The organism is Pseudomonas sp. GL93, from assembly GCF_003408955.1.
GTDB lineage: Bacteria > Pseudomonadota > Gammaproteobacteria > Pseudomonadales > Pseudomonadaceae > Aquipseudomonas > Aquipseudomonas paracarnis.
Genome location: NZ_NKRF01000097.1, coordinates 1 through 55096, shown reverse-complemented (window position 1 = coordinate 55096; position 55096 = coordinate 1). Strand labels below are relative to the sequence as shown.

At 59.7% G+C, this 55096-nt stretch carries 62 protein-coding genes, 2 tRNA genes and 1 pseudogene (1 of these 65 cut by a window edge); 24 read left to right on the top strand and 41 right to left on the bottom strand.

The window, feature by feature from the left end; genetic code table 11:
- Positions 1 to 725 carry the 5' portion of an OprD family porin gene (locus tag CER19_RS22740; protein WP_116668072.1) on the bottom strand. The gene continues 595 nt to the left of window position 1, outside the view, so 725 of the gene's 1320 nt are visible here — the first part of the coding sequence; it begins with the start codon at positions 723 to 725; the stop codon falls past the left edge of the window.
- Positions 726 to 951: 226 nt separating this feature from the next.
- Between CER19_RS22740 and CER19_RS22735 the strand changes: the two genes are divergently transcribed.
- The 3 genes and pseudogenes from CER19_RS22735 (at position 952) to CER19_RS29480 (ending at position 2697) form a co-directional block, all read left to right on the top strand.
- Complete coding sequence (locus CER19_RS22735; protein ID WP_003188305.1) at positions 952 to 1284, top strand: DUF2790 domain-containing protein; 333 nt, start codon at positions 952 to 954, stop codon at positions 1282 to 1284.
- Positions 1285 to 1380: 96 nt separating this feature from the next.
- Positions 1381 to 2157, top strand: a pseudogene (locus CER19_RS29485) (PAS domain-containing protein); the annotation flags it as partial.
- Between the two features lie 108 nt (positions 2158 to 2265).
- Positions 2266 to 2697 carry a methyl-accepting chemotaxis protein gene (locus CER19_RS29480; RefSeq protein WP_370712620.1) on the top strand — a complete coding sequence of 144 codons (432 nt, stop codon included), beginning with the start codon at positions 2266 to 2268 and terminating at the stop codon, positions 2695 to 2697.
- 153 nt (positions 2698 to 2850) lie between these two features.
- Here CER19_RS29480 and CER19_RS22720 read toward each other — a convergent pair whose 3' ends face one another.
- From CER19_RS22720 to CER19_RS22710, 3 genes are all read right to left on the bottom strand, one after another.
- On the bottom strand, positions 2851 to 3087 hold the full coding sequence (locus tag CER19_RS22720; protein WP_003188310.1) for a hypothetical protein: 237 nt from the start codon (positions 3085 to 3087) through the stop codon (positions 2851 to 2853).
- A 348-nt stretch (positions 3088 to 3435) separates the two neighbouring features.
- Positions 3436 to 4398: an IS110 family transposase gene (locus CER19_RS22715; protein ID WP_116668070.1), complete on the bottom strand. Its 963-nt coding sequence runs from the start codon at positions 4396 to 4398 to the stop codon at positions 3436 to 3438.
- Positions 4399 to 4702: 304 nt separating this feature from the next.
- The gene (locus tag CER19_RS22710; protein WP_116668069.1) at positions 4703 to 5512 is read right to left on the bottom strand and encodes an AraC family transcriptional regulator; all 810 of its coding nucleotides are present in this window, start codon (positions 5510 to 5512) and stop codon (positions 4703 to 4705) included.
- Between the two features lie 136 nt (positions 5513 to 5648).
- On the opposite strand from CER19_RS22710, the gene CER19_RS22705 reads away from it, so the two are divergent.
- A complete protein-coding gene (locus CER19_RS22705; RefSeq protein WP_116668068.1) occupies positions 5649 to 6287 on the top strand; it encodes a LysE family translocator in 639 nt (212 codons plus the stop codon).
- A gap of 44 nt (positions 6288 to 6331) precedes the next feature.
- On the top strand, positions 6332 to 7426 hold the full coding sequence (gene ddlA / locus CER19_RS22700) for a D-alanine--D-alanine ligase (protein ID WP_116668067.1): 1095 nt from the start codon (positions 6332 to 6334) through the stop codon (positions 7424 to 7426).
- 158 nt (positions 7427 to 7584) lie between these two features.
- Here the strand turns inward: ddlA and CER19_RS22695 are convergent, their stop codons facing one another.
- From CER19_RS22695 to CER19_RS22675, 5 genes are all read right to left on the bottom strand, one after another.
- Complete coding sequence (locus CER19_RS22695) at positions 7585 to 8301, bottom strand: polyphenol oxidase family protein (protein ID WP_116668066.1); 717 nt, start codon at positions 8299 to 8301, stop codon at positions 7585 to 7587.
- Positions 8302 to 8328: 27 nt separating this feature from the next.
- Entirely contained in the window at positions 8329 to 10158 is a 1830-nt protein-coding gene (gene ggt / locus CER19_RS22690) for a gamma-glutamyltransferase (protein ID WP_116668065.1), read from the bottom strand.
- Between the two features lie 36 nt (positions 10159 to 10194).
- The gene (locus CER19_RS22685) at positions 10195 to 10974 is read right to left on the bottom strand and encodes a PhzF family phenazine biosynthesis protein (RefSeq protein WP_116668064.1); all 780 of its coding nucleotides are present in this window, start codon (positions 10972 to 10974) and stop codon (positions 10195 to 10197) included.
- A gap of 128 nt (positions 10975 to 11102) precedes the next feature.
- Positions 11103 to 11179, bottom strand: a tRNA-Met gene (locus CER19_RS22680).
- A 235-nt stretch (positions 11180 to 11414) separates the two neighbouring features.
- Complete coding sequence (locus CER19_RS22675; RefSeq protein ID WP_116668063.1) at positions 11415 to 11966, bottom strand: RNA polymerase sigma factor; 552 nt, start codon at positions 11964 to 11966, stop codon at positions 11415 to 11417.
- A 265-nt stretch (positions 11967 to 12231) separates the two neighbouring features.
- Between CER19_RS22675 and CER19_RS22670 the strand changes: the two genes are divergently transcribed.
- From CER19_RS22670 to sctU, 11 genes are read left to right on the top strand one after another with little or no spacing between them, the layout of a single operon-like run.
- On the top strand, positions 12232 to 13293 hold the full coding sequence (locus CER19_RS22670; RefSeq protein WP_116668062.1) for a TyeA family type III secretion system gatekeeper subunit: 1062 nt from the start codon (positions 12232 to 12234) through the stop codon (positions 13291 to 13293).
- Positions 13290 to 15383 carry a type III secretion system export apparatus subunit SctV gene (gene sctV / locus CER19_RS22665; protein ID WP_116668061.1) on the top strand — a complete coding sequence of 698 codons (2094 nt, stop codon included), beginning with the start codon at positions 13290 to 13292 and terminating at the stop codon, positions 15381 to 15383. The genes CER19_RS22670 and sctV overlap by 4 nt, the downstream gene beginning before the upstream one ends.
- Before the next feature lie 37 nt (positions 15384 to 15420).
- Positions 15421 to 16320, top strand: coding sequence for an FHA domain-containing protein (locus tag CER19_RS22660; protein ID WP_116668095.1), 900 nt, complete (start codon positions 15421 to 15423; stop codon positions 16318 to 16320).
- Complete coding sequence (locus CER19_RS22655; protein ID WP_116668060.1) at positions 16317 to 17675, top strand: FliI/YscN family ATPase; 1359 nt, start codon at positions 16317 to 16319, stop codon at positions 17673 to 17675. Before CER19_RS22660 ends, CER19_RS22655 begins: the two co-directional genes overlap by 4 nt.
- Positions 17662 to 18090: a YscO family type III secretion system apparatus protein gene (locus CER19_RS22650; protein WP_116668059.1), complete on the top strand. Its 429-nt coding sequence runs from the start codon at positions 17662 to 17664 to the stop codon at positions 18088 to 18090. Before CER19_RS22655 ends, CER19_RS22650 begins: the two co-directional genes overlap by 14 nt.
- Positions 18087 to 18545, top strand: coding sequence for a type III secretion system HrpP C-terminal domain-containing protein (locus CER19_RS22645; protein WP_116668058.1), 459 nt, complete (start codon positions 18087 to 18089; stop codon positions 18543 to 18545). The genes CER19_RS22650 and CER19_RS22645 overlap by 4 nt, the downstream gene beginning before the upstream one ends.
- Positions 18542 to 19558: a FliM/FliN family flagellar motor switch protein gene (locus tag CER19_RS22640; RefSeq protein ID WP_116668057.1), complete on the top strand. Its 1017-nt coding sequence runs from the start codon at positions 18542 to 18544 to the stop codon at positions 19556 to 19558. The genes CER19_RS22645 and CER19_RS22640 overlap by 4 nt, the downstream gene beginning before the upstream one ends.
- The gene (gene sctR, locus CER19_RS22635; RefSeq protein WP_116668056.1) at positions 19555 to 20208 is read left to right on the top strand and encodes a type III secretion system export apparatus subunit SctR; all 654 of its coding nucleotides are present in this window, start codon (positions 19555 to 19557) and stop codon (positions 20206 to 20208) included. The genes CER19_RS22640 and sctR overlap by 4 nt, the downstream gene beginning before the upstream one ends.
- A gap of 7 nt (positions 20209 to 20215) precedes the next feature.
- Positions 20216 to 20479 (top strand): type III secretion system export apparatus subunit SctS, encoded by a 264-nt coding sequence (sctS, locus tag CER19_RS22630; protein ID WP_116668055.1) that lies wholly within the window; start codon positions 20216 to 20218, stop codon positions 20477 to 20479.
- A 10-nt stretch (positions 20480 to 20489) separates the two neighbouring features.
- Positions 20490 to 21278 (top strand): type III secretion system export apparatus subunit SctT, encoded by a 789-nt coding sequence (sctT, locus tag CER19_RS22625; RefSeq protein ID WP_116668054.1) that lies wholly within the window; start codon positions 20490 to 20492, stop codon positions 21276 to 21278.
- A complete protein-coding gene (gene sctU / locus CER19_RS22620; RefSeq protein WP_116668053.1) occupies positions 21275 to 22372 on the top strand; it encodes a type III secretion system export apparatus subunit SctU in 1098 nt (365 codons plus the stop codon). Before sctT ends, sctU begins: the two co-directional genes overlap by 4 nt.
- On the opposite strand, the gene CER19_RS22615 is transcribed toward sctU, so the two are convergent.
- The 19 genes from CER19_RS22615 to CER19_RS22530 form a co-directional block, all read right to left on the bottom strand.
- The gene (locus CER19_RS22615; protein ID WP_256660519.1) at positions 22373 to 22738 is read right to left on the bottom strand and encodes a transcriptional regulator; all 366 of its coding nucleotides are present in this window, start codon (positions 22736 to 22738) and stop codon (positions 22373 to 22375) included.
- Positions 22735 to 22938 carry an HrpT family type III secretion system protein gene (gene hrpT / locus CER19_RS22610; RefSeq protein WP_116668052.1) on the bottom strand — a complete coding sequence of 68 codons (204 nt, stop codon included), beginning with the start codon at positions 22936 to 22938 and terminating at the stop codon, positions 22735 to 22737. The genes CER19_RS22615 and hrpT overlap by 4 nt, the downstream gene beginning before the upstream one ends.
- On the bottom strand, positions 22935 to 25076 hold the full coding sequence (gene sctC / locus CER19_RS22605; RefSeq protein ID WP_116668051.1) for a type III secretion system outer membrane ring subunit SctC: 2142 nt from the start codon (positions 25074 to 25076) through the stop codon (positions 22935 to 22937). The genes hrpT and sctC overlap by 4 nt, the downstream gene beginning before the upstream one ends.
- Before the next feature lie 14 nt (positions 25077 to 25090).
- Positions 25091 to 25483 (bottom strand): type III secretion protein, encoded by a 393-nt coding sequence (locus tag CER19_RS22600; RefSeq protein WP_116668050.1) that lies wholly within the window; start codon positions 25481 to 25483, stop codon positions 25091 to 25093.
- Positions 25484 to 25699 carry a hypothetical protein gene (locus tag CER19_RS22595; RefSeq protein ID WP_116668049.1) on the bottom strand — a complete coding sequence of 72 codons (216 nt, stop codon included), beginning with the start codon at positions 25697 to 25699 and terminating at the stop codon, positions 25484 to 25486.
- Positions 25700 to 25761: 62 nt separating this feature from the next.
- Entirely contained in the window at positions 25762 to 26355 is a 594-nt protein-coding gene (sctL, locus tag CER19_RS22590; RefSeq protein WP_116668048.1) for a type III secretion system stator protein SctL, read from the bottom strand.
- Positions 26356 to 26366: 11 nt separating this feature from the next.
- Complete coding sequence (locus tag CER19_RS22585; RefSeq protein WP_116668093.1) at positions 26367 to 26915, bottom strand: type III secretion protein; 549 nt, start codon at positions 26913 to 26915, stop codon at positions 26367 to 26369.
- Between the two features lie 13 nt (positions 26916 to 26928).
- Positions 26929 to 27729 (bottom strand): type III secretion system inner membrane ring lipoprotein SctJ, encoded by an 801-nt coding sequence (sctJ, locus tag CER19_RS22580; RefSeq protein ID WP_116668047.1) that lies wholly within the window; start codon positions 27727 to 27729, stop codon positions 26929 to 26931.
- Between the two features lie 5 nt (positions 27730 to 27734).
- Entirely contained in the window at positions 27735 to 28100 is a 366-nt protein-coding gene (locus tag CER19_RS22575; protein WP_116668046.1) for an EscI/YscI/HrpB family type III secretion system inner rod protein, read from the bottom strand.
- Between the two features lie 113 nt (positions 28101 to 28213).
- On the bottom strand, positions 28214 to 28411 hold the full coding sequence (locus CER19_RS28660; RefSeq protein ID WP_133298359.1) for a hypothetical protein: 198 nt from the start codon (positions 28409 to 28411) through the stop codon (positions 28214 to 28216).
- 184 nt (positions 28412 to 28595) lie between these two features.
- Complete coding sequence (locus CER19_RS22570; protein WP_116668045.1) at positions 28596 to 29540, bottom strand: sigma 54-interacting transcriptional regulator; 945 nt, start codon at positions 29538 to 29540, stop codon at positions 28596 to 28598.
- Between the two features lie 320 nt (positions 29541 to 29860).
- Positions 29861 to 30961, bottom strand: a complete 1101-nt coding sequence (gene ychF, locus CER19_RS22565) for a redox-regulated ATPase YchF (protein WP_014716830.1) — start codon at positions 30959 to 30961, stop codon at positions 29861 to 29863.
- Positions 30962 to 30983: 22 nt separating this feature from the next.
- Positions 30984 to 31568, bottom strand: a complete 585-nt coding sequence (gene pth, locus CER19_RS22560) for an aminoacyl-tRNA hydrolase (RefSeq protein WP_010213318.1) — start codon at positions 31566 to 31568, stop codon at positions 30984 to 30986.
- A gap of 167 nt (positions 31569 to 31735) precedes the next feature.
- Positions 31736 to 32332, bottom strand: coding sequence for a 50S ribosomal protein L25/general stress protein Ctc (locus tag CER19_RS22555; RefSeq protein WP_116668044.1), 597 nt, complete (start codon positions 32330 to 32332; stop codon positions 31736 to 31738).
- Positions 32333 to 32469: 137 nt separating this feature from the next.
- The gene (locus tag CER19_RS22550) at positions 32470 to 33411 is read right to left on the bottom strand and encodes a ribose-phosphate pyrophosphokinase (RefSeq protein ID WP_003171603.1); all 942 of its coding nucleotides are present in this window, start codon (positions 33409 to 33411) and stop codon (positions 32470 to 32472) included.
- 46 nt (positions 33412 to 33457) lie between these two features.
- Positions 33458 to 33532: transfer RNA gene (locus tag CER19_RS22545), tRNA-Gln, on the bottom strand.
- Positions 33533 to 33569: 37 nt separating this feature from the next.
- On the bottom strand, positions 33570 to 34373 hold the full coding sequence (gene ispE / locus CER19_RS22540; RefSeq protein WP_256660521.1) for a 4-(cytidine 5'-diphospho)-2-C-methyl-D-erythritol kinase: 804 nt from the start codon (positions 34371 to 34373) through the stop codon (positions 33570 to 33572).
- 49 nt (positions 34374 to 34422) lie between these two features.
- Entirely contained in the window at positions 34423 to 35040 is a 618-nt protein-coding gene (lolB, locus tag CER19_RS22535; RefSeq protein WP_032893661.1) for a lipoprotein insertase outer membrane protein LolB, read from the bottom strand.
- Between the two features lie 4 nt (positions 35041 to 35044).
- Positions 35045 to 36769 carry a tetratricopeptide repeat protein gene (locus CER19_RS22530; RefSeq protein ID WP_116668042.1) on the bottom strand — a complete coding sequence of 575 codons (1725 nt, stop codon included), beginning with the start codon at positions 36767 to 36769 and terminating at the stop codon, positions 35045 to 35047.
- A 316-nt stretch (positions 36770 to 37085) separates the two neighbouring features.
- Here CER19_RS22530 and hemA point away from each other — a divergent pair, with 316 nt between their 5' ends.
- From hemA to CER19_RS22495, 6 genes are all read left to right on the top strand, one after another.
- Positions 37086 to 38375, top strand: a complete 1290-nt coding sequence (hemA, locus tag CER19_RS22520; protein ID WP_003188356.1) for a glutamyl-tRNA reductase — start codon at positions 37086 to 37088, stop codon at positions 38373 to 38375.
- Positions 38372 to 39454, top strand: coding sequence for a peptide chain release factor 1 (gene prfA / locus CER19_RS22515; protein WP_116668041.1), 1083 nt, complete (start codon positions 38372 to 38374; stop codon positions 39452 to 39454). Before hemA ends, prfA begins: the two co-directional genes overlap by 4 nt.
- Positions 39455 to 40285, top strand: a complete 831-nt coding sequence (gene prmC / locus CER19_RS22510; RefSeq protein ID WP_116668040.1) for a peptide chain release factor N(5)-glutamine methyltransferase — start codon at positions 39455 to 39457, stop codon at positions 40283 to 40285.
- The gene (locus tag CER19_RS22505) at positions 40279 to 41034 is read left to right on the top strand and encodes a molybdopterin-synthase adenylyltransferase MoeB (RefSeq protein WP_116668039.1); all 756 of its coding nucleotides are present in this window, start codon (positions 40279 to 40281) and stop codon (positions 41032 to 41034) included. Before prmC ends, CER19_RS22505 begins: the two co-directional genes overlap by 7 nt.
- A complete protein-coding gene (gene murI / locus CER19_RS22500; RefSeq protein ID WP_116668038.1) occupies positions 41027 to 41821 on the top strand; it encodes a glutamate racemase in 795 nt (264 codons plus the stop codon). The genes CER19_RS22505 and murI overlap by 8 nt, the downstream gene beginning before the upstream one ends.
- 111 nt (positions 41822 to 41932) lie before the next feature.
- Positions 41933 to 42451: an acyloxyacyl hydrolase gene (locus CER19_RS22495; RefSeq protein ID WP_116668037.1), complete on the top strand. Its 519-nt coding sequence runs from the start codon at positions 41933 to 41935 to the stop codon at positions 42449 to 42451.
- A 141-nt stretch (positions 42452 to 42592) separates the two neighbouring features.
- Here CER19_RS22495 and CER19_RS22490 read toward each other — a convergent pair whose 3' ends face one another.
- The 12 genes from CER19_RS22490 to CER19_RS22435 all read right to left on the bottom strand — a co-directional run bounded on the left by CER19_RS22490 (position 42593) and on the right by CER19_RS22435 (position 52582).
- Positions 42593 to 42895 (bottom strand): YkgJ family cysteine cluster protein, encoded by a 303-nt coding sequence (locus CER19_RS22490; RefSeq protein ID WP_003188364.1) that lies wholly within the window; start codon positions 42893 to 42895, stop codon positions 42593 to 42595.
- A 54-nt stretch (positions 42896 to 42949) separates the two neighbouring features.
- Positions 42950 to 43441: a DUF2878 domain-containing protein gene (locus CER19_RS22485; protein WP_116668036.1), complete on the bottom strand. Its 492-nt coding sequence runs from the start codon at positions 43439 to 43441 to the stop codon at positions 42950 to 42952.
- A complete protein-coding gene (locus CER19_RS22480; RefSeq protein ID WP_116668035.1) occupies positions 43434 to 44705 on the bottom strand; it encodes a cyclopropane-fatty-acyl-phospholipid synthase family protein in 1272 nt (423 codons plus the stop codon). Before CER19_RS22480 ends, CER19_RS22485 begins: the two co-directional genes overlap by 8 nt.
- Positions 44692 to 45501, bottom strand: a complete 810-nt coding sequence (locus tag CER19_RS22475) for a DUF1365 domain-containing protein (RefSeq protein WP_116668034.1) — start codon at positions 45499 to 45501, stop codon at positions 44692 to 44694. The genes CER19_RS22480 and CER19_RS22475 overlap by 14 nt, the downstream gene beginning before the upstream one ends.
- The gene (locus tag CER19_RS22470; protein WP_116668033.1) at positions 45498 to 46745 is read right to left on the bottom strand and encodes an NAD(P)/FAD-dependent oxidoreductase; all 1248 of its coding nucleotides are present in this window, start codon (positions 46743 to 46745) and stop codon (positions 45498 to 45500) included. The genes CER19_RS22475 and CER19_RS22470 overlap by 4 nt, the downstream gene beginning before the upstream one ends.
- Positions 46742 to 47524 (bottom strand): SDR family oxidoreductase, encoded by a 783-nt coding sequence (locus tag CER19_RS22465; protein ID WP_116668032.1) that lies wholly within the window; start codon positions 47522 to 47524, stop codon positions 46742 to 46744. The genes CER19_RS22470 and CER19_RS22465 overlap by 4 nt, the downstream gene beginning before the upstream one ends.
- The gene (locus tag CER19_RS22460; RefSeq protein ID WP_116668031.1) at positions 47521 to 47943 is read right to left on the bottom strand and encodes a nuclear transport factor 2 family protein; all 423 of its coding nucleotides are present in this window, start codon (positions 47941 to 47943) and stop codon (positions 47521 to 47523) included. The genes CER19_RS22465 and CER19_RS22460 overlap by 4 nt, the downstream gene beginning before the upstream one ends.
- Positions 47936 to 49378, bottom strand: a complete 1443-nt coding sequence (gene phrB / locus CER19_RS22455) for a deoxyribodipyrimidine photo-lyase (protein ID WP_116668030.1) — start codon at positions 49376 to 49378, stop codon at positions 47936 to 47938. Before phrB ends, CER19_RS22460 begins: the two co-directional genes overlap by 8 nt.
- Positions 49379 to 50308, bottom strand: a complete 930-nt coding sequence (locus CER19_RS22450; RefSeq protein ID WP_116668029.1) for a MerR family transcriptional regulator — start codon at positions 50306 to 50308, stop codon at positions 49379 to 49381.
- A gap of 3 nt (positions 50309 to 50311) precedes the next feature.
- Positions 50312 to 51271: a DUF523 and DUF1722 domain-containing protein gene (locus tag CER19_RS22445; RefSeq protein WP_116668028.1), complete on the bottom strand. Its 960-nt coding sequence runs from the start codon at positions 51269 to 51271 to the stop codon at positions 50312 to 50314.
- A 112-nt stretch (positions 51272 to 51383) separates the two neighbouring features.
- Positions 51384 to 51599 (bottom strand): TIGR02450 family Trp-rich protein, encoded by a 216-nt coding sequence (locus CER19_RS22440; RefSeq protein ID WP_116668027.1) that lies wholly within the window; start codon positions 51597 to 51599, stop codon positions 51384 to 51386.
- Positions 51596 to 52582: an NAD(P)/FAD-dependent oxidoreductase gene (locus CER19_RS22435; RefSeq protein ID WP_116668026.1), complete on the bottom strand. Its 987-nt coding sequence runs from the start codon at positions 52580 to 52582 to the stop codon at positions 51596 to 51598. Before CER19_RS22435 ends, CER19_RS22440 begins: the two co-directional genes overlap by 4 nt.
- Before the next feature lie 212 nt (positions 52583 to 52794).
- Here CER19_RS22435 and CER19_RS22430 point away from each other — a divergent pair, with 212 nt between their 5' ends.
- Together CER19_RS22430 and hemH are read left to right on the top strand one after the other, a co-directional pair.
- Positions 52795 to 53694, top strand: a complete 900-nt coding sequence (locus tag CER19_RS22430) for a TIGR01777 family oxidoreductase (protein ID WP_014716850.1) — start codon at positions 52795 to 52797, stop codon at positions 53692 to 53694.
- Between the two features lie 14 nt (positions 53695 to 53708).
- The gene (gene hemH, locus CER19_RS22425) at positions 53709 to 54734 is read left to right on the top strand and encodes a ferrochelatase (protein ID WP_116668025.1); all 1026 of its coding nucleotides are present in this window, start codon (positions 53709 to 53711) and stop codon (positions 54732 to 54734) included.
- Between the two features lie 230 nt (positions 54735 to 54964).
- On the opposite strand, the gene CER19_RS22420 is transcribed toward hemH, so the two are convergent.
- The coding region (locus CER19_RS22420) for an IS3 family transposase (RefSeq protein ID WP_133298300.1) at positions 54965 to 55096 on the bottom strand (132 nt) is incomplete at its 5' end.

Below are 55096 nucleotides of genomic sequence, written 5' to 3'. Positions count from 1 at the left end.
TAGTACTGGTCCCAGGCGTCCTTCAAGCGGCTGCTGTACAGGCTAAAACCCAGATGGCTGTTGAGCTGGTAGTCACCGCCGAAGTAGGCGATCCAGGGCGAGTCGACCTTGCCTGCATAGAAGGTGGCAAAGCCTTTGTTCATGCCGCTTTCACTGGGCTGGCTCATGCCGCTCAGGCGCCCGCCTTGCAGGCTCAAGCCTTCCAGGCTGGTGTTTTGCAGGGTGACGCCGCGAAAGCTCTCGGGCAACAGGCGAGAGTCGCCGTAGGCCACCACCGGGGTGAGTGGGAACACGTCGCCGGCCTTGATCACCGTGTCCAGCACGCGCAGTTTTGCCGCGCCGCCGATTTTGCTGTAGCTGTTTTCCGGCTGGTTGTCGCTGTTCACCGGCAGCACGCCGAACGAGCCTTTGCCGCCGCTGCGGCCGCTGCCCGAGTCAAGCGTAAGGCCGTACATGGCGAACGCGTCCAGACCAAAACCCACGGTGCCCTGGGTAAAACCGGATTCGAATTTGCCAATAAAGCTCTGGGCCCAGGCTTCGGAGTAACCATTGCCAGTGGGGCTGGACTGGCCTTTGCGGTCATCGCGGTTGAAGTAGAAATTGCGTGCCAGCACGTTGATGCGACTGCCCTCGATAAAACCCTCGGGTGTGTCTTGCACCGCCACAGCGGTCAGGGGCAACGCGGCCATCAATGAAAAGGGAAGGGTGTAATGACGAATGCTCATGATGCGCTCCTCGGTGATGGCAGTTATCAGCTTCTTATAGAGGCGGGCGTTCTTTTTGATCTGGCCCTGGGTGATAGTTGCAAACGACGGATAACAGCTGCATGGCGCGAAGATTACAATTCTGGAAACTAACGGCCATCTAACAAATAAGTAATGTTCTGGTGAACCTGGCGTCAGGGTGGGTTGGTTAATCTCGACACTGAACTTTTCAGTCGAGGAAACCGCAATGAACTTTTATAAAGTAGGTGTGGCTGTATTAACGGCTGTGTTGTCATTTGGCGCGCTGGCCGAAGGGGGCGGGGATCGCACCTTTGCCCTGATGATGGAGCGCAATGAGAAAGCCATGGCCGCCTACGCGATCAAAAAAGGCAAGCCGGTGCCCGAGGTCCAGGCTTACCGCTATGGCATGGACCTGGACATTGCTAAGGTCGTCAACGTGACGCCGCCGATCCGCTCGTGCAACGTCGTGCCGTCGCGCATGACCTATGAAGACTCCAGCGGCAAGCTCAATACCCTGGAATATCAGGTCATGGGCGTATGCCGTAACAATGGCGGTTGAAAATATAGTTCGGCCCAGGGCTCAAGCGCTCTTCAGAAAACCCCGGCAGCGCCGATGCAAGTTAGAACACCCACCTCACTTGCCTAACGGTGCCCCATGTTCAATACCGGCCTGAAGCAGGAGCTGACCGCTCTGCGCGAAGAATTGTCGAGCTTGCTCCAGGTGAAAGAGAGCCTGGAAAACGAAATGCTCTGCCTGACACTGGACCCTGAAGGTCGTGTGGAGTGGGCCAATGCCAACTTCCTGCAGGAACTGGCTTACTCGCTGGGCGAGATTGTCGGGCGCGCGATCGAAGACCTGGTGCCGGCACATGTGCGCCAGGACGAGTTCCAACTGCGCTTCAAGCACGCGCTGGCCCGCGGCGAACACTTTGCCGGCGCCGTGCGCCTGATGCGTGGCAATGGCAAAGAAGCCTGGTTGCGCTCAATCGTGCAGCCGGTGCGCAGTTCGGAGGGGCGCATCAAGCAGTTTTCGATGTTCTCCAGCGACCTTACCCGCACCATCGAGAGTTCGCGTGAACATGAAAACCTCATCACCGCGCTAATGCGCTCCACCGCGTTGATCGAGTTCGACCTGGACGGGCATGTGCTCACCGCCAATGACCGCTTCCTCGGCGCCATGGGGTACAGCCTGGCGCAGATCGAAGGCAAACATCACCGTATATTCTGTGAGCCACAGGAATACAACAGTGCCGAATACCAGCAGTTCTGGAAGCGCCTGAACGCCGGTGAGTTCGTCGCCGCGCGCTTCAAACGAGTGGACAGCCACGGCCGCCTGGTGTGGCTGGAGGCCACCTACAACCCGGTGGTGGACGCCAATGAGCGGCTGTACAAAGTGGTCAAGTTTGCCACGGTCATTACCGACCAGGTCAACCGCGAGCAGGCAGTGGCCGAGGCCGCCAATATTGCCTACAGCACCTCTTTGCAAACCGACGACAGCGCCCAGCGCGGCACCACCGTGGTCACCCAGGCCGTGGACGTGATGCGCGACCTGGCCCAGCACATGCAGCAGGCCGGTGAAGGCATCGAGGCGTTGAATGCCCAGTCCCAAGTAATCGGCAGCATCGTCAAGACCATCAGCGGCATTGCCGAGCAAACCAACCTGCTGGCGCTCAACGCCGCCATCGAAGCGGCGCGTGCCGGTGAGCAGGGGCGTGGCTTTGCGGTGGTGGCCGATGAAGTACGGCAACTGGCGTCACGCACCAGCAAAGCCACCGAAGAAATTGTCGGTGTGGTGCGCCAGAACCAGGACATGGCCCGCGACGCGGTGGCCTTGATGGCCGACGGACGTGCGCAAGCCGAGCAGGGCCTGGCCCTGGCGGCCGAGGCGGGTACCGTGATCGTCGAGATTCAAGACGGTGCGCAGAAGGTGGTGAGTGCGGTCGGGCAGTTTGCCAATCAGCTGTCGAGCTAAAGAGAACGTTCGGACGCCAAACCCGCTTTTGAATACAACAGAGCCCAATTGTGGGAGCTGGATTGCCTGCGATGGCATCACCTCTGTGTGTCTGATGTACCGAGGTGTCTGCATCGCAGGCAAGCCAGCTCCCACATGGGTTTTGTAGTGTCTTCAGGTTCGTGGCATGCACTCGATGGTGCGGTTTACCACGGTCTTGGCCATCTCCAGCAAGTGCCATGCGGCATGGATTCGGGCGCGGTCGTGGGGTTGCAGGTGATCGCAACAGTCCCACACCGTGGCCGATGCGCTGTTGATCAGATGGGAAATATAGAGTTGAGCGTCTTCGAAGCTGAGCTCTTCGTTGACGACTAGGCAATCCATGGGGGGATCGGGAAGTGCTTTGGTCATGGTGTAACTCCTATTGAGCAAGGGAGCGACCACCTACGCTGCTAAACGTAAGGTGGCAGCTGTACGCGGGTTAGCAGACCGGTCAATAGGAAAACCGGCGCACCCGAAAGTGCCCCGCGCACAGCTACCATAAACGTATAGGTGAACCTGTGCCTATTGAGTTCGGGCTGCTAAACCCGATCACTGAAATCCAGTGACGGACCGAAGACTAGCCATCGATTCCAACAGGCACAAGGCGGCAGGGATTGTCTCGGAAACGTCCTGCAATTTAAAGGGATACGGCTTGCTGGCCCTTTACAAACCATGACCAAATGCCAGCAACACGACCTCATCCAACTGTGGGAGATTCTATGGTTGGGGGGAAGCCCCAAAAAACGCTTTTGATTGGTACTCGCTTTGATTTTTCATGAGCGAAAAGGCGATACGCGCTAACTTGCGGGCGATGATGACCAGGGCTTGAGTTGTTTTCAGGCCCCTGGCCAGATAGCCCTCGTATAAAGGCTTCCAGGCTTCTGACCTAATACCGGCTGACGCCGCGTTATGCAGCAACCTGCGGATTTCTGAGTCTCCTTTCTTGCTCAAAGAACGACGTCCGTTCATTTGCCCTGAGTCGGACACCCTCAAGTCCATTCCCAGAAAAGCGATGTAAGCGTCAGCACTTTCAAACTCTCCTCGTTGAAAGGCCATGGTCAAGGCAACTGCCGTAAGAAAGCCAATGCCCTCGCCGGCTTGGCAGCGTCTGCCTTGATGCAAAACACCCGCTTCAGTGCCAGCCGCTAATATCCGTTTTTCAATGAGCGCTTCATGCCTATCAAGACAAGATGAAATGCTCTTGGACGAGGCTTTGAGCAACGGCTCACCTGCCCAGCTCTGGTTCAGTGCAACACGCATCTTCACCAGTGCGGCACGTCGGCGAAGCAAGCTTTGAAGCTTGGTATAAATTTTCGGCGGCGGATTCCAGGCACGCAAATCAGCCTGTTCATTTCTCAAATAACGAGCCAGTAACTGCGCATCGCTGAGGTCTGTTTTGGCGCGCCCACCAGTGCCTTTACGGTAGTGATTCAGTCGATATCCATCGATCACATAAACCTTGTGACCCATTGAGTGAGCCAAGTTGACGGTATCTAGGTGATAGATATTGGTGGCTTCAATTGCAATTGCACTACCTGCGGGCAACGACTTCAGCCACGTTTTCAGCTCAGGTTTATTGTTCGGTACGATCGTTGTTTCAGCCGTTTCACTTCGATAGACCACAACTTCGGCCTTGGCGACATCCACACCGATGATTGATTGCGAGACAGTCATTGCCATGAAAAACGCTCCGGGTTAGGGTTTGCAGGCTTGTCGGGGCTTCACCATTGCGCTGGCTTGCTTCTATCGTCGGTCATGGCCGATGCATTCCTTATCGGCGCTTTGGTGAAGGGGTGGGGCGAAGTCTCCCACGGTCTGTACTGGCTAGAGTCAGATGCTGGCTTTTAGTCCCACCACCCCTACAAGTCTAACCATACAAGCTGGCTTGCCTGCGATGGCATCAATAGGGTGTGCCTGATACACCGAGGTGTCTGCATCGCAGGCAAGCCAGCTCCCACAGTTTGAACGTATTCCAACCCAGCACTCAGCGTCCGAGCATCTTCACCCAACGCGACGGCGGCATGCCGTAGGTGCTGCGAAATTGGCGGGTCATGTGGCTTTGGTCGGTGAAGCCTGCGGTCATCGCCGCATCCACCAACGATTGGCCCTGGGCTAACAAGTGGCGCACCAGGTCCAGCCGGCGCATGGTCAGGTAGCGGTAGGGGCTGGTGCCGAACAACAAACGAAAGTCCCGCGATAAGGCCCAGCGGTCACGGTCGGCGTGGTCGGCTATTTCATCCAGGGTGATGCTACGGCCCAGGGCGCTGTGGATGAATTCACGGGCGCGTTCGGCGGCCACATAGTCGAAGGATTTACGGCTGACGATGGCACCGGATGCCTCGCTCAGCGCCTGGGCCAGGTCGAACATGGCGTCTTGCTCTTGCATCGGGTCAATCGGGCAATCCAGGCTTTGCAGCAGCACTTCGCTGGCGCGGTGTAGCCGTGGGTCGGTGGACAAACCGCCGGGAATGAAAGGCAAGGGTTTGCCGCCGAGGATCTGCTGGATCAGCGCCGGCTCCACATAAATCATCCGGTACTTGAAGCCTTCATCGCTGCCGGCGCGGCCGTCATGGGTTTCATCCGGGTGGATCACCATGGTGGTGCCGGGCAGGCTATGGGTCGTGCCGCCACGATAATGAAAACTCTGCACGCCGAACAACGTGCGCCCGATGGCGTAGGTGTCATGGCGATGGGGGTCGAAGGCAAAGCCGGCGAAGTACGCCTCGATACGGTCCAAGCCGCTGGCGTGCGGGGCGCGGTGCAGCCAGTCGAGGGAGTGGGTGGGTTTGCCCATGGTGACTTGTCACAGAAGGAGGTGGAAACACGTTAACCGAGTCTGCCGCGGTTGTCTGCCTGGGGTCTTGTACGATTGTGCAGGCGTCTGCCGGGGCCTATGATCGCTGTTCGTCTACTGCGCTGGTGAACCCTCCATGGATGTTTTCAACCCTGCCTATGTGGCGCCGCTGGTCTCGCTCGCCCTGCTGTGGACGGTTGCCGTGGTGACCCCCGGCCCCAACTTCTTCAATACGGCGCAGTTGGCCGCCCGTTGTTCGCGGCGCCACGGCGTGGTGGCGTCGGCGGGGGTGGCGACGGGCACGATTATCTGGGGGCTGGCGGGTGGCCTGGGCATCAAGTCGCTGTTTACCGCCGCGCCCATGCTGTACCTGGCGTTCAAGATCATCGGCGGCTGTTACCTGATCTATCTTGGGCTGAAACTGTTCAAGCGCTCGGCGCCGACCACAGGGCAGACGGTGTTGCCCGATGAGCCGCGACGTTCATTGTTTTCCGCGTGGCGTTTCGGTTTATTGGGCAACTTGTCCAACCCCAAGGCCGCTCTGTTCGTCGCCACAGCCTTCGCCTCGACCATGCCGCCGTCACCATCGCCAGCGCTGCTGACCCTGGCGGTCATCACCATGGCAACCTTGTCGTTCAGTTGGTACTCCAGCGTAGCCCTGGTGTTTTCCAGCGAGCGCATGGCCAACCTCTACAGCCGTTCGCGCAAGTGGCTCGACCGCTTTGCCGGGAGCTGCTACCTGTTATTCGGTGCACATCTGGTAGCGAATCGCTGACCGCCTATGGTAAGAAGCCTTACTTTCAACAGTGAGGCCGGGTCATGAGCAAGGTGCGGGTAGGTATTATTTTTGGTGGCCGTTCGGCTGAGCATGAGGTCTCGCTGCAATCGGCACGCAACATTGTCGATGCCCTTGATCGTTCACGCTTCGAGCCGGTTTTGATCGGTATCGACAAGGCCGGTCACTGGCACCTCAATGACACCTCGAACTTCCTGCTCAACCAGGAAAACCCGGCACTCATCGCCCTCAACCAGTCCAACCGTGAATTGGCGGTGGTGCCCGGCAAGGCCAGCCAGCAAGTGGTGGAAACCTCCGGCCAGGGCGTGCTGGAACACATCGACGTAATCTTCCCGATTGTCCACGGCACCCTCGGTGAAGACGGTTGCCTGCAAGGCTTGCTGCGCATGGCGGACTTGCCCTTCGTCGGCTCCGACGTACTCGGCTCGGCAGTGTGCATGGACAAAGACATCAGCAAGCGCCTGCTGCGCGACGCGGGTATTGCTGTCACGCCGTTCATCACCCTTACACGTCGCAACGCGGTGCGCACCTCCTTTGAAACGGCAGCGAACAAGCTCGGTTTGCCGATGTTCGTCAAACCCGCTAACCAGGGTTCCTCTGTGGGCGTGAGCAAAGTCGGCAACGAAGCCGAGTACCGCGCCGCGGTTGAACTGGCGCTGGGCTTTGATGAAAAAGTGCTGCTGGAGTCCGCCGTCCAGGGCCGTGAAATCGAATGCGCCGTGCTGGGTAATGACCAGCCCATCGCCAGCGGTTGTGGCGAGATCGTGGTGAGCAGTGGCTTCTATTCCTACGACAGCAAATACATCGACGCCCAGGCCGCCCAGGTGGTGGTGCCGGCGGATATCAGCCATGAAGCCAGCGAGCGCATTCGCCGCCTGGCCATCGAAGCGTTTGAGGTGTTGGGCTGCGCCGGGCTGGCGCGGGTGGATGTGTTCCTGACGCAGGACGGCGAAGTGCTGATCAACGAGATCAACTCCCTGCCCGGTTTTACTCGCATCAGCATGTACCCCAAGCTGTGGCAGGCGACGGGCATGAGCTACAGCGAGCTGGTAAGCCGGTTGGTCGAGCTGGCGCTGGAGCGGCATGCGGGGCGCAAGGGGTTGAAGATCAGTCGCTGATTGTTGGGTGCGCTCGACTCAACGGCCGGTGAGCAACTGTGGCGAGGGAGCTTGCTCCCGTTGGGGCGCCAAGCGTCCCCAGTCATATTGAGGCGATGCTTTAGTTCAAAGATGGGGATGCTGCGCAGCCCAGCGGGAGCAAGAGTAAGGTCTGATCGTTAGTTTGTACGAGCAATCCACGAATAGATCAATGTCTTCGGCTCTTCCGGGTGATGCGTCCTCCTGCGATAGCTGGCAAACGTCGGCGAGGTACAGTAGGTACACACGTCACTCACCTCGATATACTCGCGCTTGACCCCTGCCGCGTGCAGCAACAGCAGCCCATACCCGCTCAAATCAAACCAGGCACTTCCCGTTTGCCTGGCGTGGGGCGGTGTGATGAACGGGGGCTGTAGAGGCGCCGGCTGCTCAACGCTCCAGGGCGCTTGGCCGTGCTGCCACATATGGCCTTGATCGGTCTGGAGCTCGGCTATAAACGTTGCGCTCACTTCATAGCAGCAAGGCTTGATCGAAGGCCCAATCGCCACCCGCAACTGCTCTGCAGCAATGCCTTTGTCGATAAAGAGCTGCACGGCATTACCGATAATTCCGCGTTGTAAGCCCTTCCAGCCGCCATGAATGGCGGCCACCCGATCACCGCCTGCAATCAGGATGGGCAAACAATCGGCCGTAATGACTGCAATCGGTTGCCGGCTCCGGGTGAACACCCCATCCGCCTCAACCGTATTGGCCACCTGGCCCGCCTCCCACTCAATCACCGACGCGCTATGCACCTGTTTGCAGATGAACACATCCTGGGGGAGCAGCGGGTCATCAATTGAGCAAAAACCGTGGTCGACTCCGGCGAGGGCGTCGAGGTGATGAGCTTTATGCACTGTGCATCCTCCGTTAATCAAAACCCCTCAGTCACCCAGCGCCTCACCTTCACGCCGAGGGTCAGCACCGCCACTGAGCGTCACCTTGCCATGGGCATTCCGTGTGCGCACGATGGCCTGCACGCCGCTGGTCATCTCGATCTCGCTCAGGGCGTGGCCCTTGTCCTTGAGCGCCTGTTTCAGCGCCGGGCTGAACAGCCCTGCTTCCAACTCGGTAGCACCATTGCGGCTGCCGAAGTTGGGCAGGCTGATGGCTGCCTGCGGGTCGAGCTTCCAGTCGAGCATGGCCACCAGGGATTTACTCACGTACTCGATGATTTGCGAGCCGCCGGGGGAGCCGACGGTGGCCAGCAGTTCGCCCGTGTTGCGGTCGAACACTAAGGTCGGGGCCATGGCCGAGCGTGGGCGTTTGCCCGGTTGTACGCGGTTGGCTACCGGCTGGCCGTTTTCTTCGGGGATGAATGAGAAGTCGGTCATCTGGTTGTTGAGCAAAAAGCCCTGGACCATCACGTGGGAGCCGAACGCTGCTTCCACCGTGGTGGTCATCGACACGGCGCCGCCCTGGTCGTCCACCGCCACCACCTGTGAAGTGGAGATGCGCAGGGGCGAGCGGTCTGGCGCATACGCCACCCGAATACCGGCGGGTTGGCCGGGCTTGGCGATGCCCATGCTGCGTTCGCCGATCAGCGTGGCGCGCTGCGCCAGGTAACTCGGTGCGACGAGGCCGGCGACGGGTACGGGGGTGAAGTCTGCATCGGCCACGTACAGCGCGCGGTCGGCAAAGGCCAGGCGCCCGGCTTCGGCGAGCAGGTGCACCGCCTCGGGTGTCGGCTCAAGCCTGGCCGGTGAGACACTCTTGATCGGTGTCATGGGGGCGATGGCCAGGCGCGGGTCGCGGGTTTCCAGCGCCTGCAGTGTCCCCAGGATCTGCGCCACGGCAATCCCGCCCGAGGAGGGCGGTGGCATCCCGCAGACCTTCCATTGTTTGTAGTCGGTGCACAGCGGTGCGCGTTGCTTGGCGGTGTAGCCCTTGAGGTCGGCCTGGGACAGGCTGCCGGCATTGCGATGGCCCTGTACCTTGCGTGCGATCTCGTCGGCAATCGGGCCTTGGTATAGCGCATCCGGCCCTTCCTTGGCGATGCGCTTGAACACTGCGGCCAGTGGCGGGTTTTTCAATAGTGTACCGGTGGCTTTTGGCGAGCCATCCGCATTCAGGAAGTACGCCGCCATGTCGGGCGATTGCGCGATAAAGCGGTCAGCCGCGATCAAGCTGTGCAAGCGCGGGGAAACGGCGAAGCCTTGCTCCGACAGGCGAATCGCCGGCTCGAACAGCTTGGCCCATTGCAGGTGGCCACTCTTTTTGTGCGCCATCTCCAAGGCGCGCAGTACGCCCGGCGTGCCCACCGAGCGCCCGCCAATCTGCGCATCCGTGAACGCCATCGGCGTACCGTCGGCCGTCAGGAACAGACGCTCTGTCGCCCCGGCCGGTGCTGTTTCGCGGCCGTCATAAGCCTGCACCTGTTGTCCATCCCATAGCATGATGAATGCCCCGCCGCCGATGCCGGACGACTGTGGTTCCACCAAGGTCAATACCGCTTGCATGGCAATCGCCGCATCAATGGCCGAACCGCCTTGGCGCAGTATTTCACGCCCGGCTTCAGCGGCCAGTGGGTTGGCGGCCGCCGCCATATGGCGCTCGGCGTGGCGGGTGCTGAGGTCGGTGCGATAGCCCGAACCCAGCTCTGGCGCCGGTGGCTGTTCGTTGACGGGCGTGTGGCAGGCTGCGAGTGCCAGGGTTGCGGCGATGACTGTCAGGCTGCGGCGGGAAATCAAAAACACGCGCTGAACTCCGTTCATGTTGAGAAGGTGCTGTTGCCCTTGGGGTACTGCGTTCTACAGGTAAATCGTGCCTTGCATGTACAGCACGGCCTTGCCGGAAATAATCACCCGGTCACCCTGGAGTTCACAGCGCAATTGGCCTTTTCGCTGGCCACCTTGCTCGGCGCTCAATTGCGATTTGCCCAGGCGCTCGGCCCAGAACGGTGCCAGCGAGGTGTGCGCCGAGCCAGTAACCGGGTCTTCATTGACGCCCACATTCGGGCCGAACCAGCGCGAGACAAAATCAAACCGAGTGCTTTTGGCAGTTACCGCAATCCCACGTTTAGGCAGGCCCTTGAGTCGCGCAAAGTCCGGTGTAAGAGCCGCCACCTGCGCTTCATCCTCCACCAGCACAATGTAGTCGTCGGTGCCAAACACCTCGGCGGTTTCAAGCCCCAGGGCGCTCAACATGCCATGGGGCGGCTCGCAGCGTTCGGGGTTCTTGGCTGGAAAATCCATCGCCAGTTCATCGCCGTTGCGGGTTACCCGCAACTCGCCGCTACGGGTGGCAAAGCGCAGAACCTGCGGGGCGTCCGCCAACTTGTGGATCAATACCCACGCGGCTGCCAACGTGGCATGGCCGCACAGGTCCACCTCAACTTCCGGGGTGAGCCAGCGCAACTCATAGAACTCGCCACGAGGTACAAAAAACGCGGTTTCCGAGAGGTTATTTTCAGCCGCAATCTGCTGCAGTTGCGCGTCGGGCAGCCACTCAGTGAGCGGGCACACCGCCGCCGGGTTGCCGCCGAAGGGATGGTGGCTGAAAGCGTCGACTTGGTAGATGTCCAGTTGCATCGGGGCACTCCGTGTTTAGGGGAGGCTGGACACTAACAGTGGGGTTGGGGGGCGTCAAAATACAGTTGGGGAGTTTTTTTGCGCGCATAAAAAAACGGCCTACCTTTCGGTAAGCCGTTTTTAGTACTTGGTGGCTACACAGGGACTTGAACCCCGGACCCCAGCATTATGAATGCTATGCTCTAACCAACTGAGCTATGTAGCCAAGTGGCGCGCATTATTCGCTTGGAACGGCAATGCGTCAAGCGTTTTTGTTGAAAATTTTTCTACGCTTTCAACTGTTTAAGCCAAAGCGCTGGTTTTGGCGACGGGCGGTGGCGAATGCACCGTGGATGAGGGGAGCGCAAGCGCTAAGTGTCTTCGAAGGTCTACTCACGGGCCAAGTCCGACAGTGTTGGGCAGATATCCCTGTCGCCCAACGCTTGACTGGCTAATTCAACTTATTGATGCAGTGGGGTGTGGGTGACGCGCTTGAGCTGTTCGCGTGCCCGTGACAGGCGCGAGCGCACGGTGCCGATAGGAATGTCCAGTACGTCGGCGGTGTCCTGGTAACTGCCGTCGGTTTCCAGGGAGGCGTACAGTGTTCTGCGCATCTCTGTGGGCAAGTGATCAATCGCGCTCAGGGTATTTTCCAGGCGTCGGTTGACCTCGAACTCCCAGTCCAGGCTGTGGCTTTCTTCATGGCCATGCCACAGCGACTCGTCGAATTCGCAATGAGAGGGCTTGGCATACAGGCGCCGGAAGTGATTGCGGATCAGGTTCTGCGCGATGCCGCACATCCAGGTGCTGAGCGTCGCGGTACCACTGAAGCGCTCGCGATTGCGCCAGGCCTCCAAGTAAGTCAGTTGCAATAGATCATCCGCGTCTTCCGGGTTGAGTACCCGTTTGTGAATGAAGCGCCGCAGTTTTTTCTGTTGATCGTCTGTCAGATGGAGCATGAATTGAGGCGAATTGCCACCAAGGTGAACTAAGGCTTCAATAGGGATATTCATGATTTTTTCCTTAAGGTAGACGCAGTCGAAAACGTATCGACAGGAACCCGATTGCACTGCGTGTGCCAAATAGAAAAAACCGTTCAACTCATTGATTTATATATAAAAATATTTTGAATATAAGATTTTTTACGCAGGCTGTTGCACGTGGGAAATGGTGGCCTGTGCAAGTATTTTCAAACTCGCCGTGGTCTCGAATTTCAATGGAACCGTATGGTTAGGCCTCGCCACACAAGGAAAACACTCTTCCTGAAATGGCCTGTCCATGAAAGTCGAATCTCGCAACGATGTGCAAACGGTCCAACGCCTGGATCAACCCGTTATTCATACGACCTCCGAGCCTGCACCTGCGAAGGGTGTGGACGAACTGGCCCATCTGTTCAATCAGGAAGTGGAGCTCAATAAACTTTCGCTGGGCCAGCGGCAGATGAGCGTGCGCGTGCCGCCGGCTCAGCAACTGGTGCAGCTTTATGATCAGCTGGGTCATCCGGCTCAGGCGAGCATGGCCTCGGTTTCGCGTCGAATCAGGATGCAATTGCTGCAAAACGTCGGCGTCGAAAAACTGCTCGACGTTGCGGGCGGCGACCCGGCGCGTGCATTCGTGGTGCTCAAGCATGTGGCGAGTGAGGCGGACACCGAAGGCCGTAAATCCGAGGCTGCCTTGGCACATGCAGCCATCGCCAAGCTGGAGGCTCGTTTCAAGGGAGAAATCCAGGCTGGCCTGAACATTGCCGTGGCATTGCAAGCGGCCGGCGTGGACCCCGAGGAACGTCAGGCGCTACGTTCGCTCTACTACGCCAGCGTGGTCACGCGCCAATCCCTGGCAACGATGATGCAAGCTTTGCTGGGTGTATACGGCGGCGACCGGTTTCAAGAAGGGCTTAACGTGATGCGTAAAGCCCTGGCGGACGATATTGCCGCCTTGGTGTCCTCGATGCCTACGCCGTTGCTGCGCTCATTGCTGGTGGGCCTGCGAAGCTGCGGGCAGTTGAGCGCAGTGCTGGCCGGTTGCGTGGAGTGCAAGCAGCGCCTGCATATGGAGGATGAGGCCGTTACGCTGTTGCAGCGCCTGTTGGGCTACGCCAGCAGCGGTATCGCCGCCAGTGAAATCCTGCGGCTGGGGGACGATCTTGGGGGCGGGGCGACCGCCCGGCAACTGGTTGCGCTCAACGCGCTCTATCCCCTCATCCAGCAATTGCCCCTGGCCTTGTGGCCTGACAGCCGGGTCCGTCAGGAAACCCTGATCAGCTTTGTGGCGGTGATGGACGAGCTGAATCGGATCGATGGCGGCACCAAGCGTGCCGGTCTGGCGGGGATCATGACGTGACCGTGCTATCGGCCATCAATGGGTTGCTGCTCAAGGCGGCACAGCGAGCAGAAGTACTGGGCGCCGTGGTGGTCATGGCCATCGTCTTTATCTTTATCGTGCCACTGCCCACCTGGCTGGTGGATATTCTGATCGCGTTGAATATCTGCATTTCGTGCCTGTTGATCGTGCTGGCGCTCTACTTGCCAGGGCCCTTGGCGTTCTCGTCGTTCCCGTCGATTCTGTTGCTCACGACCATGTTTCGATTGGCACTGTCGATTGCGACCACGCGTTTGATCCTGCTGGAGCAGGACGCCGGGGACATCGTCGAAGCCTTCGGCAATTTCGTGGTAGGGGGAAACCTGGCGGTCGGGATGGTGATCTTCCTGATCCTGACCCTGGTCAACTTCCTGGTCATCACCAAGGGCTCGGAGCGGGTCGCTGAAGTGGCCGCCAGGTTCAGCCTGGACGCAATGCCCGGCAAACAGATGTCCATCGACAGCGACCTGCGTGCCGGGCTGATTGACGGCATGCAAGCGCGGGACAAGCGCGATCAACTGTCGCGTGAAAGCCAGCTGTTCGGGGCCATGGACGGCGCCATGAAATTCGTCAAGGGCGACGCTATCGCCGGGTTGATCATCGTCGTGGTCAACCTTCTGGGTGGTTTCTCCACGGGTATGTTCCAGCACGGGTTGAGCGCCGCCGACTCGATGGCGCTGTATTCGGTACTGACGATCGGGGATGGCCTGATCGCACAGATTCCCGCGCTGCTGATCTCGCTGACCGCCGGCATGATCATCACCCGCGTGGCACCGGATGGGCGCAAAGGCGTCAGTAGCATGGGGGTCGAAATTGCCCGACAAATGACCAGTGAGCCCAAGAGCTGGGTAATTGCCTCGGTGGGAATGCTTGCGTTCGCAGCAGTACCTGGCATGCCTACCCTGGTCTTTATCTTTATTGCGCTGATCACCGGCAGCGTGGGTTATTACCTGGTACGCCAGCGTCAACGGCAGGCAGCGCCTGCCAACGAAGCCGCTGAAGTGGTCCGCCCTGAAGAGAACGGTAAAGAGGACTTGCGCGGATTTGATCCGTCGCGCCCTTACCTGTTGCAGTTTTCCCCCGTGCTGCGCGGAACGCCTGAGGTGACGGACCTGATTCATGGGATTCGCCAGGCGCGAAACTCGCTGGTCGCCAATATTGGCCTGACATTGCCTCCGTTCGAGGTTGAACTCGATGACTCCCTGGCCGCCGATGAAATGCGTTTTTGCGTACATGAAGTCCCCATGGTCAGGGCGTCAGTGGTCAACCAGGTGGCTGTTGAGCGCAAGGCGCTGACGGTTGAGCCGGAGCACGCTATGCCGGGGTTGGCTGAGCGGGATGAACAGGATTGGCTCTGGTTGCCCCCTGATGATCCGCTGCTGGAGAACCCAGAGCTGGAGCGCTTCACGGCTACGCACCTGATCCTGGAACGCATGAGGCAGGCGATGATGCTCAGCGGGCCGCAGTTCCTGGGGATTCAGGAGAGCAAGTCGATCTTGAGTTGGCTTGAGCATAACCAGCCGGAACTGGTGCAGGAACTGCAGCGCATCATGCCGCTCTCGCGTTTTTCGGCGGTGTTGCAACGACTGGCCAGTGAAGGCGTACCGCTGCGAGCGGTGCGGCTGATTGTCGAGTCGCTGATCGAGTACGGGCAGCATGAGCGTGAGCCGGAAGCCCTGGCCGACTATGCGCGCATTGCCCTCAAGGCACAGATCTACCACCAGTACAGCGAGGCCGATGGCCTGCATGCCTGGCTGTTATCTCCGCAGAGCGAAAACATCCTGCGCGAGGCGCTGCGCCAGACCCAGACCGGCGTGTTCTTCGCGCTGGACGAGAACCACAGCGCGGCCTTTATCAGCCTGCTCAACCAGGCCTTTGTTTTAAGGGCCAAGAGCAAAAGTGTGATGTTGGTGGCGCAAGACTTGCGCAGCCCATTGCGGACCTTGCTGCTGGAAGAGTTCAACCATGTACCGGTGCTGTCTTTCGCTGAGTTGGGAAGCACATCCAAGGTCAAGGTCCTTGGGCGCATAGACCTGGGCCAGGAAGCCTTGGTGCGGGGGGCTGCGGCATGAGCCTCCGGCCATGGTCACTACAAAGGAGGGCTCGATGATGTATGAGTTACGGGTGCTTGATGGCCAGCGCCAGGGCGCTGCGTTGCCGTTGTTCGGCGAACAATGGAGCATCGGCGCCCAGGCAGACGCTGATTTGGTGCTGAACGACCCGGGGGTCGCCGAGCATCATGCGTTGCTGCGCTTTTCTGAGGTCAACTGGTCAGTTCAGGCCCAGGCGGAGCTGTTGTACGGGGCTGCTGGACAGGCCATGGCGCAGATCCCGAATCTGGCATTGAACGTGCCCTTTCTAGTGGGCAGCGTAAGGTTATGCGTCACCCTGGCGGATCACCCGTGGCCCGAGCCTGTGGCGCCGATAGCCGCAGCGGTGCCATCGCCGGATGAACCCGCGCAGGCACTGAAGTTGTCCTCCATTGCACCCTCGCAGCAAAAGCGCTTGATCAGCCTGGTGCTGGTGATGGCGATCATCATCGCGGTAGTGGGCATGGTCTCGACAGGGGAGCATGAGGCCCAGGCTTCGCTGATGCCTGCGGTGGCTGGCAAACAGGAACTGGCCTCACCGATTGATGTGCGCCAACAGTTGGTGAAGATGCTTGGTGAGCGTGAGTTGAGCCCGCGCATCGGCTTGCAGGTGATCAACGGCCAAGTCGTGCTGAGCGGGGATGTTTCCCAGGAGGATGTGGAGTTGGTGTCGCGGATGCTCAGCCGTTTTGGTGAGCAATTCGACAGTGCGGTGCCGGTGATCAGTCGTGTACGTGTGCGCGATGAGGCCTTGCCGTTCAGGATTGTGCAGATAGTGGGCGGACCGAACGGCCACGTGGTTCTGGAAGAGGGTAGCCGGCTTTTTCTGGGGGATCAGGTAGACGGCCTGCGCCTGGTGTTGATCGACAACAGCAAGGTGGTTTTCGACGGCGCGCAGCGTTATGAGGTGCTTTGGTGAGTATGCAATTGCAAGCGCGTCTCGACGCCTGGCAACAGCGGCAGGCCCAGGCGCTGAGCAGCTTTGCGCCAGTGGCGATGCGTGGTCGCATCCAGCGCGTCAATGGCATGTTGCTTCAATGCCGACTGCCTCAGGCGCGCATCGGCGACTTGTGCCAAGTGGAAAAAGGCCCGGGCGATTTCATGCTCGCCGAAATCATCGGCTTTGATCAGCAGGATGCAGTACTCAGTGCTCTGGGTAATCTGGAAGGCGTACGAGTGGGCGCTGGCGTTGAGCGCCTGGGCGTTTCGCATCGTGTGCAGGTCAGCGAGGCGCTGTTGGGCCAAGTGCTGGATGGCTTCGGGCGACCGATTACGGGGCAGGGCGCCAGTGCGTTTGTCGAAGCTGAACTGCCCGACACCAGTGCGGTGCTGTGTGAGGCGCCGTTACCCACCGAGCGGCCGCGGATCAACCGTGCCCTGGCCACCGGGGTGCGTTCCATTGATGGCTTGATGACGCTGGGTGAAGGCCAGCGCGTCGGTCTGTTCGCCGGGGCCGGTTGCGGCAAGACGACCTTGTTGGCCGAGATCGCCCGTAACGTCGAATGCGACGTCATCGTGTTCGGCCTGATCGGCGAGCGGGGCCGCGAGTTGCGTGAGTTTCTCGACCATGAGCTGGATGAGCAACTGCGCGCCAAAGCGGTACTGGTGTGTGCTACGTCTGATCGCTCCAGCATGGAGCGCGCCCGCGCCGCATTCACCGCCACGGCATTGGCCGAAGGTTTTCGGCGCAAGGGCCAACGCGTGTTGCTGCTGATTGACTCCCTGACCCGTTTCGCCAGGGCCCAGCGTGAAATTGGCTTGGCTGCCGGCGAACCGTTGGGGCGCGGTGGCCTGCCACCGTCGGTGTACAGCTTGCTGCCGCGCCTGGTGGAGCGCGCCGGGTTGACCCGTGACGGTGTGATCACCGCGATTTACACGGTGTTGATCGAGCAGGACTCCATGAACGACCCGGTGGCCGATGAGGTGCGTTCGTTGCTCGACGGCCATATCGTGCTGTCGCGCAAATTGGCCGAGCGGGGGCACTATCCGGCGGTGGATGTGCTGGCGAGCCTTTCTCGAATACTGAGCAACGTCGCGGCCCCGGAAGATATCCAGGCGGGCACGGCGTTGCGACGTTTGCTCTCGGCGTACCAGCAGATCGAGTTGATGCTCAAGCTGGGGGAGTACCAGCCTGGCAGCGATGCGCTGACTGACCTGGCCGTGAACAGTCGTCAAGCGGTGGATGGTTTCTTGCGCCAGGATTTGCGTGAACCCTCACCGATGGCCGTCACGCTTGAGCAACTCAAGGAGCTGACCACCCATGTCCCATTCTGACGTACTGCTCGGTGAGGTGGAGACGCTGCGGCGCCTGCGCAGGCACCGGGCCGATCGGGCCGAGCGTGCCCTGCGTGAGGCCAAGCGTGCGCAGCAGGCCCTGCTTGCGCACATCCAGCAGGCCCAGGAGGCACTGGAACAGACTCGGCAGGAGGAGGCCCGGCAAAGTGCGCTGTTGCTCAGCCAGCACCAGGGCCAGGTCCTGACCTTGCAAGGCCTTAAATCCTGGAGTGCACAGGAGCGCTCTTTATCTGCCAGCACCCAGCGCGGTGAGGGGCAGCTTGAGGCATTGCGCAACCAACGACAAGAGAAGGAAAGCCGCGTTGGCAGTGCGCAGAGGCAAGCCACCGAATGCCTGCGGCAGGTGGAAAAGCTTCAGGAGCTATCCCTTTTACTGACACAGGAGCCGATATGACCCAGGTTGCAAATAAGCCCGTTGAACGTTCGCGCTTGCGCGAACCGAGGGAGGAACGTGAACCAGGCACCGCGGGCATAGTGCCATGGGAGCAAGGGCGATTGTTTGCGCAGCTGTTTGCTCATGATGGGGAGGGCGACGGGACGGGAGCTTCCTTATCGGGAAAAAAGTCCGTGGCCGGCACCGCCATGATCGAGGCGCTGGCCGAACAGCTGGCACCTCGGGCGTTGGCCGGTACGCAGTGGCCGTTGCAGGCGGTGCTGTACTTGCCACGCCTGGGACGGATCAACGCCAGCGTACGGCGAGAACAGAGCGCCTGGGCGATTGAACTGGAAGCGGAGCACGATGCCACGGCGCGCTGGCTCAGTGGTGTACGGCAACAATGTGAGGACCGATTTACGCAAGCGTTGGGGCTTCCAGTGAGCCTCAGCCTGCCCAACGTCGGCTGCGCATGATAGTGCCGATACTGACATTACCTAAGCTGCGACACGACACCGTTGCCGCACGCCGTCGATTGGGCCGCGGGCTGCGCCTTGAGTTTCAGGTCTCAGGTCAGCGCGGTGAGCTGCGGCTTGAACCTGGGCGTTCTCCTACTGGGGTCGATTCTCTTGGTCTGGAGACGGCGTGCGGTGCGCTGGTGCTCGCTGAGGCGGGACCGTTGCTCAGCCTGCTCGGCGAGTGCCCGGTGCCGTTGGCCCAGTTCGGCAATGACCCTGATTCCTGGTTCTGGGACCTGTTCCATTATCACCTGAGCCCCCAGGTCAAGGCGTTGCTGGGCAGTGTGCGCCTCTTGGAAGAAGTGGACCGAGCCACGGGTTTTGGCTGCCGCCTCAGCGCGACCCTGGGCTCGTCTCGGGTGGATGGCTATGTGTGGCTGGCCCCCGAAACCTTCCTGGCGTTGTGCGATGCCGGACCCTGGCGCACCACGTCCGCGCCGCTCACTACATCGTTTCAATTGGCAATTGCCGTGACCCTTGGGCGTGTGCAGCTACCTGTTGCGCAAGCACGCAGCCTGCGCGCGGGTGATGTCGTGGTGCTTGAGCAGACCTGCTTTCAAGCCCAGGGCAGCGGTTATGTACAGGTTGGCAAACAGCGGCTGCATGGTTGCATTGACGATGTCACCGGGTCGGTTTGCCTGACCCTAACTTCTATCGAGGACACATCCATGGATGAAAATTTTGCAGCCCCCCACTACGCTGGGAGTGAGGAAGATATGCCGGTGGTGGATGTCTTCGGCAGTGAGCCATTCGATGAGTTGAGCATGGCACTGAGCGTACGCTGCGGAACACTCAACCTTACGCTGGGTGAACTGCGCAACCTGGCGGCCGGCTCGGTGCTGGGTATTGCCGGTTACGGTCCCGGTATGGCTGGCCTCTATTATGGCGATCGGCCTATTGCTCAAGGGCAGTTGGTAGAAGTCGACGGGCGCCTGGGCCTTCAGCTGTCCCGCGTGATGTTCGCTCGATGACAATCCAGGGGCTCGACCCCCTTATTCTGGCAGTCTTTCTTGGGGCATTGTCATTGATGCCCATGCTGTTGGTGGTCTGCACAGCGTTTTTGAAGATCGTGATTGTGCTGATGATCACCCGCAACGCCATCGGTGTGCAGCAGGTACCGCCGGGCATGGCCATCAACGGTATCGCACTGGCGGCAACGCTGTTCATCATGGCACCGGTAGGTTACGAGATCGCCGAGAACGTCAAGGCATCGCCCCTGGACATGAGCAACGTGCACACGTTCCTGCAGACCGGGAATGAGGCCATCCAACCCTTGCGAGCTTTCATGCTGCGCAACGTCGACCCCGATGTACTGACTCATCTGCTGGAAAACACCTCGCGCCTGTGGCCTGTGCAAATGGCCCAGGAGGTGCAGCGCGAAGACTTGATCCTGCTGATTCCGGCGTTCGTATTGTCGCAGTTGCAGGCGGGGTTCGAGATCGGCTTTTTGATCTACATTCCCTTCATTGTGATTGACCTGATTGTGTCCAACCTGCTGCTGGCGCTGGGGATGCAAATGGTCTCGCCCATGACTATTTCCCTGCCGCTCAAACTGTTGTTGTTCGTGCTGGTGTCCGGCTGGTCGCGATTGCTCGACAGCCTGTTCCTTTCCTATCTCTGAGTCGCCTATGGAACCGATCGTGCTGTTCAAGCAGGGGATGTTGCTGGTGGTCGTGCTGTCGGCACCCCCGTTGATTGTGGCGGTGGTGGTCGGCGTGCTGACGTCCCTGGTGCAAGCGCTGATGCAGGTACAAGACCAGACGCTGCCGTTTGGCATCAAGCTGGTTGCAGTGGGGGTCACGTTGATCCTGACAGGGCGCTGGATTGGCGTTGAGTTGATCCAGTTGATCAACCTGACCTTTGAAATGATCGGCCGTTCGGCCCTGAACTGAGACCCTGCCTGTGCTGCTGTATCTCGATTTGCTGCCCAGCCTGATGCTCGGCATGGCACGTATATACCCCTGCGGCATCCTGGTGGCGGCGTTCTGTTTTCAGCATATACGCGGCATGCCCCGGCATACCCTTGTGATGGTCATGGCGTTGATGCCCGCGCCGGCCATTCATGCGGCATTGCAAGGCCAGGAATTCTCGGGGCTCATGCTCGCTGGCCTGGCGCTGAAGGAGCTGGCCCTTGGGTTGCTGCTGGGGGTGTTGTTGTCGATGCCGTTCTGGCTGTTCGAATCGGTGGGAGCGCTGCTGGATAACCAGCGCGGCGCCTTGGCCGGTGGCCAGCTCAACCCCTCGCTGGGGCCGGACGCGACGCCGATCGGGCATCTGTTCAAGCAACTGGCGATTTTTTTGCTGATGGCTGTGCTGGGGCTGGGCGCGTTGACCCAGGTGATCTGGGACAGCTACCTGATCTGGCCGCCTACGGTGTGGTTCCCGCTTCCGGCAGAGAATGGCATGAGTCTGTTTGTCGACCTGCTGGGCGATACGTTCACGCACATGATGCTATACGCCGCTCCCTTCATTGCGGTGCTGTTGTTGCTGGAGTTCGGGGTCGCACTGCTGGGGGTGTACAGCCAGCAGTTACAGGTGAGTACGCTGGCGCCACCGGTCAAGTGTCTGGCGGGCATCGGCATTTTGCTGTTGTACTTTGCATTACTGCAGGACCTGATCGTTGGACGCCTGAGCCAGCTGGGCGATCTTAAACATATATTGGGGCTGTTGTTCCAGGGCTCGCCGCCATGAGCGACTCGGGGGAAAAGAAGCATCCCGCGTCAGCCAAGAAGCTGCGCGATCAACGTAAGAAAGGCCAGGTCGCCCAAAGCCAGGACGTGGGCAAGTTGCTGGCGCTGGCGGCCATCAGCGAGATTGCGCTGTTTACCGCCGAGACCAGCATGCAGCGCTTCCAGCAAATGATGGTGTTGCCGATGTCCCGCGTGGGCCAGCCGTTTGCACGATCGCTGGAAGAAGTATTAGTGGACGGACTGACCGTGTTTTTTTCGTTTTCCCTGCTGATGGCCGCCCTGGCGATTGCCACGAAGCTGATCAGCAGTTGGATGCAGTTCGGGTTGCTGTTTGCCCCGCAGACCCTGAAGCTGGATTTCAACCGCCTCAACCCCCTGAGCCAACTCAAGCAAATGTTTTCTGCCCAGTCGGTGATCAATCTGTTGATGAGCATCGCCAAGGCGTTTCTGTTGGGAATGATTGTTTACGTGGTGGTCTGGCCCTCCGTGGGGACGCTGATCAACCTGGCAAACAGTGATCTGCAAAGTTACATCCTGGCGCTGATTGCTCTGTTTCGTTATTTGCTGCACGCCTGCCTTGGGCTGTTACTGGTACTGGCGCTTATCGACATGACCATGCAGAAGTACTTCTTTGCCAAGCGCATGCGGATGACGCAAGTCGAGGTGGTCAAAGAGTACAAGGACATGGAAGGCGACCCCCATGTGAAAGGCCAGCGCCGTCAGTTGGCGCAGCAATTGGCCCAGGAGGAGCCGAAGGTCAAACTGCCCAAGCTGGAGGAGGCGGACATGCTGGTGGTCAACCCGACGCACTTTGCGGTCGCTCTGTATTACCGTCCTGGCAAGACGCCTCTGCCCCTATTGATCAGCAAAGGCACGGACGACGAGGCGCGAAAACTGATCGCGCGCGCGAAGGCCGCCGAGGTCCCGGTGATTCAGTGTGTGTGGTTGGCACGGACGATCTATACCAAAAAGCTGGGAGCCAGCATTCCTCGCGAAACCCTGCAGGCCGTGGCGTTGATCTATCGCACCTTGCGCGAGCTGGATGATGACGCCAAACGCGAGACCCTGGAGCTCCCGGAGCTTGACCAGCGCTGATCAGCGACTGGATCCTGGGTCCAGGACGCTAAGACCGGCCAGCGAGAGCATCCGGCTCAGCGCCCTGTCCAGATTGCCGGGCGGTGTTGGCAGCCCGTGCCAGATCACCATGGTGCCCTGGGCATCAAGGTAGACAAAGCACCCCTCGAAGACCAGGGCCTGCTCAAAGCGGCGCTGTAATATCCGTTGCAATTGCCCGGCTTGCAACGCTTCGCGAGCGACATGCAGAGCCAACCCCGGGCGACTGCCCGCCTGCAATGTGCACACTTTGATACCGGGCGCGAGAGACAGGTGAGCGGCAGCGCCGCTCACCAAGTCGTTCAGCATTCCCTGGGGTTGGTTGTCGGGCATTTGCGTCGTGCTCATCGCTCCAGCGATACCGTCTGGTAGTCCGCTCGCTCCCCGGACGGTCCAGGCTGGACGCGCATGTGCGAGGGCCACCAGATCACCATCTTCTGCGCGGTCGACTGTGGGCGTGAGCAGGAGTCGCCTTTGCATGTAGGGGTGCAAGCGCTGACGAGCAGCGCCGCGCCGATCAGGGTGACGCACAACAATTGATGTCTCATGGTCGGACCTTCTTAACAGGAGTAATCAAAGTAGGGCGCGGTACGCTGAGGTGTTCATCCTTCACCACAGGGCGCATGGCGATGAAGACCTCCGCTTCCTCTCCAGGCTTCAGCCAGGCGCGTGGCCATACGGTGACGGCCAGGGTCTGCGAATTGCTGCATTCTTTTTCATCGATGCGCACATTGCGGTTGAACTGGTTGCGCATCACGACGACCGCGACGTTGTATTCAGGGCCTGCATACCATTGGCTGCGCTCGGTGCTCAGCGCGAGCAAGTCGCGGGGACTGCACAACGTGTTCAACCCCAGGGGCATGGGCGCCAACTTGAAAGCCTTGGGCACCTGCCCTGTCACCAGGTGCGCCAGGGTGCTGATGATGTCGCTACGCTTGATCTCGGGCTGGTGAGGGGCGTTGCGCCTGGCCAAGGGCGCCAGGGCCGTCTGCAACTCGACCTGGTCTGCCTGGGGCAAGTAGCGGGATGGGTCGGCCTGGTCGCCGATGACGCGCGGGGTGATGATGAACAGGCGTTCACGTCGATTGTTCTGCCGTTCGCTTGAAGAGAACAACGCCTTGCCCAGCAGAGGGATATCGCCCAGCAGCGGCACCTTATTGTGCTTGTCGGCGCTTTCCGTGACGTGGAATCCGCCAATCACCATTGAGCGCTTTTCCGCCATGACCGCCTGGGTGCTGACGTTACCGCGGCGCACATCGAGGTCTTTGAGGTCACGATTGGGGTTGGACTCGTCGAACATGCCGTCCTCGATATCCACGACCAAGTGAATCTGATGGCTGCCTCGGCTGGTGATGACGCGGGGCACGACCTGGACGCTGGTACCCACGGTGACCGGCAAGATGGTTGCGTTCTGACGACCCGGTGTCAGGTATTGAGTGCGGTTGAAGTCGATTACCGCCGGCTGGTTTTCCAAGGTGAGTACGGAGGGGTTGGACACCATGGTTGCCAGGCCCTTGGCTTCCAGGGCGCGTATGTCAGCATAGAAACGGTCGCGATTCTCGATCGACAACTGTTGCGATGTGCCGGGCGCCATATTTGCACCGCCACGGAAGCGGCTGTTCTGAAACCCCCAGTTCACTCCAAACTCACGCAATTGCGTGCGCTCGATATCCAGAATGATCGTATCGATTTCCACCAGTTTGCGCGCCACATCCAGTTGAGCGATCAACTCGCGGTACATGGCCTGGCGCTCTGGCAGGTCATAGATGAGCACCGCGTTGTTGCGCATATCGGCTTCGACGCGAATTCGGCTGGCAGGTGCCGACGCGCGTGGGGTGAGCGTGGCGCCAATATCCATCGGCATGGGAGTGCCGTTTGTACCGAGCATCTGCCCCAGCAACGGGTTGCTCAAGCGGGGAACGTTGGGCACGAGAGGGGCAGGCTGTGAGGCGGGGCGCTGGGCCAACGCCGGGGTTGTCGGATTGGAGCGTGGCTCCAGTAAGCCCCGCACAATGCTGGAAACCCCCGTAATGGTGAGCTTCTCGCCACGATAATCCACCTGGCGATCCGCCGCATTGGCGAACTTCAGCGGGAAACTCAACACGCTCTGTTTTTCATCCACTGAGCGGCGCTGGCTGCTGAACTGCTTGATTTGTTCGATATAGCGCCGAGGCCCTGAGACCAACACGATGCCATCCTCGGGCAGCTCACCCCAACCGAAGCGGCTATCGAGCAGGCCGATATCAGTGAGGGCCTGCTTGAGGTCGGCAATGGTCTCAGAGGAGACCTCCAGGCGCGCAGACTCTTGCTGATCCAGAGTACTGATGTAGAGCGTGTTGTTGTACAGGTACCATTGGAAGCGATGTTCTACCCCCAGACGGTCGAGCAATGACTGCGGGGTGTTAGCGCGTATCTTGCCATTGACGATGCCCTCCAGCAGGCCCTCGATCTGCAGTTGTGTACCGAAGGTCTGGGCGAAATCATCGAGTACCTCGCGCACCGGCTTATGCTCGGCTTCATAAGCGTAGGCAGTGTTTTTCCATTCCGAAGGGATGGCGGCCAGCGCGCTGTGTGTTGAAACCAGCAGCCAGGAGAACAGGAACACGTTCCGCCACTGGGCTCTTTTGGATGAAACACCAGGCGAGTCAAGGCACAAGCGGTTGCCCTTATGGGTCTTGTTAGGCATAGACAGTTCTCTGATTAGTACGAGCGTGAACGCAGCGGGGTGGGTTTGAGGTTCTGGCCTGGACGAGCAAGGCGCGCAACGATGGCGCGCCATGTATCGCGTTGGTTGAGCAGAGCCTCGAGGCAACCGAGCACGTGGGCTTCTCCACGATCGGTGTGCAGGCTTTGAATCAACCACAGCGCGCCCGTGTCAGCTTTTTGAGCCAGTGCACCCTGGAAATGGCTCAAGCTGGCGGCGCCCAGACGCATCCACTGCTCCAGTGCCGGGTGCTCTGATGTAAGCGAGCTTAGATAGGCCCCCAGTAATAAGGTGTCGCCCTGGGATCGCAGAGTGATTTCGTCATCGCCTTCAAGCAACGAAAGCGGTTCTTGACGGTTTTTCCACCATTTACTGACGAGCACTTTCATTTACTGAAAACTCTCGAATACGTTCTTTATCATCAGGTGGTTGGCGCGGTTGTGTTCCAGATACGCCATTTGGGTGGTGGTCGCCTTTACGGCCAGATCAAAGAACAAGTTGGAGTCTTCGATGCTGTCCATCTCATTCGATGTTTTTTTATAGAGTTTATTGGCGCTACTGCTGGTTTTTAACAGCTGCCGGGAGAGGTCGTTATAAAAGTCCATGATGTTTCCTCTTGGGTTTTGTGAAACCGTGTGGATGAATCAGTTGTGCCAGGTGAGCAGGGTTAGCTATTTATCTTGTGTTCTTTGTTGGGGTTGAAAAACGTCGCGAGCATGGCGTTCCAACTGATACGAAAGTCGCCCTCGTCGGTTTTCAGTACAAGTGTCTGCGGCTCAAGTGTTTCGTCGGCCTGGAGTTTCCAGAAAGCACTCTTGTGATGAGCGAGGCGTTGTTTTATCGCCTCAAGGTCCAGTGGGTGACAAAACAGCGTCGCGTCGATTTCCTGGACCTGGTTGGCCAGCAGCTGTTTGAGCAACGCTGCCAACCGTTGGGGGGGGACGGTTTCGTCAAGCAGATGACGAATAGCCTGGTGGGTGATCGATGTCGCGTAGCGTTCCAGGCTGTCGCACATCGCCTGGCGATCGCGCTCCCAGCGTTTGAACTGAGCATCCGCCCGCTGCCAGACGTCCAGCGAGGCTTGTTCCAGCAGGGCTTCACATTTTTTTTCTGCCAGGCTTATCCGTTCGTCGGCCTGGGCAATAGCGCGGCTCAATAGCGCCTCGCCCTGTTCCCAGCTCGCAAGCTCTTCTCGGGGGATCAGAGTGCGCCGCAGCCCAGGTGCGTCCTTGAGTAACTCAATCGCGTATCGGCATAACATCGCTGATCTCCTTACTCGTTTGCGCCAAGCGGCTGCGGTTCACTGGCCAGTGTCGTCACGCGCCAGACGACCGCCTGCCATAGCGTTTTCAGTCGGCTGTTGGTGGTTTCGAACTTGCGGTTTGTCTTCTCAACCGCCAAGACGTGTTCGCGGATAAAGCGCAACCGCAGGCGCTGCCAGGTAGCGGGTTCTACCCAGCTATAAAGCGACTGCAAGGGCTCTGCGTCGCAGGAGAGCATGTCTGGGGGCAGCGCCTTGGAAAGGCGCATGCACCACAGGTGATGGTTGTCGCTCAAGGAGCCCGCGGCTTCAGGGTTGAAGGTGTCATGTACCAGCCTGAGTGCCAGGTCCAGTTGTTCCGTTGACGCAAGGGCCAGGCGAAGCACAGTCGGTTGTGGAGGCGCAGGCAGGCAGGTCACCACACCCGTAAGCTCGGCTGGCACTATCTTGCGGCTTCGATACAGCGCTTGAATGACGGAGTACTTGTCACTTTTCCAGTCTTCATGGGCGTAGTCCCACGGGAACGCCCACCACTGAGCCCAGGCCAGGTTTTCGCGCATGGGATGGTTCAACTCAGGCGTCATGAGCTGGGGTGATCGGTTTGCCTGCCACCGCCGGCTCCAGTACAAGGCGCTGACGGCGATTGTGCAGGAACAGAACGGCACCCACGGATGCCACCAGCCCAAACAGCGAAATGATCAGGCTGTTTCGCCAAAAACCAAGGTCGCCGTTTGGCACCAGGAAAGGACCGAAATACACCAGGCGTTGCTGTTCCTGATAAGTGGTGGCAGGTACGAATATCACGGTGAGTTTCTGTGGGTTGTCCACTGCCGTGGTCATGCCCGGAATGCTGCTGGACACCATCCTGCGAACGCGTGCGCGGATGTTGTCAGGGTCCAGACGTGGGTCGTGCTTGATGAATACCGAGGCGGAGGCGGGTTGTACCGGCTCCCCTGGAGCGATGCGTTCTGGCAGCACCACATGCACGCGGGCAACGATAACGCCGTCGATGTTGGACAGCGTAGCCTCAAGCTCCTGGGACAGGGCGTAGATGTAGCGTGCCCGCTCTTCCAGTGGTGTGGAAATCACCCCTTCCTTACGGAAGGTATCGCCCAACGTGGCTCTCGCCACTCGGGGTAAGCCTGCAGCTTCAAGAGTACGTACAGCGCGCCCGATGTCAGTGGCGTCCACCGCCACCACAACGCCGTCCTTGGCCGGAATTTTTTGCGCGCGAATATGTTTATCCGCCAACTCTGCTACTACCTCATTTGCCTCTTGCTCGGAGAGTTGGCGATGAAGTTCAACGCGATCGCTGCAAGCGCTTAACAGGAGGGTCGCCGTCAGGAGCAGAGCGGCAGATAGAAAGTTTTTCATAGTCACTATTGCAGGTTGCTGAGTTTGTCGATGCACTGGGTGGTCTTGCCCAGGCATTTAACGAGTAATTGTGAGGTCAGGACCGCTTTGGAAAGTTCACGTGGGTACTCTGTGAATGCCTCCATCTCAGTGCCCTTACTTGAAGATTTGAGCAGGCGTACCAAGTTGTTCTCTGTATGCTTGAGTTGTTGTGCCGCCTGCGCCAGTACCGTCGGCGCGCCTTCTTTGCGCGTGACAGCCGCCGGGGGGGTTGTTTGTCCAAGCATTGACGAGAAAAAACTGGCATCTATGTTGGACGATGACGGCTCACGTGATTTATAAGCGTCTTCAAGCCGGTGATTGCCGGAGGTATAAAAGTTATCTATTTGCATAGGTGACCTGCGATAAAGAGAGCGGCAGACTTCATTGATTGCCAATGACACTATTTGTAGTGCGCGCTGCGTAGAAGACCTCCCCGGTGGTTAAACCGGGGAGGTCGATCGAGTTATCGAACTTCTTTGGCCGCCGCATACTTGTTAGTAATTTGCTTTGCCTTCAGGCTGAGTTCGAAACCTTCACGTGCGATGGCCTCTGCTTTCCCAAGCAATTCCTCATTGCTCTTACTGCCTGAACCGCCCGAACTACTCGCTGATGCAGAGGTGTTTACGCTGCTTGAAGAGGGGCTGCCGCCAATACCATTCATAATAAGACTCCACTTTCAATTTTAAACTGATGGATTATCATTGCTTAAGTGTTGCCGAGGCTTAAGTTTTTTTACAACTTTAGCTTGGCTCTGAATGTGTGGTTTGTGCGAGTAAAGCGTTCCAAATGTTTCCAAGGCTAAATGTTTCTGTATGTTTTTATTCGTTTTTCATATCGAACATGCATCATGTAAGGCCCGATCCACTCTGTGCCAGCGAGATGTCCAGTTGTTTCATTCTGTAATAGAGCGTGCGCTTTGGTAGCCCCAGTTCAACCGCCACGGTATCGACGCAATGTTGGTGGCGGTACATTGACTCTTCAATTAGTGCTTTTTCAATTTGCTGGAGACGCGCCTTCAGGCCTGTTTGATGAGGTTGTTGGCTGCGCACTGGCGTTGAGAGCGGTGGCAACCCCAGCACGAACCGCTTCGCTGTCGAACGTAGCTCCCGCACATTCCCCAGCCAGGGGTGGCAGAGCAACTGATGCAGCAGGCCGTCAGAGGGCATTGGGGGAGTGCATTTGAACTGGTCCGCTTCCTCCTGGATCATTTGCAGAAACAGCGGGATGATCCGTTCGCGTCGATCTCGCAGGGCCGGGAGTTCGATGCTCACGACATTCAGCCGAAAGTAGAGATCACGTCTGAAGGCGCCTTGTTCGACCATGATTTGCAGAGATTGCTGGGCCGATGCAATGACGCGCATGTCCACGGAAATCAACCGAGTCGAGCCAAGGCGCTCCACCCCGCGGCACTCCAGCACACGCAGCAGCTTGGCTTGCAGGCTCAAGGGCATGCTGTCGATTTCATCCAGGTACAGGGTGCCCAAGTGGGCTGCCTCGACGAATCCAGCCCTTGATTGTATGGCCCCGGTATAGGCACCGCTGTTGACACCGAACAACTGGCTTTCCGCCAGGCTTTCAGGGATAGCCGCACAGTTCACCGCAACGAAATTACCGCTGCGGCCGGATAAGCGATGAATCCGTTGTGCCAAGGTATCTTTGCCGGTGCCGGTCTCTCCCAATAACAGGATGTCAATGTTAAGAGCGGCAGTGTTGTTAAGCGTGGTTTCAAGTTCCTGACCCTCGATGAGTGAAACGTCTGTTTTATTATCCTTCTGGACGTAGGCCGACATCGATTGATACTCCCTGTTCGCTATGACTTCACTGTTGGAAGACGGTGTGAAAGCGCCAGCTCAGTAGAGCGCAGATTATAAAAGTTGTCACCCGGTGCAGTGGTAGTTATAGGCCGGAATACTGTAGGAAAATGATTGTAAGTTTGCATTTTAAAAGGGTTTTGGTTTTGTGGGTGTAATGGGTTGGGAGGTAAATAGGACGTTTCTGAGAGGTCGGAGTATTTTGAGGTAAGTGGGCGGTTGTTTATTAAGCTTGCGGCCACAAAAAAGCCGATGCAATGCATCGGCTTTTAGTCTGGAACTAAGTTTACAGGTGGCAATTACACATTAAAGCGGAAGTGCATCACATCGCCATCTTTGACAATGTAGTCCTTGCCTTCCAGGCGCCATTTACCAGCTTCCTTGGCACCGGCTTCGCCCTTGAACTGGATGAAGTCGTTGTAGGCGATCACTTCGGCGCGGATGAAGCCTTTTTCGAAGTCGGTGTGGATCACGCCGGCGGCCTGTGGCGCGGTGGCACCGACCTTGACGGTCCAGGCGCGGACTTCTTCGACACCGGCGGTGAAGTAGGTCTGCAGGTTGAGCATTTCGTAGCCGGCGCGGATCACGCGGTTCAGGCCTGGCTCTTCCAGGCCCAGGGCCTCGAGGAACATGTCCTTTTCTTCGCCGTCATCGAGCTCGGCGATTTCCGCTTCGATCTTGTTGCACACCGGAACAACGATGGCGCCTTCTTCGTCTGCAATGGCCTTGACCACGTCGAGCAGTGGGTTGTTCTCGAAGCCGTCTTCGGCAACGTTGGCGATGTACATCACAGGCTTGGTGGTCAGCAGGTGAAAGCCCTTGATCACGGCCTTCTCATCGGCACCCATGTTCTTCATCAGGCTGCGCGCCGGCTTGCCTTCGGTGAAGTGCGCGATCAATTGCTCCAGCAGGCCCTTCTGGACCACTGCATCCTTGTCGCCGCCCTTGGCGTTACGCGCAACTTTCTGCAGTTGCTTTTCGCAGCTGTCGAGGTCGGCGAAGATCAGTTCCAGGTCGATGATCTCGATGTCGCGCTTGGGGTCGACGCTGTTGGAGACGTGAATCACGTTCTCGTCTTCAAAGCAGCGGACCACGTGGGCGATGGCATCGGTTTCGCGGATGTTGGCCAGGAACTTGTTACCCAGGCCTTCACCTTTCGAGGCGCCGGCGACCAGGCCCGCGATGTCGACGAACTCCATGGTGGTCGGCAGGATGCGCTTGGGATTGACGATGGCCGCCAGCGCGTCAAGGCGCGGGTCCGGCATCGGCACAATACCGCTGTTGGGTTCGATGGTGCAGAAGGGGAAGTTCTCCGCCGCAATACCGGACTTGGTCAGGGCGTTGAACAGGGTGGACTTGCCGACGTTGGGCAGGCCGACGATGCCGCAATTGAATCCCATGGTGTTTCCCCTCGGATAAGAGTCAGGCCTTCTGGCTGTGCAGGTTTTTCATCGCGCGGTTCCATTCACCGGCGAAGATATCCGGCAGCACGCCGAGGGCAAAATCGATGCTGGCATCGAGTTTTTCCTGTTCGGCGCGTGGCGCACGACCCAGGACGAAATTTGAAACCATACTGGCAACGCCTGGGTGGCCAATGCCGAGCCGCAGACGGTAAAAATTATTCTGATTGCCCAACTGCGCGATGATGTCGCGCAGGCCGTTGTGCCCACCATGCCCGCCGCCGAGCTTGAGCTTGGCTACGCCGGGTGGCAGGTCCAGTTCGTCATGGGCCACCAGGATTTCTTCGGGTTTGATCCGGAAGAAGCCCGCAAGCGCCGCGACAGCCTGGCCGCTGCGGTTCATGTAGGTGGTGGGAATCAGTAGACGAACATCCTGACCCTGGTGCGAGAAGCGCCCTGTCAGGCCAAAATATTTGCGATCGGCCACCAGGTTGACGCCTTGGGCGTGGGCGATGCGCTCAACAAAAAGGGCCCCCGCGTTATGCCGGGTCTGTTCGTATTCGGCGCCTGGATTTCCCAGGCCAACGATCAGTTTAATGGCAGTCACGACAGGGACCCTTCCTTTGGAGTTGTGGATAACATCGCCGTACCTATGTGCGGCGAAAGTGGACGACACTACATCATTTACTCAAGAGTAAACGCCGCGTTATCGCCCGCTTTCTCGCTACGTTTCGGTCCGCGATGTTTCCTCAAGCTCCGGCAATACAGAGTGAATTACTCTGCAGCGCCTTCTTCAGCTTCTGGAGCAACGCGTGGAGCGTGAACGTTGGCAACAGCTTTGTCATCACCGTGAGCCAGTGCGACAAACTCAACGCCTTTAGGGGCCTTGAGGTCGGACAGGTGAACGATGGCGCCGATTTCCAGAGCCGACAGGTCGACTTCGATGAACTCAGGCAGGTCTTTCGGCAGGCAGGTCACTTCGATTTCGTTCAGGACGTGAGAGATCTCGCCGCCTTTCTTGACCGGAGCTTCTTCACCCACAAAGTGCACAGGCACGATGGCGGTCAGTTTCTGGCCAGCTACAACGCGAACGAAGTCAGCGTGCATGATGAACTGCTTGGAAGGGTGACGCTGCATCGCTTTAACGATGACGTTCTGCTTGGCGCCGTCGACGTTCAGCTCGATAACGTGGCTGTAGGCAGCTTCGTTTTCGAACAGCTTGGCGATTTCCTTGGCCAGGATGGTCACGGATTCAGCAGGCTTGTTACCACCGTAGACAACGGCTGGGATGTTGGCGGCGTGACGCAGGCGGCGGCTCGCACCTTTCCCCAGGTCAGTACGCGCTTGGGCGTTCAGAGTAAATTCGTTCATGTTGTATCTCCAAAATAGCCATCATCGAGGGGCGTTTGCGACCAGCGCCGAACTCGATATGGGCAAAAAAGCCCCGCCCCAGCGGAATGCTGGGGCGGGGCGCTTTTCGTCAGTGAGGTGATCCGTTGGTTTGACCCTTAACGGAACATCGCGCTGATCGATTCTTCATTGCTGATGCGGCGAACCGCTTCGGCAACGACCGGTGCAATATCCAGTTGACGGATACGTGCACAGGCTTGGGCTGCGGCGGACAACGGGATGGTGTTGGTCACCACCAGTTCGTCCAGCACGGAGTTCTCGATGTTCTCGATCGCTCGGCCCGACAGCACAGGGTGTGTGCAGTAGGCGAAGACTTTTGCTGCACCGTGCTCTTTCAAGGCTTTAGCCGCGTGGCACAGGGTGCCGGCGGTGTCGACCATGTCATCAACCAGAATACAGGTACGCCCTTCGACATCACCGATGATATGCATCACTTCAGAGTGATTGGCTTTCTCGCGGCGTTTGTCGATGATCCCGAGGTCCACGCCCAGGGATTTGGCAACAGCCCGTGCACGCACGACGCCACCAATGTCCGGGGACACGATCATCAGGTTTTCAAAGCGCTGGTCTTCGATGTCATCCACCAGGACGGGGGAGCCGTAGATGTTATCTACCGGAATATCGAAGAACCCCTGGATTTGGTCAGCGTGCAGGTCAACCGTGAGCACACGGTCGATACCTACCACGGTCAGCATGTCAGCAACGACTTTCGCGCTGATAGCTACACGTGCGGAGCGCGGACGGCGATCCTGACGGGCATAACCAAAGTAAGGGATTACAGCTGTGATTCGAGTCGCTGAGGAGCGGCGGAAGGCATCAGCCATCACGACGAGTTCCATCAGGTTATCGTTGGTCGGAGCGCAGGTCGGCTGAATAATGAAGACGTCTTTACCGCGGACATTTTCATTGATCTCGGCTGTAATTTCGCCGTCGGAGAATTTACCGACAGAGATGTCACCGAGAGGGATATGCAGCTGACGTACGACACGTCGAGCCAGATCGGGGTTGGCATTCCCCGTAAAGACCATCATCTTGGACACGCGCAGTACCTAGAGGCTGAGGGTAACCTGGATGAGTATTAGAAAATGGCAGGGGCGGCTGGATTCGAACCAACGCATGGCAGGATCAAAACCTGCTGCCTTACCGCTTGGCGACGCCCCTGTATCTGTTGCAACGAGTGCCTAACACTCGGTTCCTTTTAGAGCAGACTTTGCAGCTTGCGATGCAACATCGAAACGTTGCTTCCCTTTGCTACAAACCCTGTAAGGGTCTCTGTAAGAAGGGCCGAGACTTTATCAGCTTCAGCTTTGCTTGGGAAGCCCCCAAACACACAACTTCCAGTGCCGGTTAATTTTGCTTCGGTAAATTTACCTAACAAATTCAAAGCGTTACGTACCTCTGGATAACGCCTTGCTACAACCGGTAAGCAGTCATTTCGACTGTTTCCCTTGGGAACGGGGCGCACTTTAATGGGAGAAGAGTTACGTGTCAACAACGGATCTGAAAAAATTTCTGCTGTACTTACAGATACTTGCGGCACCAGCACGACATACCAAGGTTCTTCGGGCTCTACAGGGGTGAGTTTCTCCCCGACGCCCTCAGCAAATGCGGCGTGCCCCCGCACGAAGACCGGGACGTCGGCGCCCAGCGTGAGGCCCAGCGCAGCAAGGCGATCGTGGTCCCAGCCCAGTTGCCATAAGTGATTGAGGCCCAACAAAGTGGTCGCGGCATTTGAGCTGCCGCCACCGATACCCCCGCCCATGGGCAGGATTTTGTCGATCCAGATATCAATGCCAAGTGGGCAGCCGGAGTTTTCCTGAAGTTTTTTGGCCGCCCGCACGATCAGGTTGCTGTCGTGGGGCACACCGTCGAATTCGGTGTGCAGTTGAATCACGCCATCGTCACGCACGGCAAAGGTCAGCTCATCGCCGTAGTCGAGAAACTGAAACAGCGTCTGCAACTCGTGGTAGCCATCTTCACGACGGCCAAGGATGTGCAGCATCAGGTTGAGCTTGGCCGGGGAGGGCAGGGTCAATTTTTGTGCGGACACGTTATTGCCCCAGTTTGCGCGGTTGCCAGTCCTTGATCACCAGCGTGACATCAAGGTCGGTGCCATGCAGCTTGATACGCTCGGGAAGCCAATAGCCGCTTTGCTCCACGTAGCTCAAATATTCGACCTGCCAGCCATCCTGCTCCAGGGTGGCGAGGCGACTGTCGCCATTGAGGCTCAGACGGCTCTTGCTGTCAGGTGCCGGCAGGCCGCGCACCCACCAGACCAAATGCGAGACGGGCAACTTCCAGCCAATCTGCTGCTCCAGCAGTTCTTCCGGGGAGGTTGCCTCATAGCGGCCCTGATTGGCCACTTCCAGGCTGACTTGCCCCGGCCGGCCAGTCAGGCGGGCTGCGCCACGACCCAGGGGGCCCGAGAGGCGAATGTCGTAATAGTCCTGGCGTTGCAGCCAGAACAGGGTGCCGCTGCCGGAATCTTTCGGCGCACGCACCCCGACCTTGCCCTCGATCTGCCAGCCATCGATGCTGCTGAGCTGGTCCTTGTGTTGTTTCCATTGTGCCGGGTTGCCCTGGCCTTCAACGGATTCACGGCTGCCGATGCCCGCGCAACCGGCGAGCAGGGCGATGAAGCTGAAAACGATAACGTGGCGCAAGAACATAAGCTTAAAGGGTCTCGGATCCGGTCAGGCGCTTGATGGTGCTGCGCAGGATGGGGCTGTCGGGTTGTTCCTTGAGGAATTTTTCCCAGATTTGTCGGGCTTCGCGCTGCTTGCCATTGGCCCAGAGCACTTCGCCCAGGTGTGCGGCAACTTCTTGGTCCGGGAAACGCTCAAGTGCCTGGCGCAGCAAGCGCTCGGCCTCGTCGAGGTTGCCCAGTCGGTAATTCACCCAGCCCAGGCTGTCGAGTACGGCCGGGTCTTCCGGGTTGAGCGCGTGGGCTTGTTCGATCAGCGCCTTGGCTTCGGCGTAGCGCGTTGTGCGGTCGGACAAGGTGTAGCCCAGGGCGTTAAGGGCCATGGCGTTGTCCGGGTCGCGCTTGATGATCAGGCGCAGGTCTTTTTCCAACTGCGCCAGGTCATTGCGTTTTTCCGCCTGCATGGCGCGGGTGTACAGCAGGTTCAAATCGTCGGGGTATTGCAGCAACGCCTGTTGCAATAACTTCCAGGCGCGTTCGCCCTGCTTGTTGGCCGATAAGGTCTCGGCCTGGATCAGGTACAGCTGGATGGCATAGTCCGGCTCGGCATCGCGGGCCGCGGCCAGGCGTTTTTCCGCTTCGTCGGTGCGGCCATTGCTCATCAGGATGTCGGCCTGGCGCAACTGGGCGGGCAGGTAGTCATTGCCGGGGCCGACCTGGGCATATTCAAGCAGGGCCGCCTGCGGGGCGTTACGCTCTTCAGCGATGCGGCCCAGGTTCAGGTGCGCCGAGTCCACGTGGCTGTCACGTTCGATCAGTTCTTGCAGGTAGCCCTTGGCCTCGTCCCAGGCCTTGGCTTCCAGGCACACCAGTGCCAGGGAATAACGCAGTTCGTCGTCGTCCGGGTATTGCTGGACCAAGTTGGCGAACTGCACTTTGGCGTCTTCCATACGATCCTGCTCAACCAGCATGCGTGCATAGGTCAGGAGCAGGCGCTTGTCGCCTGGGTATTTCTTGATGCTTTTTTCCAGCAGCGGAATCGCTTCCTTGCCGCGGTTAAGGCTTTGCAGCAGGCGTGCACGTAACAGGATCGGCGCGATTTCGCCTTCTTCCGGCGGGTTCTGTTCCAGGAGTTTGAGCGCGGCGTCGGCTTCATCGTCCTGTTGCAGCAGCAGGGCCTTGCCGAAAATCAACTGGCTGTTCTTCGGGTGCTTTTGCAGCAGGCGATCGAAACTCTTCATCAGGCCATTGCGCGTGTCCTGGTCGGTGTCGGCGGCCGACAGCGCAAGAAAGTCAAAATGCGTGTCGCCCTTGCCCTGCAAAACCTTCTCCATGTAGACCATGGAGTCGTCATAGCGCCCGGCACGCGCCAGTTGCACGGCTGCGGCGCGCTGGGCTTCCAGGTCATCCGGGGCGTTTTTGGCCCAGATCAGCGAGGTGTCCAGCGCTGCCTGGTCGGCGCCCAGGTATTCGGCGATGCGAAACGCTCGCTCGGAAATCCCCGGGTCCTGGGTATTGATGGCCTGGGTCACGTAATTATCCAGCGCAATATCGAAGCGATTGCGCTGGCCGGCCAGTTCAGCGGTCAGCAGGCTGTAGATCGTTTCTTCACTGAACGAGGAATAAACCTTGGGCTTTTCAGGGGCGGGAGTGCTGTCTTCCACCGGCGACGTAGCGTCCGGCGACACGGGTGCCATGGCCTGGCAGCCGCTGAGGAAGACAAAAGCGAGGAGCAACGCGGAAGATCTATTCATATAGGAAGAGGACGACTAACCTGCGGTCGGATCATCATGACACAAGCCTTCGGCCAAACATAACCGGGGCACTCGGAATACGACTATTGCTGCCTTTGGCCTTTCTTTTGTAGGAGCGAGCTTGCTCGCGAAAAACCTGAGAGTGCCGCTGGGCGCCAGGCTTACCGCGTTATCGTTGACGATTTTCGCGAGCAAGCTCGCTCCTACAAAAGTGCATTGATAGGCATAAGGTATAGGGACAATAGACGACGGTGGTTGTTCTGGATCTTTCGAAGTAGGACAATTGTCGGCTTCCCGACATCATCAGCGATATTGAATGGCCTTCCTCGCACTCGGTATTAACCACAAGACTGCCTCCGTAGACGTGCGCGAGCGCGTGGCGTTTACGCCAGAGCAGTTGGTTGAGGCCCTGCAGCAGCTCTGCCGGCTCACCGACAGCCGCGAAGCTGCGATCCTTTCGACCTGCAATCGCAGCGAGCTCTATATAGAGCAGGAACATCTCTCGGCGGATGTGGTACTGCGCTGGCTGGCCGATTATCACCATTTGAGCCTCGATGACCTGCGCGCCAGCGCCTATGTGCATGAAGAGGATGCGGCAGTTCGTCACATGATGCGCGTGGCGGCCGGCCTCGACTCGCTGGTGTTGGGCGAACCGCAAATCCTCGGCCAGATGAAGTCCGCCTACGCCGTGGCGCGTGAGGCCGGCACCGTCGGCCCGTTGCTGGGCCGCCTGTTCCAGGCCACCTTTAATTCCGCCAAGCAAGTGCGTACCGATACGGCCATCGGCGAAAACCCGGTGTCCGTGGCCTTTGCCGCTGTGAGCCTGGCCAAGCAGATTTTCAGCGACTTGCAGCGCAGCCAGGCCCTGCTGATCGGCGCTGGGGAAACCATCACCCTGGTGGCCCGTCACCTGCACGACCTTGGCGTAAAGCGCATCGTGGTCGCCAACCGCACCCTGGAGCGCGCCAGCATTCTGGCTGAGCAGTTCGGTGCGCATGCGGTGCTGCTGTCGGACATTCCCGCTGAACTGGTACGCAGTGATATCGTCATCAGTTCCACCGCCAGCCAATTGCCGATTCTGGGCAAGGGCGCGGTCGAGAGCGCGTTGAAGCTGCGCAAGCACAAGCCGATCTTCATGGTGGATATCGCCGTTCCCCGGGATATCGAGCCCGAAGTCGGCGAGTTGGACGACGTTTACCTCTATAGCGTCGATGATCTGCATGAAGTGGTCGCTGAAAACCTCAAGAGCCGTCAGGGGGCCGCCCAGGCCGCCGAGGAAATGGTCAGCACCGGCGCCGAAGATTTCATGGTGCGCCTGCGTGAACTGGCGGCAGTGGATGTGCTCAAGGCGTATCGTCAGCAGGGTGAACGCCTGCGTGATGAAGAGTTGCTCAAGGCCCAGCGCATGCTGGCCAATGGCAGCGGCGCCGAAGAGGTGCTGATGCAATTGGCCCGTGGCCTGACCAACAAACTGCTTCACGCGCCCAGCGTCCAGTTGAAAAAGCTTACCGCCGAAGGCCGCCTCGATGCGCTGGCCATGGCCCAGGAACTCTTTGCCCTCGGTGAGGGCGCGTCAGACAGCTCTTCGGATAAAAAACCGCAATGAAAGCGTCACTGCTCAATAAACTGGACGTGCTCCAGGACCGTTTCGAAGAACTGACCGCCTTGCTCGGCGATGGCGAGGTCATTTCCGATCAGACCAAATTCCGTGCCTATTCCAAGGAATACGCCGAAGTTGAGCCCATTGTGGCCACCTATAAAAACCTGCTGAAAGTCCAGGTCGACCTCGAAGGCGCCCAGGCCCTGCTCAAGGACAGCGACCCGGACATGCGCGAAATGGCCGTGGAAGAAGTCCGCGAAGCCAAGGAAAAACTCGCCGAGCTTGAGGGTGACCTGCAACGCATGTTGCTGCCCAAGGACCCTAACGACGGACGCAACGTGTTCCTCGAAATCCGCGCCGGTACCGGTGGCGACGAGGCGGCGATTTTTTCCGGCGACCTGTTCCGCATGTATTCGCGTTATGCCGAGCGTCGCGGTTGGCGCGTGGAGATCCTCTCCGAGAACGAAGGCGAGCACGGCGGCTATAAAGAAGTCATCGCCCGGGTTGAAGGCGACAACGTCTACGGCAAGCTGAAGTTCGAGTCCGGTGCGCACCGCGTACAGCGGGTGCCGGCGACAGAATCCCAAGGCCGTATCCACACCTCGGCGTGCACCGTCGCGGTGTTGCCTGAGCCGGACGAACAGGAAACGATCGAGATCAACCCGGCGGACCTGCGCGTCGACACCTACCGCTCATCCGGCGCGGGTGGCCAGCACGTTAACAAGACCGACTCGGCGATCCGTATCACCCACTTGCCGTCTGGCATTGTGGTGGAGTGCCAGGAAGAACGTTCCCAGCACAAGAACCGTGCACGGGCCATGTCCTGGTTGTCGGCCAAGTTGAACGACCAGCAGACCAGCGCCGCGGCCAACGCAATTGCCAGCGAACGCAAGCTGCTGGTGGGCTCTGGCGACCGCTCCGAGCGTATCCGCACCTACAACTTTGCCCAAGGCCGGGTTACCGACCATCGGGTCAACCTCACCCTGTACTCCCTCGACGACATTCTCGCTGGTGGCGTGGATGCGGTGATAGAGCCGTTGCTCGCCGAATATCAGGCCGATCAACTGGCGGCGATAGGTGACTAAATGACCATCATTGCCAGCCTGCTGCGCGCCGCTGACCTGCCCGACTCGCCGACGGCGCGCCTGGACGTGGAGTTGCTGCTGGCCGCTGCCCTGGGCAAATCGCGCAGCTACCTGCATACCTGGCCGGAAAAGATCGTCAGCAGCGAAGACGCCCTGACCTTTGCCGGCTACCTGCAGCGCCGCCGCAGCGGCGAGCCGGTGGCGTATATCCTCGGCCAGCAAGGCTTCTGGAAACTCGACCTGGAAGTAGCACCGCACACCCTGATCCCGCGCCCGGAAACTGAATTACTGGTGGAAGCTGCCCTGCAATTGCTGCCCGCCACGCCCGCCCAGGTCCTGGACCTGGGCACCGGTAGCGGCGCCATCGCCTTGGCCCTGGCCAGCGAACGTCCGGCCTGGCAGGTCACGGCGGTCGACCGTGTGCTGGAGGCCGTGGCCCTGGCCGAGCGCAATCGTCAACGCCTGCACCTCACTAACGCGACGGTGCTCAACAGCCATTGGTTCAGCGCCCTGCAAGGCCACCGCTTCGACCTGATTATCAGCAACCCGCCCTATATTGCCGACAATGACCCGCACCTGGTGGCTGGCGATGTGCGCTTCGAACCGGCCAGTGCGCTGGTGGCGGGGCACGATGGTCTGGACGACTTGCGCCTGATCATTGCAGAGTCTCCTGGCCACCTGAACGACGGGGGCTGGCTGTTACTCGAGCACGGTTACGACCAGGCCCAGGCCGTGCGTGAATTGTTGCTGAACCAGGGTTTTGAAGGCGTACATAGCCGCATTGACCTCGGCGGTCACGAACGCATCACCTTGGGGCGCCGCCCGTGCTGACCGACCAGGAGCTGTTGCGCTATAGCCGGCAGATTCTGTTGCAGCCTGTCGACATCGACGGCCAATTACGCCTGAAGCAAAGCCGCGCGTTGATTGTCGGCCTGGGTGGCCTGGGCGCTCCGGTTGCGCTTTACCTGGCCGCTGCTGGGGTGGGCGAATTGCACCTGGCGGATTTCGATACAGTCGATTTGACCAACCTGCAACGCCAGATCATCCATGACACTAACAGCGTGGGGCAGACCAAGGTCGATTCGGCCATGGGGCGCCTGAGGGCGATCAACCCTGAAGTCACCCTTGTCGCCCATCGTGCTGCGCTGGATGCGGACTCGCTGGCTGCTGCGGTGAACGCAGTGGACCTGGTGCTCGATTGCAGCGACAACTTCTCTACCCGCGAGGCGGTCAACGCGGCCTGCGTCGCCGCCGGCAAACCGCTGGTCAGTGGCGCGGCCATTCGCCTTGAGGGGCAGTTGTCGGTATTCGACCCCCGTCGCGCCGACAGCCCCTGTTACCACTGTTTGTACGGGCACGGCAGCGACACTGAACTGACCTGCAGCGAAGCCGGCGTCGTCGGGCCGTTGGTGGGGGTCGTTGGCAGCCTGCAAGCGTTGGAAGCCTTGAAGCTGCTGGCCGGTTTTGGTGAGCCGTTGGTGGGGCGCCTGTTGTTGATCGATGCGCTGACCACGCGTTTTCGCGAGTTGCGCGTCAAGCGCGACCCCGGTTGCAGCGTCTGCGGGACACAGCATGGTTAAGGGCGCGCCTATTGGTGTGTTCGATTCCGGCATCGGCGGCCTCACGGTGCTGGAAGAAATCCAGCACTTATTGCCCCACGAGTCACTGCTGTACGTGGCGGACTGCGGGCACATTCCCTATGGCGAGAAAACCCCGGCGTTCATTCTTGAACGTTCTCGCTCGGTCGCTGAGTTTTTCTGCGAGCGGGGCGCCAAGGCTTTTGTGATTGCCTGCAACACGGCGACGGTCGCCGCGGTGGCCGATCTGCGCCAGGACTACCCCGACTGGCCACTGGTAGGCATGGAGCCTGCGGTCAAACCTGCTGCCGCGGCCACGCGCAGTGGCGTGGTGGGTGTGCTCGCCACTACGGGCACACTGCAAAGCGCCAAGTTCGCCGCATTGCTCGACCGTTTTGCCACCGATGTGCGGGTGATTACCCAGCCGTGCCCGGGCCTGGTGGAGCTGATTGAAGCCGGCGACCTCAACAGCCCCGCCTTGCACACCCTGCTGCAAGGCTATATTGAGCCGCTGCTTAGCGCCGGTTGCGACACCATCATCCTGGGTTGCACTCATTACCCCTTCCTCAAGCCACTCCTGGCGCAGATGCTGCCCCCCAGCATCATCCTCATTGATACCGGCGCCGCCGTGGCGCGCCAGCTCAAGCGCTTGCTGGGTGAGCGCGACCTGCTGGCCGTTGGCGAACCTGAACCTGCACAGTTCTGGACCAGCGGCGATCTGTGTCACCTAAGAAATATCCTACCGACACTTTGGAAACATCCTGGAGTTGTGCGAAGCTTTGGCTCGTGAAAATTTCGTGAAATAACACTGAAAAAAGCTGAACTTCTGGCTATGCGTCGGCTTCTATAGCCCGTTAGCCTGTACATAACCCAATTATTCCGTTTGCAAAGGACGTTTCACATGAAGCGCTTGTTCTGTTTGGCTGCGATTGCGGCCGCTATGTTGGGACACTCTGTTTCAGCCCAGGCCGCCGGCCTGGAGTTCGGCTTGGGGAGCACCAGCGATTCGACGCTGACCTACCGCCTGGGCCTGACCTCCGATTGGGACAAAAGCTGGATGCAGAGCAATGTCGGCCGACTGACCGGCTACTGGAGCGGCGCCTATACCTATTGGGAAGGGGACGACCGTGCAGGCGCCAGCAGCCTGTCGTTCTCGCCGGTATTTGTGTATGAGTTTGCCGGCGAGTCGGTCAAGCCCTACATCGAAGCCGGTATCGGCGTGGCGTTGTTCTCTCGCACTCGGCTGGAAGACAACAACATCGGCCAGTCCTTCCAGTTCGAAGACCGCCTGGGTTTCGGCCTGCGGTTCAACGGCGGGGATGAAGTGGGCATTCGTGCCACGCATTTTTCCAACGCCGGCATCAGCAGCAATAACGATGGGGTAGAGAGCTACTCGCTGCACTACACCATGCCGCTCTAATCTCAAGAACACTTGGCCCCCCTGTGGGAGCGGGCTTGCTCGCGAAAGCGGTGTATCAGCTAGCACATGCCTAGACTGCCCCACCGCCTTCGCGAGCAAGCCCGCTCCCACACAAGCCCGTGATCATCACGGAGTTCGGGGTCAGCGGTAGGCCGTGGTAATACCTTCGCGCTCTTCAAGGCATTCCGGCGCACCCATCTCGAACTCCCGGCAAATCAACGGCCGAAGCTCATAGATCGTGCACATCATCGTGTCGCGGTCCAGCGCTGCGCACCAGCCGTCGTCCAGGCGCAGCATCACCTCACCTCCCCAATCATCGGTATCGATAAAGCGTTGCGGCACGCCGGTGTCGGTGATCAGCATGACTTCCAGTTGGCAGCAACAGGCCGCGCACGTCGAGCAGGTGACGGGTTCGGTGATTTGAATGTGAGGGATGTTGGTCATAGGCGCGCAGTGTAAGGCAAGTGCGCTAGACGCGTATGAATGCTCGGACGGGCGTCAGTGTTCCAGCCTCTGCGCAACCCCGTGCAACAGCGGACAGAGCATGGCCCATAACAGCGCCAGGCCGATCAATGTTGGGGTGGTGCCGTACGCAAAACTCACGCCTGCCAATTGACTGCCGGCGTAATAAGACAACGGCCCGCCCACCGCGCCTAGCAGGCTGGCCAGCCACCAGGGGCGTGCGCTCCAGGCCAGGCAGTGCAGCAAGGTGGTGGCCAGCAAGGCCCATAACAGTATCAGCCACAGCGGAATCAATGGCCCCGGTGTATTGAACTCAAACACGCCCAGCCCGCGCAGTGCCGTATCGACCAGGGTGCCCAGCACCGTCACGGCCAGAATCACTTGCCCCTCTCTGGTCCATGAACTTATCCACAGAAGATGGACGCCCAGCGCCGCGATACCAATTAGCAGCCAACGGCTATCGCCGCCGAGCACGCAGGCAAACCAGCCGCACTGAAACAGCACGGCATTGGCCAGGGGTTTAAGCACTGAAACGCCCGAGCAGCGGCGGATTGATTGCCGCCGGTTTGGCCAGCAGCAACTGTGCGGTGCCGATGGTGCGCTCCATGAAGCCGCCTTCGCAGTAGCACAGGTAAAACTCCCACAGGCGCAGGAAGTATTCGTCATAACCCAGCTCCGCAAGACGGCCATGGGCGCGGCGAAAGTTCTCATGCCACAGGCGCAGGGTGCGGGCGTAGTGCAGGCCGAAGTCTTCCATGTGCAGCAGGTTCATGTCGGTGTCGCGGCTGACGATCTGCAGCATGTTTTGCACACAGGGCAGCGCGCCGCCGGGGAAGATGTAGCGCTGGATAAAGTCGACGCTGCGCTTGGCCTGTTCAAAGCGCTGTTCACGAATGGTGATGGCTTGCAGCAGCATCAGGCCGTCGGGCTTGAGCAACTGGGCACACTGTTTGAAATAGGTGGGCAGGAAACGATGGCCCACCGCTTCAATCATTTCGATCGACACCAGCTTGTCGTACTCGCCGCAGAGGTCGCGGTAATCGCGCAGCAGCACGGTCACTTGTTCTTGCAGGCCCAGTGCCTCGATACGCTGGGCGGTGTAGGCGAACTGTTCCTTGGACAAGGTCGTGGTGGTGACCCGACAGCCGTAATGCTGCGCGGCATACAACGCCATGCTGCCCCAGCCGGTGCCGATTTCCAGCAGGTGGTCGCTGGGCTTGAGCGCCAGTTTCTGGCAGATGCGCGCCAACTTGTTCAGCTGTGCTTGCTCCAGGGTGTCATCAGGCGTGAGGAACTGTGCCGCCGAGTACATCATGGTGGGGTCGAGAAATTCTTCGAACAAGTCGTTGCCCAGGTCGTAATGGGCAGCGATGTTTTTTTGCGAGCCTTTACGTGTGTTGCGGTTGAGCCAGTGCAGGCCCTGAGTAAACGGCCGGGCCAGGCGAGCCAGGCCACCCTCCATGGCGTCGAGCACCTCCAGGTTGCTGACCATCACCCGCACCACGGCGGTGAGGTCGGGGCTGGTCCAGTAACCATGGATAAACGCTTCGCCGGCGCCGATCGAGCCATTGGCCGCCACCAGCCCCCATACCGCCGCATCGAGAATCTGGATCTCGCCCAGCAGGTGCGCTTCCCGTGCGCCGAAGACTTGCCGCTCGCCATCCTCAATGATCACCAACTGGCCATGGCGCAATTGGCTGAGCTGGCGCAAAACGCCTTTGCGCAATAGCGCAGCGGTCATGCCGTTGACGTTCAGGCGGTTAGCCTTGACCGATAAGCTAGGGGATTTCATGGTGGCGATCCTTGGTATACCCGACTGCGGTGCGAGAGGCGCCATCGGCGCCCTGGTGGGAAAAAATCGGTGTGCGTTTGAGCAGCAGGCGCAAGGCTTGCCAGTAGATCGCAAGGCCGGTCTTGGCGGTCATCCAGGGAAAGTGCCACAAATAGCGATGCAGGCTGGCGCGGCTCAGTGCCTGTTTTTCCAGGCTCAAGGTGGCGTCGAAGACTTTTTGCGTGCCCTGCCAATCGGCCATGTGCACGCCGAGCCTGGCGGCGGGCGGACTGAAACTCATGCGGTATTCCAGGTCGCGAGGCAAAAACGGCGACACATGGAAGGCCTTCGCCACGGCGAAATGCTGGTGCTCATCGGCGCCCCGTGCCTGGGCAGGCAGCACGTAGTGATGGCGCTCGCGCCATGGGGTGTTGGTCACTTCACACAGGATCGCGGCCAGTTGCCCGTCAGCCTCGAAGCAGTAGAAGAAACTCACCGGGTTAAAAGCCAGGCCCCAACTGCGGGCCTGGGTCAGCAGGCAGATAGCGCCCTGGGGTGTATGCCCCAGGGCCTTGCCGACTTCGTAGCGCACAGCATCGCTCAAGCTCATGCCGTGGCGCGTGAGTTCACGCAGGTAATCCTGCTGGCGGAAACCGAAAGGCGCCAGGCGACCCGTGCCGGCCAGCGGCGAGAGCCCCAGTACGTCATCCTCTTCGCTGAGGTCCAGGTACAACAGGCCGATGCGGTAGCGAAAGGCGTGGGCCTTGGGCGTAAACCGGCGATGGGCGATCCAGCCGCTGTACAGAGCGCTGTTCACAGGGTTTCCCCAAAAGCCTGGGCCACGCGCAGAGCGCTGACCACGCCATCTTCGTGAAAGCCGTTGGCCCAGTAGGCCCCGCAGTAAAAGGTATTGCGCACGCCGTTCAATTCTTCCCAGCGTGCCTGTGCGGCGACTGCGGCCAGGCTGTATTGCGGATGGGCGTAGGTGTAGCGCGCCAGGATCTTCAGCGGATTGATCGTCGGCGTCTGGTTGAGGCTGACGCAAAAGGTAGTGGCGCTGTCGATGCCTTGCAGGATGTTCATGTCATAGGTGACGGCGGCTTGTTGTTGCGTGTTGCCCGTCAGCCGATAGTTCCAGCTGGCCCAGGCCAGTTTGCGGTCGGGCAGCAGGCGTGTGTCGGTGTGCAGCACCACGTCGTTGTCGGCGTAGGGCAGGGCACCGAGGATGTGCTGTTCGGCCTGGCTGGGGTCGTCGAGCAAGGCCAGGGCCTGATCGCTGTGGCAGGCGAACACCACGCGGTCGAAGGTTTCGCTGCCGGCCGGGCTGTGGATAACCACGCCCTCTTCGCTGCGTTGCACCTTATGCACAGGGCAGTTGAGCCGTATCTGTTCGCGAAAGCTGCGGGTCAGGGGCTCGATATAACGGCTGGAGCCGCCTTCGATCACACACCATTGCGGGCGGTTGCTCACCGAGAGCAAGCCGTGGTTCTTGAAGAAACGCACAAAAAACTGCAGCGGAAACTTGAGCATATCGGCCAGGGACATCGACCAGATGGCCGCGCCCATCGGCACGATGTAATGCCGGATAAACCGCGGCCCATAGCCGCCGGCGGTGAGGGAATCGCCCAGGGTCATGTCGGCGCTGATGCGCTGCTCCTGCAAGTCCAGGGGCGCCTGGCGATTGAAGCGCAGGATATCGCGCAACATGCCCCAGAACCCCGGCGACAGGATGTTGCGGCGCTGGGCAAACAGGCTGTTGAGGTTGTTGCCGTTGTACTCAAAGCCTGTGCTTTGGTCGCACACCGAAAAACTCATCTCGGTGGGTTTAAACCTGACCCCGATTTGCCCCAGCAGGCGGATGAAATTCGGGTAGGTCCAGTCGTTGAACACAATGAAGCCCGTGTCCACCGCGTAGCTTTTGCCGTCGACCGTCACGTTGGCCGTATGGGTATGCCCGCCAATGCAGTCACTGGCCTCAAACAGCGTAATGTCATGGCGACGGCTGAGCAGGTAGGCGCTGGTCAGGCCGGCGATGCCGCTGCCGATAATGGCGATCTTCACAGGTCGTCCTTCCTCGGCGGCGGGCTGCGCAGCATGCGTTTTCCGATGATCAGTTGCGCGCGGTTGGGCAGCTTCGACAGCGGCCATAAAGTGGCGATGAACAGGGCCGGAAAGGCGATTTCCAGCGGGCGTTTTTCCAGCTTGGCGAAGATGTGTTTCGCGGCTTTGTCGGCCGGCCAGCTCAGGGGCATCGGGAAATCATTGCGCTCGGTCAGCGGCGTGTCGACGAAGCCTGGGCTGATCACAGTGACATCGATGCTTTCCGGCGACAGGCCGATACGCAGGGATTCGAACAGGTAACGCAGGCCGGCCTTGGACGCGCCGTAGGCTTCGGCGCGGGGCATGGGCAGGTAGGTCACGGCACTGGCCACGCCCACTAGATGCGGGGTACGCCCGGCGCGCAACAACGGCAGCGCGGCCTCGATGCAATAGCTGCTGGCCAGCAGGTTGGTGCGCACCACGTGCTCGATGATCGAGGCATCAAATTGCCGGGCGTCCACGTATTCACAGGTGCCGGCGTTGAGGATCACCGTGTCCAGCGAACCCCAGACCTCGCTGATACGCTCACCGATCTCGCGCACGGTCTGGCTGTTGGTCAGATCGCCGGCCACCACCAGAACCTGGCCTGGATATCGAAGGGCGAGGGCATCCAGCGGGCCTTGGGTGCGGGAACTGAGGGCCACGTGGGCGCCGCTGGCGAGCAACTCCACGGCCAGCGCCGCACCGATACCACTGCTGGCGCCGGTCAGCCAATAACGACGGGGCGGTGTAAGGCTCATCCCCTTCTCCTTTTCAGCCAACGAATAACGCGACCCAGTAGGGGGATATGTTCATAGAGCAGGGCGCCGGCATCGAAATAGTCGCGATGGCGGTAAACAGTGTCGTGCCACATCAAATGGGAACAGCCTGGCACCTCGATCATCTGGCCGCCGGCCAGGCGTGGGTGACGAAAACGCATACTCCAGCGCAGGTAGCCCTCGCCTTCGGCCACGGTATCGAAGCCGTGGAAGTCAAAATGCAGCTCGCTGACGTTGCTGTACAAGTCGGCAAAGTAACGCCGCAACGCTGGCAGGCCCTGGACTTCATGCAGGGGGTCGGCAAAGGCGATGTCCTCGCTGTACAGGCTGCCGAGCAGGTGCAGGTTATGCTTGTCCAGCGTGGCGAAGATGTGGGCGAATTGGCGCAGGAAGTCACTCATGTTCGGCCATCTCCTGGCGCGAAGGCAGCCGGCGAAATGCGGCCAAGGCGCGCTCGCGAGACTGTTTCAAATCGACGATGGCACGCGGGTAATCCGCCACGCCGAACAGGCCGCCCACCGCTTCGGGGTTGTGCACTTGTTTTTTATTCAGCGTGGCCAGCTCCGGTAGCCAGCGTTTGATGAACACGCCGTCGCCGTCGAATTTTTCCGATTGGCTCAGCGGGCTGAATATCCGGAAATACGGCGCCGAGTCGGTGCCGGTGGACGAACTCCACTGCCAGCCGCCGTTGTTGGCCGCCAGATCCCCGTCGATCAGGTGGCGCATAAAGAAGCGCTCGCCTTCGCGCCAGTCGATCAGCAGGTTTTTGGTCAGGAACATCGCCACCACCATGCGCAGGCGGTTGTGCATCCAGCCGGTTTCCAGCAGTTGGCGCATGGCCGCGTCGATGATCGGCAAGCCGGTGCGCGCCTGTTGCCAGGCGGCCAGGTCTTCGGGCGCCTTGCGCCAGGCCAGCGCTTCGGTTTCCGGGCGAAACGCGCGGTGGCGGGAAACCCGTGGGTAGCCGACCAGGATGTGTTTGTAGAACTCGCGCCACAGCAGCTCGTTGATCCAGGTGATGGCGCCGATGTCGCCGCTTTCGAACTCGCCCTGGTTGGTTTGCAGCGCGGCGTGCAAGCACTGGCGCGGCGAAACCACCCCGGCGGCCAGGTAGGCAGAAAGCTGACTGGTGCCGGGCTTGGCCGGGAAGTCGCGTTCGTCCTTGTAATAGCTGATCTGCTGATCGGCGAAGGCATCGAGTCGACGGCGCGCTTCGTCTTCGCCAGCGGGCCAGAGGGCACGCAAGGTTTCGCTGGGTGTTTGGAACCCTTCGACTGCCGTCGGCACAGGGTCGCTCTTCACGCCAAATTCGGCCTGGGCCTTTGGCGTCGGCACCCTGCGGGGCAGGGCGCTGTGCAGGCGGCTGTAGCAGACCTTGCGGAACTGGCTGAACACCTGGAAGTAGGTCCCGGTCTTGGTCAGCACACTACCCGGCTGGAAAAACAGTTGGTCCAGGTAGCTGTGGAAGGTCACGCCGTCAGCTTCCAGGGCCTGGGCCACGGCGCGGTCGCGGCGGCTTTCGTGAATGCCGTATTCCTCGTTGACGTGTACCGACTCCACCGACAGCTCGCGGCACAGTTGGCTCAGTACCGTCGGCGCCTGGTCCCAGGTCGCGGCGTGGCGGATTAACAGCGGGATGTTGAGGTTGCCCAGTGCCTGGCTCAGGTGCTGCAAGTTGCGCAGCCAGAAATCGACTTTGCACGGCGCGTCATCGTGAGCCCGCCATTGCTCGGGCGTGATCAGGTAAACAGCCGCGACGGGGCCGCGCTGGCACGCGGCAGCCAGGGCAGTGTTGTCGTGCAGGCGCAAGTCGGTGCGCAGCCAGATCAGATGCATTTAGACAATTCCACGCTGGATCAACAATTGATGGGCCGCCAACAGGTCCTCGGCCACGGACAACTCAGGGATGTCCTGGGTTAATACGCCCAACTCGGCGTGGTGGATGCACACCGTTGGTCCGGCAATCACGGTTGGGCAACGGATGCCGCCCAGCAGTTTGCTGAGTGCCGGCACCTGCAACGCCTTGCTCGAATACAGCAGCACCGCACGTGGTTGCAGGTGTTCCACCGCCAGGGCCAGTTCGCCGACCGGCAGTGGCCAATCGAACACTTCCACCGGGCAATCGGCACTGCTGGCCAGCCAGGCGCTGAGCCACAGGTGGGGTTCCAGGGGCAGGTCGGAATGATTGACCAGCAACAGCGGCGCGCCGTGCAGTTGACGATTGTTGTGATAGATCCGTGCGCCGAACTTGCTGCGCAACCAGGACAGGAAGAACACCCGCTCCATCTGCGCGCCGAACTGGCCCTGCCAGCGTTGTTCCAGCTCGTTGAGCAGCGGCAGCATCAATTGCTCGCACAAGGTGCGTGGCGGGTAGAGCGCCATGGCCTGGTTGAACGCGTCATCGACCCGGCGCTCGGCCAGCTCACTGATGGCACTCACCAAGTGCTGGCGCAGGCTCTGCCATTCGTTTTCCATCGGCGCCGTACTGCCTTGGGCGGAGTCGATCAGCCCTTTGACCTGGCTGACCGGCACGCCGCGATTGAGCCAGGTGAGGATGGCCTGGATGCGTTGCACGTGTTCGGCGCTGAACAACCGATGCCCCTTGGGCGTGCGCTGGGGCACGATGAGGCCATAGCGGCGCTCCCACGCGCGCAGCGTCACCGCATTCACGCCGGTCTGGCGCGCCACCTCGCGGATCGGCAGCCAGCCGTTTTCCAGGGCGTGGGCGATGTCTTCGCCGGGTTCGTCGAGCAGGGCAGGTTTCATGGGTTAGATCGCATTACGCAGGCTGAGGTTTTCCGGGTGCGGTTGCAGGTAGGCCTGCTGCGCGATGTAGTGGTCCGGGTGTTGGCGAAAGTGGTGCTTGAGCAGGGTCAGCGGCACCACCAGCGGCACGATGCCGTGGCGGTATTGGCCGATGACGGTCTGCATTTCCTGTTTGTCATCGGCACTGATGGCCTGCTTGAGGTAGCCACTGATGTGTTGCAGCACATTGGTATGGGTACCGCGAGTCGCGCATTTTTTCAGGCCCGCCATCAGTTCGCTGAAATAGCCGTCGGCCAGGGCTTGCAGGTCAATGCCCTGGCCCATGCTGCCGAGCAAGTGGCCCAGGCTTTTGTAATGCGCCGGGCTATGGGCCATCAGCAGGTACTTGTAGCGCGAGTGAAACGTCAGCAAGCGGTGACGGGTAAGGCCGTCGGCCAACAGTTGCTGCCAACTGGCGTACACGAATACGCGGGTGAGGAAGTTTTCCCGCAGCACCGGGTCGTTCAGGCGACCGTCTTCTTCCACCGGCAGGTTAGGGTGACGCGCACAAAACGCCTGGGCGTAAATACCGCGCCCGCCGCCCTCGACGGGCGTGCCGTTGTCGCGGTACACCTTGACCCGCTCCAGGCCGCACGACGGTGATTTCTGCATGAAGATGTAGCCGCACAGGTCGGTGTGTTCCCGGGCCATTTGCTGGCCGTAGTCGTCCAGTGGCTGAGTGACATTGAGCGCAGGGTTTACGCTGCCCACGGCCTGCGGTTGGTTGGGGTCGCCGACCAGGCGGATCGCTTGCCGAGGAATGCCCAGGCCGATGGCAACTTCAGGGCACAACGGGACAAAATCGAAATAGTCACTGAGGGTCTGGCTGCATAGCAGGGACTGTTTATGACCGCCATTGAAGCGCACGTTCTCACCCAGAAGGCAGGCGCTGATGGCGATCTTCGGTTTCACGTGGCTGGACATAAGCAAACCTCTGCAAGAATCCTGTACAAGCTAAAAATCTTGTACAACTAAATCTCATCATAGGCTCGATGTTGTACAAGTCAAATAATTTGTACAGGTTTGTGCGGTTGCGTTATTTCCAGCCGATTTGCCAGTCCTCAGCGTTTTTCAGGGTCTGCCAGGGCAGGCGTTCGGCGCGCCGGGTGAGGATGGCCTGCAGTTCGATGTCCAGCACCGTGCCCTCTTCGTCACGGAACAATTCGGTGACCAGGAAGTGTTTTTCCTTGTGGCGAGGATGAGCTGCCGTCCATTTTGACAGCAGCAGTTTGGCAGGGTTGATGCGGTTCATTGCAGGTGCTCGATCAAGCGTCGCGCCGCTTCCTGGCCACTCAACCAGGCACCTTCCACCCGGCCGGAGAGGCACCAGTCGCCACAGACGAACAAGCCCAGGTCCGCGTCGGCCAGCACGCCGAATTCATGGCTGTTCGATGGGCGTGCGTAGAGCCAGCGATGCGCCAGGCTGAACGACGGCGCGGGCATGGCGCTGTGCAGCAATTCGGCAAAGGCGCCGTGCAGGTGTTCGATCACCGCTTCCTTGGGCAGGTCCAGGTGGGCCTTGCTCCAGGCGCTGGTGGCGTGCAGCACCCAGGTGTCGAGGGTGGTGTCGCGCCCGGGCTTGCTGCGGTTGCGCGCCAGCCAGTCGAGGGGGCTGTCTTGCACGAAGCAGCCCTCCATCGGCGTATCCAGGGGCTTGTCGAACGCCAGGGCGATGGCCCAGGTCGGGTCCATTTTCACCCCGGCCGCGGCGCTCGCCAGCTTGGGCGCGGCGGCCAGCAGGGCGGTGGCTTGGGGAGCCGGCGTGGCGATGATCACATGGCTGAAAGGGCCGTGATTGCCGCCGTCCGCGTCGAGCAGGTTCCAGTGCTGCGTACCCTGGAAGACTTCGGTGATGCGGCAACCGAACTCCACCGGCAAGTCGTCGAGCAGGGCGCGAGTGATGGCGCTCATGCGCGGCGTACCGACCCAGCGGATCTGCTCATCGGGGGAGGGCGTCAGTTGGCCGGACTTGAAGTTATACAACTGCGGCTTCCACTGCTCGGCCCAGCCGTTGCTCTGCCAGCGCTGCACTTCGTTGACGAAGCGCCGGTCGCGGGCGGTGAAATATTGCGCACCCATGTCCAGTGCGCCGGCGTCGCTGCGCTTGCTGGACATGCGGCCACCGCTGCCGCGGCTTTTATCGAAGAGTTGTACTGCGTGCCCGGCGTCTTGTAACGCTCGGGCGGCGGAGAGACCGGCGATGCCGGTACCAATGATCGCGATGGGAACAGTCATGGGAGGCCTCGTTTTACCGTTGGGTACAGACTACGCCGACACCAATAGCTGTACAATATTGTTTTTTGGTATAAGTTTCGGCGTGCCTGATTGCGTGGCGTGACCTATGGTTAAGCTAAGGCTTGAACCCCCGTCACGCTCAATTATCAAATTGATCCCTGCTTATAAAATAGACCAGTGAGCGGCGGCGAACGTTACATGAGGAGAGTCCCATGCATATTTTGCTGACCGGCGGTACCGGCTTGATCGGTCGCCAACTCTGCAAGCACTGGCTCGCACAAGGCCATCGCCTGACGGTGTGGAGCCGGCAACCGGAAACGGTCGCCCAGGTCTGCGGTGCGCAGGTGCTCGGGGTGGCTCGCCTACAAGAGGTGATTGGCGCGGTGGACGCGGTGGTCAACCTGGCAGGCGCGCCTATTGCCGACCGGCCTTGGACCCACAAGCGCAAGGCGTTGCTGTGGAACAGTCGCATTCACCTCACCGAAACCTTGCTGGCCTGGATGGAAAGCCTGGAGCAAAAACCGGCGGTGCTGATCTCCGGTTCTGCGGTGGGTTGGTACGGCGACGGCGGCGAGCGCGAACTGACCGAAGCCAGCGGCCCGGTACTGGATGATTTCCCCAGCCAGTTGTGTATCGCCTGGGAGGAAACCGCCCAGCGTGCCGAAGCCTTGGGCATTCGCGTGGTGCTGGTGCGTACGGGGTTGGTGCTGTCTGCCGAGGGCGGCTTTTTGTCGCGCCTGCTGCTGCCGTTCAAACTGGCGCTGGGCGGGCCGATTGGCAATGGACGACAGTGGATGCCCTGGGTGCATATCAAGGATCAAATCGCCCTGATTGATTTTCTTCTGCACAAGCAAGACGCCAACGGTCCTTATAATGCCTGCGCGCCACACCCGGTGCGTAACCGCGAATTTGCCAAGACCCTGGGCCAGGTGCTGCACCGCCCGGCGTTCATGCCGATGCCGGCATTTGCGTTGAAGGTTGGCCTGGGTGAGTTGTCCGGCTTGTTGCTGGGCGGGCAAAAGGCTTTGCCTGAACGGCTGCAGGCCGCAGGTTTCACTTTCCAGTTCACTGAGTTGCGTGCGGCTCTGGACGACTTGTCCAGCCGCCTCTAAAGATAGGATGTTGCATGACCGATCACGCGTTGTTACTGGTCAACCTGGGTTCGCCAAAGTCCACGTCAGTGGCCGACGTGCGCAGCTACCTCAATCAGTTCCTGATGGACCCTTATGTGATCGACTTGCCGTGGCCGGTGCGGCGCTTGCTGGTGTCGCTGATCCTGATCAAGCGCCCCGAGCAATCGGCCCATGCCTATGCGTCGATCTGGTGGGACGAGGGTTCGCCGCTGGTGGTGCTGAGCCGCCGCCTGCAACAGCAGATGACCGCGCAGTGGACCCAGGGCCCGGTGGAACTGGCGATGCGTTACGGCGAGCCGTCCCTGGAAACGGTCCTGACGCGCCTGGCCGCCCAGGGTATTCAAAAAATCACACTGGCGCCGTTGTACCCGCAGTTTGCCGACAGCACCGTCACCACGGTGATAGAGGAAGCCAAGCGGGTGGTGCGCGACAAGCAACTGAATGTGCAGTTTTCGATCCTGCAACCGTTCTACGATCAGCCTGAGTACCTCGATGCGCTGGCGGCGAGTGTGCGCGCTTATGTGGAGCAGGATTACGATCACTTGCTGCTCAGTTTCCATGGCTTGCCTGAGCGTCACCTGACCAAGCTCGACCCTACCGGCCAGCACTGCTTCAAGGACGCAGACTGCTGCAAGAACGCATCCCCTGAAGTGCTTGCCACCTGTTATCGCGCGCAGTGCTTCAGCGTGGCGCGGGACGTGGCCGAGCGGCTGGGCTTGCCGGAGGGTAAATGGTCGGTGGCGTTCCAGTCCCGCCTGGGCCGGGCCAAGTGGATCGAACCCTACACCGAGGCGCGCCTTGAGGCATTGGCCCAGCAAGGCGTGAAGAAGCTGCTGGTGATGTGCCCGGCGTTCGTCGCCGATTGCATTGAGACGTTGGAGGAAATTGGCGATCGCGGTCGCGAGCAATTTCGTGAAGCGGGGGGCGAGGAGTTGGTGTTGGTGCCTTGCCTGAATGATGAGCCGCACTGGGCGGCGGCCCTTAATACCCTGTGCGAACGGGCGCCGGTTGCCTTGTAAGCGAGCCCTGCGGTGATCCAATTGTGGGAGCTGGCTTGCCTGCGATAGCGGCCTGAAAGCCGACACCTATCTAACTGACGCCCTGCGATCAAACTGTGGGAGCGGGCTTGCTCGCGAAGGTGGCCTGACAGTCAGCACAGTTGGATTGTGTACATATCCATTCCTGCGGTAACGGCCACTTAGGGTTCCGCTCTGACATGAACTGCCCCCCAAAAGTTGGACAGGAGACGCTATTGATTTAGTGCCTGGGTCCGAAACTGTACCGGACTCAAGCCATTCAGTCTGAGGCTTATGCGGTCTTGGTTGTAGTAGGTGATGTAATCCTCTAAGCCTGATGCCAGTTGCTCCACACTCTCAAATGA

Bases quoted from the DNA above. Each gene is read 5' to 3' on its own strand.
- phrB (WP_116668030.1), bottom strand. From the start codon at position 49,378: ATGCATCTGATCTGGCTGCGCACCGACTTGCGCCTGCACGACAACACT.
- ispE (WP_256660521.1), bottom strand. From the start codon at position 34,373: ATGCTGCACATCCTTGGCCGTCGTGAAGATGGCTACCACGAGTTGCAG.
- CER19_RS22660 (WP_116668095.1), top strand. From the start codon at position 15,421: ATGTATGAGTTACGGGTGCTTGATGGCCAGCGCCAGGGCGCTGCGTTG.
- CER19_RS22450 (WP_116668029.1), bottom strand. From the start codon at position 50,308: ATGAAACCTGCCCTGCTCGACGAACCCGGCGAAGACATCGCCCACGCC.
- CER19_RS22585 (WP_116668093.1), bottom strand. From the start codon at position 26,915: ATGCGCGAAAACCTGGCCTGGGCTCAGTGGTGGGCGTTCCCGTGGGAC.
- CER19_RS22685 (WP_116668064.1), bottom strand. From the start codon at position 10,974: ATGCAACTGGACATCTACCAAGTCGACGCTTTCAGCCACCATCCCTTC.
- sctR (WP_116668056.1), top strand. From the start codon at position 19,555: ATGACAATCCAGGGGCTCGACCCCCTTATTCTGGCAGTCTTTCTTGGG.
- CER19_RS22705 (WP_116668068.1), top strand. From the start codon at position 5,649: ATGGATGTTTTCAACCCTGCCTATGTGGCGCCGCTGGTCTCGCTCGCC.
- sctC (WP_116668051.1), bottom strand. From the start codon at position 25,076: ATGCCTAACAAGACCCATAAGGGCAACCGCTTGTGCCTTGACTCGCCT.
- CER19_RS22735 (WP_003188305.1), top strand. From the start codon at position 952: ATGAACTTTTATAAAGTAGGTGTGGCTGTATTAACGGCTGTGTTGTCA.
- CER19_RS22720 (WP_003188310.1), bottom strand. From the start codon at position 3,087: ATGACCAAAGCACTTCCCGATCCCCCCATGGATTGCCTAGTCGTCAAC.
- prfA (WP_116668041.1), top strand. From the start codon at position 38,372: ATGAAAGCGTCACTGCTCAATAAACTGGACGTGCTCCAGGACCGTTTC.
- CER19_RS22715 (WP_116668070.1), bottom strand. From the start codon at position 4,398: ATGGCAATGACTGTCTCGCAATCAATCATCGGTGTGGATGTCGCCAAG.
- CER19_RS22460 (WP_116668031.1), bottom strand. From the start codon at position 47,943: ATGAGTGACTTCCTGCGCCAATTCGCCCACATCTTCGCCACGCTGGAC.
- hemA (WP_003188356.1), top strand. From the start codon at position 37,086: ATGGCCTTCCTCGCACTCGGTATTAACCACAAGACTGCCTCCGTAGAC.
- CER19_RS22710 (WP_116668069.1), bottom strand. From the start codon at position 5,512: ATGGGCAAACCCACCCACTCCCTCGACTGGCTGCACCGCGCCCCGCAC.
- ddlA (WP_116668067.1), top strand. From the start codon at position 6,332: ATGAGCAAGGTGCGGGTAGGTATTATTTTTGGTGGCCGTTCGGCTGAG.
- murI (WP_116668038.1), top strand. From the start codon at position 41,027: ATGGTTAAGGGCGCGCCTATTGGTGTGTTCGATTCCGGCATCGGCGGC.
- sctU (WP_116668053.1), top strand. From the start codon at position 21,275: ATGAGCGACTCGGGGGAAAAGAAGCATCCCGCGTCAGCCAAGAAGCTG.
- ychF (WP_014716830.1), bottom strand. From the start codon at position 30,961: ATGGGATTCAATTGCGGCATCGTCGGCCTGCCCAACGTCGGCAAGTCC.
- CER19_RS22490 (WP_003188364.1), bottom strand. From the start codon at position 42,895: ATGACCAACATCCCTCACATTCAAATCACCGAACCCGTCACCTGCTCG.
- CER19_RS22600 (WP_116668050.1), bottom strand. From the start codon at position 25,483: ATGAAAGTGCTCGTCAGTAAATGGTGGAAAAACCGTCAAGAACCGCTT.
- lolB (WP_032893661.1), bottom strand. From the start codon at position 35,040: ATGTTCTTGCGCCACGTTATCGTTTTCAGCTTCATCGCCCTGCTCGCC.
- CER19_RS22595 (WP_116668049.1), bottom strand. From the start codon at position 25,699: ATGGACTTTTATAACGACCTCTCCCGGCAGCTGTTAAAAACCAGCAGT.
- CER19_RS22675 (WP_116668063.1), bottom strand. From the start codon at position 11,966: ATGAATATCCCTATTGAAGCCTTAGTTCACCTTGGTGGCAATTCGCCT.
- CER19_RS22495 (WP_116668037.1), top strand. From the start codon at position 41,933: ATGAAGCGCTTGTTCTGTTTGGCTGCGATTGCGGCCGCTATGTTGGGA.
- CER19_RS22570 (WP_116668045.1), bottom strand. From the start codon at position 29,540: ATGTCGGCCTACGTCCAGAAGGATAATAAAACAGACGTTTCACTCATC.
- CER19_RS22670 (WP_116668062.1), top strand. From the start codon at position 12,232: ATGAAAGTCGAATCTCGCAACGATGTGCAAACGGTCCAACGCCTGGAT.
- sctL (WP_116668048.1), bottom strand. From the start codon at position 26,355: ATGTTATGCCGATACGCGATTGAGTTACTCAAGGACGCACCTGGGCTG.
- CER19_RS22575 (WP_116668046.1), bottom strand. From the start codon at position 28,100: ATGCAAATAGATAACTTTTATACCTCCGGCAATCACCGGCTTGAAGAC.
- CER19_RS22555 (WP_116668044.1), bottom strand. From the start codon at position 32,332: ATGAACGAATTTACTCTGAACGCCCAAGCGCGTACTGACCTGGGGAAA.
- sctJ (WP_116668047.1), bottom strand. From the start codon at position 27,729: ATGAAAAACTTTCTATCTGCCGCTCTGCTCCTGACGGCGACCCTCCTG.
- CER19_RS22435 (WP_116668026.1), bottom strand. From the start codon at position 52,582: ATGACTGTTCCCATCGCGATCATTGGTACCGGCATCGCCGGTCTCTCC.
- CER19_RS22445 (WP_116668028.1), bottom strand. From the start codon at position 51,271: ATGTCCAGCCACGTGAAACCGAAGATCGCCATCAGCGCCTGCCTTCTG.
- sctS (WP_116668055.1), top strand. From the start codon at position 20,216: ATGGAACCGATCGTGCTGTTCAAGCAGGGGATGTTGCTGGTGGTCGTG.
- CER19_RS22480 (WP_116668035.1), bottom strand. From the start codon at position 44,705: ATGAAATCCCCTAGCTTATCGGTCAAGGCTAACCGCCTGAACGTCAAC.
- prmC (WP_116668040.1), top strand. From the start codon at position 39,455: ATGACCATCATTGCCAGCCTGCTGCGCGCCGCTGACCTGCCCGACTCG.
- CER19_RS22430 (WP_014716850.1), top strand. From the start codon at position 52,795: ATGCATATTTTGCTGACCGGCGGTACCGGCTTGATCGGTCGCCAACTC.
- hrpT (WP_116668052.1), bottom strand. From the start codon at position 22,938: ATGAGACATCAATTGTTGTGCGTCACCCTGATCGGCGCGGCGCTGCTC.
- CER19_RS22530 (WP_116668042.1), bottom strand. From the start codon at position 36,769: ATGAATAGATCTTCCGCGTTGCTCCTCGCTTTTGTCTTCCTCAGCGGC.
- CER19_RS28660 (WP_133298359.1), bottom strand. From the start codon at position 28,411: ATGAATGGTATTGGCGGCAGCCCCTCTTCAAGCAGCGTAAACACCTCT.
- CER19_RS22650 (WP_116668059.1), top strand. From the start codon at position 17,662: ATGTCCCATTCTGACGTACTGCTCGGTGAGGTGGAGACGCTGCGGCGC.
- CER19_RS22465 (WP_116668032.1), bottom strand. From the start codon at position 47,524: ATGAGCCTTACACCGCCCCGTCGTTATTGGCTGACCGGCGCCAGCAGT.
- CER19_RS22615 (WP_256660519.1), bottom strand. From the start codon at position 22,738: ATGAGCACGACGCAAATGCCCGACAACCAACCCCAGGGAATGCTGAAC.
- CER19_RS22640 (WP_116668057.1), top strand. From the start codon at position 18,542: ATGATAGTGCCGATACTGACATTACCTAAGCTGCGACACGACACCGTT.
- CER19_RS22440 (WP_116668027.1), bottom strand. From the start codon at position 51,599: ATGAACCGCATCAACCCTGCCAAACTGCTGCTGTCAAAATGGACGGCA.
- CER19_RS22645 (WP_116668058.1), top strand. From the start codon at position 18,087: ATGACCCAGGTTGCAAATAAGCCCGTTGAACGTTCGCGCTTGCGCGAA.
- hemH (WP_116668025.1), top strand. From the start codon at position 53,709: ATGACCGATCACGCGTTGTTACTGGTCAACCTGGGTTCGCCAAAGTCC.
- CER19_RS29480 (WP_370712620.1), top strand. From the start codon at position 2,266: ATGCGCGACCTGGCCCAGCACATGCAGCAGGCCGGTGAAGGCATCGAG.
- ggt (WP_116668065.1), bottom strand. From the start codon at position 10,158: ATGAACGGAGTTCAGCGCGTGTTTTTGATTTCCCGCCGCAGCCTGACA.